The organism is Rhizobium lentis (assembly GCF_014200175.1).
Classification (GTDB): Bacteria; Pseudomonadota; Alphaproteobacteria; order Rhizobiales; family Rhizobiaceae; genus Rhizobium; species Rhizobium mulingense.
The window spans coordinates 226,266-282,350 of record NZ_JACHBD010000011.1; the positions used below are offsets into that span (position 1 = coordinate 226,266).

At 62.7% G+C, this 56,085-nt stretch carries 53 protein-coding genes and 1 pseudogene (2 of these 54 running past the window's edge); 23 read left to right on the forward strand and 31 right to left on the reverse strand.

What is annotated here, in order from left to right:
* From GGI60_RS24515 to GGI60_RS24540, 6 genes are all read right to left on the reverse strand, one after another.
* Positions 1-2,272: the 5' portion of a sensor histidine kinase gene (locus GGI60_RS24515; RefSeq protein ID WP_183918887.1), read on the reverse strand. The gene continues 437 nt to the left of window position 1, outside the view; 2,272 of the gene's 2,709 nt are visible here — the first part of the coding sequence; its start codon is at positions 2,270-2,272; its stop codon lies beyond the left edge, outside the window.
* 348 nt (positions 2,273-2,620) lie between these two features.
* The gene (gene kdpC, locus GGI60_RS24520; RefSeq protein WP_183918886.1) at positions 2,621-3,190 is read right to left on the reverse strand and encodes a potassium-transporting ATPase subunit KdpC; all 570 of its coding nucleotides are present in this window, start codon (positions 3,188-3,190) and stop codon (positions 2,621-2,623) included.
* 60 nt (positions 3,191-3,250) lie between these two features.
* Positions 3,251-5,311, reverse strand: coding sequence for a potassium-transporting ATPase subunit KdpB (gene kdpB / locus GGI60_RS24525; RefSeq protein WP_183918885.1), 2,061 nt, complete (start codon positions 5,309-5,311; stop codon positions 3,251-3,253).
* Between the two features lie 65 nt (positions 5,312-5,376).
* Complete coding sequence (kdpA, locus tag GGI60_RS24530) at positions 5,377-7,080, reverse strand: potassium-transporting ATPase subunit KdpA (protein ID WP_183918884.1); 1,704 nt, start codon at positions 7,078-7,080, stop codon at positions 5,377-5,379.
* Between the two features lie 53 nt (positions 7,081-7,133).
* On the reverse strand, positions 7,134-7,223 hold the full coding sequence (kdpF, locus tag GGI60_RS24535) for a K(+)-transporting ATPase subunit F (RefSeq protein ID WP_020923123.1): 90 nt from the start codon (positions 7,221-7,223) through the stop codon (positions 7,134-7,136).
* 297 nt (positions 7,224-7,520) lie between these two features.
* Positions 7,521-7,883: a copper resistance protein CopC gene (locus tag GGI60_RS24540; protein WP_011428121.1), complete on the reverse strand. Its 363-nt coding sequence runs from the start codon at positions 7,881-7,883 to the stop codon at positions 7,521-7,523.
* A 467-nt stretch (positions 7,884-8,350) separates the two neighbouring features.
* Between GGI60_RS24540 and GGI60_RS24545 the strand changes: the two genes are divergently transcribed.
* Complete coding sequence (locus tag GGI60_RS24545) at positions 8,351-9,394, forward strand: NAD(P)-dependent alcohol dehydrogenase (protein WP_183918883.1); 1,044 nt, start codon at positions 8,351-8,353, stop codon at positions 9,392-9,394.
* 15 nt (positions 9,395-9,409) lie between these two features.
* Here the strand turns inward: GGI60_RS24545 and GGI60_RS24550 are convergent, their stop codons facing one another.
* The 4 genes from GGI60_RS24550 to GGI60_RS24565 all read right to left on the reverse strand — a co-directional run bounded on the left by GGI60_RS24550 (position 9,410) and on the right by GGI60_RS24565 (position 13,119).
* Complete coding sequence (locus GGI60_RS24550) at positions 9,410-9,979, reverse strand: DedA family protein (RefSeq protein WP_183918882.1); 570 nt, start codon at positions 9,977-9,979, stop codon at positions 9,410-9,412.
* Between the two features lie 41 nt (positions 9,980-10,020).
* A complete protein-coding gene (locus tag GGI60_RS24555) occupies positions 10,021-11,382 on the reverse strand; it encodes an FAD-containing oxidoreductase (RefSeq protein WP_183918881.1) in 1,362 nt (453 codons plus the stop codon).
* Positions 11,379-11,840, reverse strand: a complete 462-nt coding sequence (locus tag GGI60_RS24560; protein ID WP_183918880.1) for a DUF4126 domain-containing protein — start codon at positions 11,838-11,840, stop codon at positions 11,379-11,381. Before GGI60_RS24560 ends, GGI60_RS24555 begins: the two co-directional genes overlap by 4 nt.
* A gap of 91 nt (positions 11,841-11,931) precedes the next feature.
* A complete protein-coding gene (locus GGI60_RS24565; protein ID WP_183918879.1) occupies positions 11,932-13,119 on the reverse strand; it encodes an acyl-CoA dehydrogenase in 1,188 nt (395 codons plus the stop codon).
* 173 nt (positions 13,120-13,292) lie between these two features.
* Between GGI60_RS24565 and GGI60_RS24570 the strand changes: the two genes are divergently transcribed.
* A complete protein-coding gene (locus GGI60_RS24570; protein ID WP_183918878.1) occupies positions 13,293-13,631 on the forward strand; it encodes a cupin domain-containing protein in 339 nt (112 codons plus the stop codon).
* On the opposite strand, the gene GGI60_RS24575 is transcribed toward GGI60_RS24570, so the two are convergent.
* Positions 13,632-14,585 carry a LysR family transcriptional regulator gene (locus tag GGI60_RS24575; protein WP_183918877.1) on the reverse strand — a complete coding sequence of 318 codons (954 nt, stop codon included), beginning with the start codon at positions 14,583-14,585 and terminating at the stop codon, positions 13,632-13,634.
* 220 nt (positions 14,586-14,805) lie between these two features.
* Between GGI60_RS24575 and GGI60_RS24580 the strand changes: the two genes are divergently transcribed.
* From GGI60_RS24580 to mmsB, 8 genes are all read left to right on the forward strand, one after another.
* Positions 14,806-15,045 (forward strand): hypothetical protein, encoded by a 240-nt coding sequence (locus tag GGI60_RS24580; RefSeq protein WP_183918876.1) that lies wholly within the window; start codon positions 14,806-14,808, stop codon positions 15,043-15,045.
* A gap of 332 nt (positions 15,046-15,377) precedes the next feature.
* The gene (locus tag GGI60_RS24585; RefSeq protein ID WP_004678062.1) at positions 15,378-16,583 is read left to right on the forward strand and encodes an ABC transporter substrate-binding protein; all 1,206 of its coding nucleotides are present in this window, start codon (positions 15,378-15,380) and stop codon (positions 16,581-16,583) included.
* A 5-nt stretch (positions 16,584-16,588) separates the two neighbouring features.
* Complete coding sequence (locus GGI60_RS24590; RefSeq protein ID WP_183918875.1) at positions 16,589-17,371, forward strand: ABC transporter ATP-binding protein; 783 nt, start codon at positions 16,589-16,591, stop codon at positions 17,369-17,371.
* Complete coding sequence (locus GGI60_RS24595) at positions 17,371-18,072, forward strand: ABC transporter ATP-binding protein (protein WP_183918874.1); 702 nt, start codon at positions 17,371-17,373, stop codon at positions 18,070-18,072. The genes GGI60_RS24590 and GGI60_RS24595 overlap by 1 nt, the downstream gene beginning before the upstream one ends.
* Positions 18,073-18,076: 4 nt before the next feature.
* Positions 18,077-18,964: a branched-chain amino acid ABC transporter permease gene (locus tag GGI60_RS24600; RefSeq protein ID WP_183918873.1), complete on the forward strand. Its 888-nt coding sequence runs from the start codon at positions 18,077-18,079 to the stop codon at positions 18,962-18,964.
* A gap of 1 nt (position 18,965) precedes the next feature.
* Positions 18,966-19,955: a branched-chain amino acid ABC transporter permease gene (locus GGI60_RS24605; RefSeq protein WP_183918872.1), complete on the forward strand. Its 990-nt coding sequence runs from the start codon at positions 18,966-18,968 to the stop codon at positions 19,953-19,955.
* A 129-nt stretch (positions 19,956-20,084) separates the two neighbouring features.
* Entirely contained in the window at positions 20,085-21,680 is a 1,596-nt protein-coding gene (locus GGI60_RS24610; RefSeq protein ID WP_183918871.1) for a GMC family oxidoreductase, read from the forward strand.
* Between the two features lie 9 nt (positions 21,681-21,689).
* Positions 21,690-22,571, forward strand: coding sequence for a 3-hydroxyisobutyrate dehydrogenase (gene mmsB / locus GGI60_RS24615; RefSeq protein ID WP_183918870.1), 882 nt, complete (start codon positions 21,690-21,692; stop codon positions 22,569-22,571).
* An 8-nt stretch (positions 22,572-22,579) separates the two neighbouring features.
* On the opposite strand, the gene GGI60_RS24620 is transcribed toward mmsB, so the two are convergent.
* The 9 genes from GGI60_RS24620 to GGI60_RS24660 all read right to left on the reverse strand — a co-directional run bounded on the left by GGI60_RS24620 (position 22,580) and on the right by GGI60_RS24660 (position 31,562).
* Positions 22,580-23,359, reverse strand: a complete 780-nt coding sequence (locus GGI60_RS24620; protein WP_183918869.1) for an ABC transporter ATP-binding protein — start codon at positions 23,357-23,359, stop codon at positions 22,580-22,582.
* 173 nt (positions 23,360-23,532) lie between these two features.
* On the reverse strand, positions 23,533-24,285 hold the full coding sequence (locus GGI60_RS24625) for a fumarylacetoacetate hydrolase family protein (RefSeq protein WP_183918868.1): 753 nt from the start codon (positions 24,283-24,285) through the stop codon (positions 23,533-23,535).
* A gap of 89 nt (positions 24,286-24,374) precedes the next feature.
* A complete protein-coding gene (locus GGI60_RS24630; RefSeq protein ID WP_183918867.1) occupies positions 24,375-25,754 on the reverse strand; it encodes an FGGY-family carbohydrate kinase in 1,380 nt (459 codons plus the stop codon).
* On the reverse strand, positions 25,751-26,071 hold the full coding sequence (gene rhaM / locus GGI60_RS24635) for an L-rhamnose mutarotase (protein ID WP_183918866.1): 321 nt from the start codon (positions 26,069-26,071) through the stop codon (positions 25,751-25,753). The genes GGI60_RS24630 and rhaM overlap by 4 nt, the downstream gene beginning before the upstream one ends.
* Complete coding sequence (locus GGI60_RS24640; protein ID WP_183918865.1) at positions 26,068-27,075, reverse strand: ABC transporter permease; 1,008 nt, start codon at positions 27,073-27,075, stop codon at positions 26,068-26,070. The genes rhaM and GGI60_RS24640 overlap by 4 nt, the downstream gene beginning before the upstream one ends.
* A complete protein-coding gene (locus GGI60_RS24645) occupies positions 27,072-28,073 on the reverse strand; it encodes an ABC transporter permease (protein ID WP_183918864.1) in 1,002 nt (333 codons plus the stop codon). Before GGI60_RS24645 ends, GGI60_RS24640 begins: the two co-directional genes overlap by 4 nt.
* 25 nt (positions 28,074-28,098) lie before the next feature.
* Positions 28,099-29,634, reverse strand: coding sequence for a sugar ABC transporter ATP-binding protein (locus GGI60_RS24650; protein WP_183918863.1), 1,536 nt, complete (start codon positions 29,632-29,634; stop codon positions 28,099-28,101).
* Positions 29,635-29,706: 72 nt separating this feature from the next.
* The gene (gene rhaS, locus GGI60_RS24655) at positions 29,707-30,702 is read right to left on the reverse strand and encodes a rhamnose ABC transporter substrate-binding protein (RefSeq protein WP_183918862.1); all 996 of its coding nucleotides are present in this window, start codon (positions 30,700-30,702) and stop codon (positions 29,707-29,709) included.
* A 47-nt stretch (positions 30,703-30,749) separates the two neighbouring features.
* Positions 30,750-31,562 carry a DeoR/GlpR family DNA-binding transcription regulator gene (locus tag GGI60_RS24660; protein WP_183918861.1) on the reverse strand — a complete coding sequence of 271 codons (813 nt, stop codon included), beginning with the start codon at positions 31,560-31,562 and terminating at the stop codon, positions 30,750-30,752.
* Positions 31,563-31,759: 197 nt separating this feature from the next.
* Here GGI60_RS24660 and GGI60_RS24665 point away from each other — a divergent pair, with 197 nt between their 5' ends.
* Both GGI60_RS24665 and rhaI read left to right on the forward strand, forming a co-directional pair.
* Entirely contained in the window at positions 31,760-33,856 is a 2,097-nt protein-coding gene (locus GGI60_RS24665) for a bifunctional rhamnulose-1-phosphate aldolase/short-chain dehydrogenase (RefSeq protein WP_183918860.1), read from the forward strand.
* 214 nt (positions 33,857-34,070) lie between these two features.
* Positions 34,071-35,363: an L-rhamnose catabolism isomerase gene (gene rhaI, locus GGI60_RS24670; protein WP_183918859.1), complete on the forward strand. Its 1,293-nt coding sequence runs from the start codon at positions 34,071-34,073 to the stop codon at positions 35,361-35,363.
* A 64-nt stretch (positions 35,364-35,427) separates the two neighbouring features.
* On the opposite strand, the gene GGI60_RS24675 is transcribed toward rhaI, so the two are convergent.
* Positions 35,428-35,886, reverse strand: coding sequence for a carboxymuconolactone decarboxylase family protein (locus tag GGI60_RS24675; RefSeq protein ID WP_183918858.1), 459 nt, complete (start codon positions 35,884-35,886; stop codon positions 35,428-35,430).
* Between the two features lie 108 nt (positions 35,887-35,994).
* Here GGI60_RS24675 and GGI60_RS24680 point away from each other — a divergent pair, with 108 nt between their 5' ends.
* Together GGI60_RS24680 and GGI60_RS24685 are read left to right on the forward strand one after the other, a co-directional pair.
* Positions 35,995-36,861 carry a sigma-70 family RNA polymerase sigma factor gene (locus GGI60_RS24680; protein WP_183918857.1) on the forward strand — a complete coding sequence of 289 codons (867 nt, stop codon included), beginning with the start codon at positions 35,995-35,997 and terminating at the stop codon, positions 36,859-36,861.
* A 237-nt stretch (positions 36,862-37,098) separates the two neighbouring features.
* Positions 37,099-38,307 (forward strand): amidohydrolase/deacetylase family metallohydrolase, encoded by a 1,209-nt coding sequence (locus GGI60_RS24685; RefSeq protein ID WP_183918856.1) that lies wholly within the window; start codon positions 37,099-37,101, stop codon positions 38,305-38,307.
* A gap of 18 nt (positions 38,308-38,325) precedes the next feature.
* On the opposite strand, the gene GGI60_RS24690 is transcribed toward GGI60_RS24685, so the two are convergent.
* Positions 38,326-39,165 (reverse strand): IclR family transcriptional regulator, encoded by an 840-nt coding sequence (locus GGI60_RS24690; RefSeq protein WP_183918855.1) that lies wholly within the window; start codon positions 39,163-39,165, stop codon positions 38,326-38,328.
* A gap of 191 nt (positions 39,166-39,356) precedes the next feature.
* Here GGI60_RS24690 and GGI60_RS24695 point away from each other — a divergent pair, with 191 nt between their 5' ends.
* A complete protein-coding gene (locus GGI60_RS24695) occupies positions 39,357-40,214 on the forward strand; it encodes an SDR family oxidoreductase (protein ID WP_183918854.1) in 858 nt (285 codons plus the stop codon).
* Between the two features lie 90 nt (positions 40,215-40,304).
* On the opposite strand, the gene GGI60_RS24700 is transcribed toward GGI60_RS24695, so the two are convergent.
* Positions 40,305-43,916: a hydantoinase B/oxoprolinase family protein gene (locus GGI60_RS24700; protein ID WP_183918853.1), complete on the reverse strand. Its 3,612-nt coding sequence runs from the start codon at positions 43,914-43,916 to the stop codon at positions 40,305-40,307.
* Between the two features lie 88 nt (positions 43,917-44,004).
* Between GGI60_RS24700 and GGI60_RS24705 the strand changes: the two genes are divergently transcribed.
* Positions 44,005-44,532 (forward strand): winged helix DNA-binding protein, encoded by a 528-nt coding sequence (locus GGI60_RS24705; RefSeq protein ID WP_183918852.1) that lies wholly within the window; start codon positions 44,005-44,007, stop codon positions 44,530-44,532.
* Positions 44,533-44,585: 53 nt separating this feature from the next.
* Here the strand turns inward: GGI60_RS24705 and GGI60_RS24710 are convergent, their stop codons facing one another.
* Complete coding sequence (locus GGI60_RS24710) at positions 44,586-44,801, reverse strand: hypothetical protein (protein ID WP_183918851.1); 216 nt, start codon at positions 44,799-44,801, stop codon at positions 44,586-44,588.
* Positions 44,802-44,927: 126 nt separating this feature from the next.
* On the opposite strand from GGI60_RS24710, the gene GGI60_RS24715 reads away from it, so the two are divergent.
* Both GGI60_RS24715 and GGI60_RS24720 read left to right on the forward strand, forming a co-directional pair.
* Entirely contained in the window at positions 44,928-45,551 is a 624-nt protein-coding gene (locus GGI60_RS24715; RefSeq protein ID WP_183918850.1) for a TetR/AcrR family transcriptional regulator, read from the forward strand.
* Positions 45,552-45,616: 65 nt separating this feature from the next.
* Positions 45,617-45,814 (forward strand): hypothetical protein, encoded by a 198-nt coding sequence (locus GGI60_RS24720; RefSeq protein ID WP_183918849.1) that lies wholly within the window; start codon positions 45,617-45,619, stop codon positions 45,812-45,814.
* On the opposite strand, the gene GGI60_RS24725 is transcribed toward GGI60_RS24720, so the two are convergent.
* Together GGI60_RS24725 and GGI60_RS24730 are read right to left on the reverse strand one after the other, a co-directional pair.
* Positions 45,798-46,235 (reverse strand): DUF1810 domain-containing protein, encoded by a 438-nt coding sequence (locus GGI60_RS24725; RefSeq protein ID WP_183918848.1) that lies wholly within the window; start codon positions 46,233-46,235, stop codon positions 45,798-45,800. The genes GGI60_RS24720 and GGI60_RS24725 overlap by 17 nt on opposite strands.
* Before the next feature lie 90 nt (positions 46,236-46,325).
* On the reverse strand, positions 46,326-46,604 hold the full coding sequence (locus GGI60_RS24730; protein ID WP_183919066.1) for a hypothetical protein: 279 nt from the start codon (positions 46,602-46,604) through the stop codon (positions 46,326-46,328).
* Between the two features lie 271 nt (positions 46,605-46,875).
* Here GGI60_RS24730 and GGI60_RS24735 point away from each other — a divergent pair, with 271 nt between their 5' ends.
* Positions 46,876-48,246 (forward strand): amidase, encoded by a 1,371-nt coding sequence (locus GGI60_RS24735; protein ID WP_183918847.1) that lies wholly within the window; start codon positions 46,876-46,878, stop codon positions 48,244-48,246.
* 66 nt (positions 48,247-48,312) lie between these two features.
* Positions 48,313-49,172 (forward strand): annotated as a pseudogene (locus GGI60_RS24740) (sugar phosphate isomerase/epimerase family protein).
* A 15-nt stretch (positions 49,173-49,187) separates the two neighbouring features.
* Here GGI60_RS24740 and betC read toward each other — a convergent pair.
* Entirely contained in the window at positions 49,188-50,702 is a 1,515-nt protein-coding gene (gene betC / locus GGI60_RS24745; protein ID WP_183918846.1) for a choline-sulfatase, read from the reverse strand.
* A gap of 97 nt (positions 50,703-50,799) precedes the next feature.
* Between betC and GGI60_RS24750 the strand changes: the two genes are divergently transcribed.
* The 3 genes from GGI60_RS24750 to GGI60_RS24760 all read left to right on the forward strand — a co-directional run bounded on the left by GGI60_RS24750 (position 50,800) and on the right by GGI60_RS24760 (position 52,853).
* Complete coding sequence (locus tag GGI60_RS24750; protein WP_183918845.1) at positions 50,800-51,705, forward strand: choline sulfate utilization transcriptional regulator; 906 nt, start codon at positions 50,800-50,802, stop codon at positions 51,703-51,705.
* Between the two features lie 90 nt (positions 51,706-51,795).
* On the forward strand, positions 51,796-51,996 hold the full coding sequence (locus GGI60_RS24755; RefSeq protein ID WP_183918844.1) for a hypothetical protein: 201 nt from the start codon (positions 51,796-51,798) through the stop codon (positions 51,994-51,996).
* Positions 51,997-52,058: 62 nt separating this feature from the next.
* Entirely contained in the window at positions 52,059-52,853 is a 795-nt protein-coding gene (locus GGI60_RS24760) for an HpcH/HpaI aldolase/citrate lyase family protein (RefSeq protein ID WP_183918843.1), read from the forward strand.
* Between the two features lie 6 nt (positions 52,854-52,859).
* Here GGI60_RS24760 and GGI60_RS24765 read toward each other — a convergent pair whose 3' ends face one another.
* The 4 genes from GGI60_RS24765 to GGI60_RS24780 all read right to left on the reverse strand — a co-directional run.
* A complete protein-coding gene (locus tag GGI60_RS24765) occupies positions 52,860-53,537 on the reverse strand; it encodes a spermidine synthase (protein ID WP_183918842.1) in 678 nt (225 codons plus the stop codon).
* A 69-nt stretch (positions 53,538-53,606) separates the two neighbouring features.
* Entirely contained in the window at positions 53,607-54,506 is a 900-nt protein-coding gene (locus tag GGI60_RS24770) for an ABC transporter ATP-binding protein (protein ID WP_183918841.1), read from the reverse strand.
* Entirely contained in the window at positions 54,503-55,306 is an 804-nt protein-coding gene (locus GGI60_RS24775; protein ID WP_183918840.1) for an ABC transporter ATP-binding protein, read from the reverse strand. Before GGI60_RS24775 ends, GGI60_RS24770 begins: the two co-directional genes overlap by 4 nt.
* Positions 55,303-56,085, reverse strand: the 3' portion of a protein-coding gene (locus tag GGI60_RS24780) for an ABC transporter permease (RefSeq protein WP_183918839.1). It continues 96 nt past the right edge of the window; 783 of the gene's 879 nt are visible here — the last part of the coding sequence; its start codon lies beyond the right edge, outside the window; the stop codon is at positions 55,303-55,305. The genes GGI60_RS24775 and GGI60_RS24780 overlap by 4 nt, the downstream gene beginning before the upstream one ends.

A 56,085-nucleotide genomic window follows, 5' to 3' on the forward strand; every position in this document is an offset into this window, starting at 1 on the left:
GGGCCAGCGCGCTGCCGACGATATCGCCGGCATAGTGCAGCGCAGAGTTCGGCTCCATTGCGCCGGACTCGATCTTGGTCATGTCGAGCAGATTGGCGATGAAACGGTTGAGACGCTCCGATTCGTCGACGACGGTGGAAAGTAGGTCAGCGCGATCCTCCTCCGGCATCGAGGCGAAATAATCGCGCAGCGTGCCGGCGGCGCCGAGGATGGCAGCAAGCGGCGTCTTCAGATCATGCGAGATCGAGGTGAGCAGGGCCGAGCGCAGCCGGTCGGCTTCAGCCGCAAGTCTTGCCCGGTCGACGTCGGCGACGAGCTGGACGCGTTCGATGGCAAGGGCTGCCTGGTCGGCCAGCGCATCGAGCAGCCGCTGCTGCTCGGGCGTCAGCAGCGGCCCGTCGCGGCGGTCGCTGTCGAGGCCGATGACGCCGACGGCGGTGCGCCCGGTTCGGAGCGGCACATACAGGCGCTTGGCGCCGGGCAGGGTGTCGGCACCGCGGCCGGCGGCGTGATTGTGCTCCCAGGCCCAGCGGGCAGCGGCGATATCGGCATCGTCAAGCGTATCGTCGGGCGGATAGCCGGCCCTGACGGCGATAGTGCCTTCCTCGGGCAGCAGCAGCACGACGCGAACCTTCAGCATCGAGGCGAGTTGGAAGGCCGTCGCCCAGAGCACGTCGTCGAGCGTGCCGGTGCCGGCGAGTTTTTTCGAGAAGAGATAGAGATCTTCCGTCGTACGCGCCCGCTGCCGGGCGGCGGCAGCCTGGCGCTGCACGGTCGCGGTCAGGTTGCTGGCGATAATGGCGACGCCGAGGAAGAAGAAGAAAGCGAGCACGCTTTCCGGATCGCTGATCGTCAGCGTGTAGCGCGGCGGCAGGAAGAAGAAGTTGAAGGATAGCGCGCCGAGAATGCAGCTGTAGAGCGCCGGCCGCAGGCCGTTGAGGACGGCGGAGGTCAGCACCGCCATCAGAAAGACCAGGGCGAGGTTGCGCACGTCAAGCACTTGGTCGAGGACGATGCTGACGCCCAGCGCGATGGCGACATAAACGGTCGCCAGCAGATAGGCCCGGAAATCCAGTTGCGGCGCGGCGGGGGCGGCCTTGATCCCGTGCGCGGTGGTGCCGTCCTTCTCGGTGCCCGAGATGACATGGACGCTGATCTCACCTGTCTTGCGGATCAGCTCGTCGGTGATCGAGCGGCTCCACCAGTCGCGCCAGGTCGGCTTCTTCGGGGCGCCGATGACGATGTGGGTCACGTTGTTGGCGGTGGCATGGCGGACGAGCTCCTCGGCCACCTCTCGGCCAGGAATGGTGATTGCCTCGCCGCCGAGCTGTTCGGCAAGCCGCAGGGTGGCGGCGATCGTATCGCGCTCGGCTTCGCTGAGGTTGATCGAGTGGTTGGTCTCGATATAGACGGCGGCCCAGGGCGCCCGCAGCCGCGAGGCCATGCGCGAGGCGTAGCGCACCAGAGAGGCCGAGCGCGGGTGATGATCGACGGAGACGAGAACGCGTTCGCCCGCCGCCCAGGGGCCCGATATGGCGTGAGCCTGCATGTGGGTCAGCAACTGGTCGTCGACGCACTGGGCGGTCTTGCGCAGCGCCAGCTCGCGGAGCGCCGTCAGGTTGCCCGGCGTGAAATAATTGGTCAGCGCCCGCTCGGCCGTGCGCGGCATGTAGACCTTGCCGTCATGCAGGCGCTTGATCAGATCGTCCGGCGTCAGATCGATGATCTCGACATCGTCGGCAAGATCGATGATCGAATCCGGCACCGTTTCGCGCACCCGGATGCGGGTGATCTGCGAGACGACGTCGTTCAGGCTCTCGACATGCTGGATGTTGAGCGTCGTATAGACGTCGATGCCGCGATCGAGCAGCTCCTTGACGTCGAGGTAACGCTTCGGGTGGCGGCTGCCCTCGGCATTGGTGTGGGCGAGTTCGTCGACGAGCACGAGATCCGGCCGGCGGGCGAGGATGCCGTCGAGGTCCATTTCCTCGAGCAGCCGGCCCTTATAGTCGATTTCGACGCGGGGAATGATCTCGAAGCCGGCGACGAGCGCCTCCGTCTCCTTGCGGCCATGGGTTTCGACGACGCCGATGACGACGTCGAGACCATCGGCCATCTTGGCGCGGCCGGAGATCAGCATCTCGTAGGTCTTGCCGACACCGGGGGCGGCGCCGAGGAAAATCTTCAGACGGCCGCGCGTTTCCGCCCGGGCTTTTTCGAGAAGCGCGTCGGGCGAGGGCCTGCCGGCCGGGTCGCGATTGTCGTCTGGCATGCGTGTGGTCTTTCTGCAGATACCTGTGCTTGAGGATGGGTTCTCCTCGCGACCCCTCGTTAAATCACTTCAGCCGACGGGCCGACGTCGCTTGACTCAGTTGGCGGAAGGCATTCCGGGGCCTCTAGCTGCGAATAGCTCCTTATGCCCGCCCCGCCCTCCGTCATGCTCGGCCTTGAGCCGAGCATCCATACGGCCCAGCGGCCCGCGACATAGATCCTCGGGTCAAGCCCGAGGATGACGAAGAGTGGGGTTGGCCTTCTCGCCAAAGCCGCCCCGGCCAGCAAGCGCACCGCGTCTCGGATGCTCATCAGGCCGCCTACTTACTCTCCACCCAGCCAACGAACATCACTCAGTCATAGAAGCATCAAGGCTCTGATTCAACGCCAGAACATTGACTGTGGGTTCGCCGAGAATGCCGAGTTCGCGGTCTTGAACGGCGCCGTCGACCAGCGCCTTCACTTTGGCCTCGTCAAGGTTCCGCGCCTTGGCGACACGTGCCACCTGGAAATAGGCGGCCTCCGGCGAAATATCGGGATCGAGGCCGCTGCCCGAGGCGGTGACGAGGTCGGCGGGCACCGCCGCATTCGGGTTCTCCGCCTTGGCCGCCTCGTAGTCGCCCTTGACCCGGTCGATCAGCTTCTGGCTGGTCGGGCCGAGGTTGGAGCCGCTGGAGGCGGCGGCATTGTAGCCGTCGCCGGCAGCCGAGGGACGGCCGCGGAAATATTTGTCGCTGGTGAAAGACTGGCCGATCAGCGTCGAGCCGATCACCGCGCCGTTCTTCTCGACGAGGCTGCCGTTCGCCTGGGTGGGGAACAGGGCCTGTGCAGCGCCGGTCATGGCGAGTGGGTAGAGAAGGCCGGTGATCACGGTGGTGGCAAGGATCATGACGACCGCAGGGCGAAATTCTTTCAACATTGTTCTGCTCCTTGGAAAGTTCACGTGGAGACCGGTTCCGGTGAGGAACCGTATCTTCCGCTAGGCAAGGTCGAGGGCGGCGACGGCCATGTCGATCGCCTTAATGCCGATGAAGGGGACGATGATGCCGCCGAGACCGTAGATCAGCAGGTTGCGCGACAGCAGTGCGCCGGCGCCGATCGGGCGGTAGCGCACGCCCTTCAAGGACAGCGGGATCAGCGCAATGATGATCAATGCGTTGAAGATGATCGCCGACAGGATGGCGCTTTGCGGCGTCGACAGTCCCATGACATTGAGCACGCCGAGCTGCGGGTAGAAGGTCAGGAACATCGCCGGGATGATGGCGAAGTATTTGGCGATGTCGTTGGCGATCGAGAACGTCGTCAGCGCGCCGCGCGTCATCAAAAGCTGCTTGCCGATCTCGACGATCTCGATGAGCTTGGTCGGATCGCTGTCGAGATCGACCATGTTGCCGGCCTCGCGGGCGGCGACCGTGCCAGTGTTCATGGCGACGCCGACATCGGCCTGGGCAAGCGCAGGGGCATCGTTGGTGCCGTCGCCGCACATGGCGACCAGCTTGCCCTTGGCCTGTTCCTCGCGCATCAGCGCCAGTTTCATCTCCGGCGTTGCCTGGGCGAGGAAATCGTCGACGCCGGCTTCGGCGGCGATGGCGGCCGCCGTCAGCGGGTTGTCGCCTGTTATCATCACCGTGCGGATGCCCATGCGGCGCAGCTCCGTGAAGCGTTCGCGGATGCCGCCTTTGACGATATCCTTCAACTGGATGATGCCGAGCAGCCGGCCATCGCGAGCGACGGCGAGCGGCGTGCCGCCCGATTTGGCTACCTCGTCGGCGATCGACTGCAGCTCGCGCACGACCTCGCTGCCGTTTTTTGAGGGGGCGTCGCTATTGACGTAGGTCAGCACCGTATCGACCGCACCCTTGCGGATCGAGGCGCCTTCGAGATCGACGCCGCTCATGCGGGTCTGGGCGGTGAAGGGGACGAAGGTCGCCTTGAGGCTCGCCATGTCGCGGCCGCGGATCGCATATTTTTCCTTGGCGAGCACCACGATGGAGCGGCCTTCCGGCGTTTCGTCGGCAAGCGAGGCGAGCTGGGCGGCATCGGCAAGGTCCTGTTCGGAGACGCCGCGCACCGGCCGGAAGTTCGTCGCCTGGCGGTTGCCGAGCGTGATCGTGCCCGTCTTGTCGAGCAGCAGCGTATCGACGTCGCCGGCGGCTTCGACCGCCCGGCCGGACATGGCGAGCACGTTGAAGCGGACGAGGCGGTCCATGCCGGCAATGCCGATCGCCGACAAAAGCGCGCCGATCGTCGTGGGGATCAGGGTGACGAAAAGGGCGACGAGCACGATGATCGGGATCGAGCCGCCGGCATAGATGGCAAAGCTCGGGATCGTCGCCGTGGCGAGCACGAAGATCAGCGTCATGCCGGCGAGCAGGATGTTGAGCGCGATCTCGTTCGGCGTTTTCTGGCGCTCAGCGCCCTCGACGAGCGAAATCATCCGATCGAGGAAGGTAGCGCCGGCGGCCGCGGTGATGCGCACGCGGATCCAGTCGGACAGCACCTGCGTGCCGCCGGTCACTGCCGAGCGGTCGCCGCCGGATTCGCGGATGACCGGGGCGGATTCGCCTGTGATCGCCGCTTCGTTGACGGAGGCGACGCCTTCGATCACTTCGCCGTCCGACGGGATGATGTCGCCGGCTTCGACAAGCACGATATCGCCGACCTTGAGGCTGGTGCCCGGCACCATGCGATAATCGCTGCCATTATTGCCGGTGAGCAGCTTTGCCTGGGTTTCGGTGCGCGCCTTGCGCAGCGAATCCGCCTGCGCCTTGCCGCGGCCTTCGGCGACGGCTTCGGCGAAATTGGCGAAGAGCACGGTGAACCAGAGCCAGAGATTGATCTGGAAGGAGAAGCCGAGATTGCCGTTGCCGGTGACGAGGTCGCGCAGGAAGAGCACGGTGGTCAGCACCGAGACCGTGGCCACGACGAACATAACAGGATTTCTGGCCAGCGCGCGGGGGTCGAGCTTTTTCAAGGCGGCGCCGACGGCCGGAACGAGAATGCGAGAATCGATGATGCTCGCGGATTTGGCCTGGCTCATAGGAGGCTCCAGCTTTGAAACGAGGATGGCGACCGAATCCTGTGACGCAGAATCACGGCATCGCCTCAGAAAGTCTGGCCGGCGAGGCCGACGAGGTGCTCGACGACAGGCCCGAGCGCCAGCGCCGGGAAGAAGGTCAGGCCGCCGACGATCAGGATCGTGCCGACGAGCAGGCCGACGAAGAGCGGGCCGTCGGTCGGGAAGGTGCCTGCAGAGGCCGGAACCGCCTTCTTGGCGATCAGCGAGCCGGCAATGGCCAGCGCCGGGATGATGACGAGGAAGCGGCCGGCGAGCATGCCGATGCCGAGCGTCACGTTGTACCAGGGTGTATTGCCGGTCAGGCCGCCGAAAGCCGAGCCGTTATTGGCTGCAGCCGAGGTATAGGCATAGAGGATTTCGGAGAAGCCGTGCGGACCGGCGGTGCCGACAGAGGCGACGGCGGAAGGAAGCACCGTGGCGATCGCGGTGAAGACAAGCACGGCGAGCGGCAGGCAGAGAATGGCGAGGACGGCCATCTTCATTTCTTTCGCCTCGATCTTCTTGCCGAGATATTCCGGCGTGCGGCCGACCATCAGGCCGGCGACGAAGACGGCGACGATGATGAACAGCAGGATTCCGTACAAGCCGGCGCCGACACCGCCGACGATGATCTCGCCGAGCTGCATGTTGATCAGCGGAACGAGGCCGCCGAGCGCGGTGAAGCTGCCATGCATGGCGTTGACCGCGCCGCAGGAGGCAGCGGTGGTGATGACCGCAAAGAGCGACGAGAGGGCCACGCCGAAGCGGACTTCCTTGCCCTCCATATTGCCACCCTGAAGGCTGAAGGCATGCATCAACGGATTGCCGGCGGCTTCTGCCCAATAGGTGACGACAACGCCGATGAGGAACAGCACGCCCATGGTAGCAAGGATCGCCCAACCCTGGCGCTGGTTGCCGACCATGCGGCCGAAGACGTTGGTGAGAGCCGCACCGATCGCAAAGATCGACACCATCTGGATGAGGTTGGAGATTGCATCGGGATTTTCGAAGGGATGGGCGGAATTGGCATTGAAGAAGCCGCCGCCATTGGTGCCGAGCATCTTGATCGCCAGCTGCGAGGCGACGGGGCCGACGGCGATCGTCTGCTTGGCGCCTTCGAGCGTCGTTGCATTGACATAGGGTCCGAGCGTCTGCGGCACGCCGAGATAGACATAGACGAGCGTCAGCACGATCGAGATCGGCAGCAGCACATAGAAGGTTGCCCTGGTCATATCGACCCAGAAATTGCCGATAGCTTTGCCCGAGGCGCGCGAGAAGGCGCGGGTAAAGGCGAGCGCGATAGCGATGCCCGTTGCCGCTGAAACGAAGTTCTGGACGGTGAAGCCGGCCATCTGGGTGAAATAGGATATCGTGCTTTCGCCGCCGTAGTTCTGCCAGTTGGTATTGCTGACGAAGCTGACGGCAGTATTGAAGGAAAGCTCCGGGGGGACGGCTGCCATGCCGGCCGGATTATAGGGGAGGCCGGCCTGCAGCCGCTGCAGTGCATAAAGCACGATGACGCCGAGAAGATTGAACGTCAGCATGGCGAAAGCATAAGAGGTCCAATGCTGCTCCTCGCTCTCGCTGGTGCCGGCGACGCGGTAAAGACCGCGTTCGATGGGAACGAGGACCGGGGAGAGAAAAGTGCGCTCGCCGCCGAAGACACGCGTCATATAACCACCGAGCGGTTTAACGAGCGCGAGAACGATCCCGCAATAAAGCAGGATCTGAAGCCATCCGTTGATGGTCATGGAGGTAGACTTTCTATGACCGGCCGCCTCGCAACTGAAAGCGCCGGCTTTCTTCAAAAGCGCTCCGGGCGAAGCAGAGCGTAGGTGAGGTAAAGGGTGAGAAACACGGTCACCGCGCCGCTCAAGACGTAATCGAGGGTCATGGCGTTTCTCCCGCTAAAGCCTGTCGCAGGCTCTGGTGTAGGCAAAGCACAGCGCGAAGAAGATGATCGCGGTGCCGAGTAGAATGATATCCATCATGATCGTGACTCCTGTCGTTCGTCCTGGAGTCAGATAAGACAAAGGGCGCCATCCCGCAGGACGGCCGCCTTTTATGCTTTCTGGCGTGGAGAGGATCGTTCGATCTCTCGGCCATGAATATGGATCGGAAGGGCATAAAGGTTCGAGACGGGCAAGCGGCCATCTATATAAAAATCTTATAAAGGCTTTCAGTAAGCGAGCTAAGGGTCGACCCGGAACTGGTATCGGCCTTCGGCGCTGCGGCCGTCCATCGAGAGCACGCGCCAGTCGACGGTATAGAGGCCGGGCGCCATGGCAGGATCGAGAGGGATCTTGAAGATCGATCCTTCAGGGCCGGAAAGAAACGGCTTGCCGGTGGGAAGCGCCATCCCCTGGGCATCCAGCAGGACGGCCGTCGAGCGGGCAAGATCGACCGGGCCGGTGAAAGTGAGCTCGAGATTGGCAGGAACGAGCTGTTGTTCCTGCTGTTGCGATGGGAGCGAGGCTTGTTCCAAGGCCGCGGACGCTTCACTTGCGGTGAAGAGAAGGAAGGCGAACAGACAGAATGACGCGATCGACTTCATGATGGTCTTCCTTATCGTGCCGATCCGCATGTGCCCGGAGCCCTCATGCTTCCGTGACGCCATGCCGACGTGTCACTATGAACGCTGCGGGGGATGATTTCGATCCCTAGTTTTTGCGATAGCGCGCACCGGCCGCGGCTGGCGGCCTTTCGGCAGCGCGGCGATCAGGTCAGTAAGCCGCTGCCAAAATTTTCGGAATGACCTTGATAATGTTGGGCCGTTTTTCATCTCTCCGCCTGTCCTCATCGCCGGGATCTCGGAATTGAGAATGTACTCCCCGTCGGCTCCGGCTGGAATCATACGGAGGTTTTGGAGCGTGAATCTTTCGGATTACAGAAAATGGGCATTTCATCACGAGTTGAGCAAAAGCTTGATCGGTGCGATTGAATTGCCGCCGCTTACCGTCTTATAATCCGTGTCGACGGCACCCCGATAAATCGCGGGGCAAAAAGGGAAGGAAACCGATCATGACCAAAGTCCGTGCGCTGGTACTGGAGCGCCAGCATGAACTTGCGCTTCGCGATATCGATCTGCCGCTGGAGACAGGACCGGGGCAGGTCAAGATCAGGGTTCATACAGTCGGCGTCTGCGGTTCGGACGTGCATTATTATACCCACGGCAAGATCGGCCCCTTCATCGTCAACGCGCCGATGGTGCTCGGCCATGAGGCGGCGGGCACGGTGGTCGAGATTGGGTCCGGTGTCACGCATCTGAAAATCGGCGACCGCGTCTGCATGGAGCCCGGCATCCCCGACCCGAATTCCAAGGCAAGCCGGCTCGGCATGTACAATATCGATCCCGCCGTCAGTTTCTGGGCGACGCCGCCGGTTCATGGCGTGCTGACGCCGGAGGTCGTGCATCCCGCCAATTATACCTTCAAGCTGCCCGACAATGTCAGCTTTGCCGAAGGCGCTATGGTCGAGCCCTTCGCGGTCGGCATGCAGGCGGCGAGCAAGGCGAAGATTGCGCCGGGCGATACCGCCATCGTTCTTGGCGCCGGCCCGATCGGCACGATGGTGGCGATTGCCGCCCTTGCCGGCGGCTGCGCCCGGGCGATCGTTGCCGATCTCGCCCAGCCGAAGCTCGATATCGCCGCGCAGTATCAGGGCGTCATCCCGGTTAATATCCGCGAGACGAATCTGATCGAAGAAGTGGGCAGGCTGACCGACGGCTGGGGCGCCGATGTCGTCTTCGAATGCTCCGGTTCGCCGAAGGCCTGGGAGACGATTATGGCGCTGCCGCGCCCGGGCGGCGTCATCGTCGCCGTCGGCCTGCCGGTCAATCCTGTTGGTTTTGACGTCTCGACGGCGACGACCAAAGAAATCCGCATCGAAACGGTGTTCCGTTACGCCCATCAGTACGAGCGCTCGATCGCGCTGCTCGGCTCGGGCCGCGTCGATCTGAAGCCGCTGATATCGGAGACCTTCACATTCGAGGATTCGATCAAGGCCTTCGATCGTGCCGTCGAGGCCCGGCCGAGCGACGTGAAGCTGCAGATCGTGATGGAGTAGGGCGCCGCACCACCTCTATGAGTGCCCGGCACTCGGTCTCATCTTGCGAACGGCAAGAGCGGCGGCTGCGACAAAAGCCGCCGCTCCGACCGCGATGAGCAGATGGCGGTGAAGGGGGAGGTGGCCCAATGTCTGCTGGATTCCGTGCCCGAAGAGATAACCGAGCGCGGTGAAAAGCTGTCCCCAGACCAGTGCGGCTACCGCATTCAGGACGACGAATTTCCCGGTCGATATCCTAGTCGTCCCAATGACGACGGGGCTGATCGTCCGCAACCCGACCAGGAAACGAAAGGCAAGGATGAAGCCTGTGGGATATGTTTCCAGAAGCTGGGTGACGCGGGCAAGCGCCGGTCTTTCCAGCAGTCGGCGGACGAGGCTCCATCGGGCGGCGTAACGGCCGGCAAAAAACCAGAACTGATCGCCGGCGAAGGATCCGGCGATTGCCGCAGACGCTGCCGCCCAATAGGTAAGCAAGCCGCGATGAGCGATCACGCCGCCTAGGAAAGCGGCCGTTTCGCCTTCGAAAGCAGCCCCCAGAAAAATTGCCAGCAGGCCGTAATTCTCAATCAGCAGTTCGATAGACATGGCGACCCGCCCCCAGCTGTTTCCGAAGCGTCAGGTCAAGGCTAAACCGGCTTCAAATCCCCGAGCAGCGTCGGGATCAGCTCCGAGACCGTGGGATGGATCGGCACAGACCATTTCAGCGTGGGATAGGTCGTGCCGGCATTCATCGCGTCGATGAGGCCGTGGATCACCTCGTCGCCCTCGATGCCCAATATCGCCGCACCGAGGATTTCCTTGCTATCGGCGTCGGCCACCACTTTCATGAAGCCCTTCGTCTCGCCCCGCTCATTGGCGCGGCCGACGCGGCTCATCGGGCGGGTCGAGACCATGATCCTGCGCCCCGACTCTCGCGCCTGCTTTTCCGTCATGCCGACGCGGCCGAGCGGCGGGTCGATATAAAGCGCATAGGCCGGGATGCGACTCGAGACCTTGCGGTCGTCGCCGTCCAAGAGATTGGCGGCGGCGATCTCGAAATCATTGTAAGAAGTGTGCGTGAAGGCGCCGCGGCCGTTGCAGTCGCCAAGCGCAAAGATGCCCTCGACATTGGTGGCGAGCCGATCGTCGACGGTGATATAGCCGCGCTTATCCGTAGCCACGCCGGCGGCATCGAGGCCGAGATCGTCGGTATTCGGCTTTCGGCCGGTGGCGATCAGCACATGGCTGGCATCGATCTTTGCCGCGCCGGCGGTGACGCTCACGCCACCGCCGTTTTTTGCAAAGACGATGTTATCGGCGTCGGTATGGACGCCAATGCCTTCTGAACGCAGGATCTCGGCGATCGCATCGGATATATCCTCGTCCTCGCGCGAAGCGAGCTTCGGGCCGTGCTCGATGACGCTGACTTCGGCGCCGAAACGGCGATACATCTGCGCGAACTCCAGCCCGATATAGCTGCCGCCGATGACCGCAAGATGCCGCGGCAGCATGTCGAGTTGGATGATCGAGGTGCTGGTGAGGTAATCGATATCGGCAATGCCCGGCAGCTCCGGGATGATGGGCCGCGCGCCGACATTGAGGAAGATGCGTGGCGCGGTGAGCGTCTCGCCGTTGACGCGGACGGATCTCGGTCCCTCGAAACGCGCATGACCATAGATCACGCGCATGCCATCCATTCCCGCAAACCAGCCGATCAGGCCGTTGCGGGCGTTCATCGTCACCGTTTCGGCGCGGGCTCTGACCACCTTCATGTCGATGCCGATTTCGCCGGGGATCTTGACGCCGTAGGCGGCGCCGCTTCTGGCCACATGGGCGGCGCGGGCGCTGGCGACCAGCGTCTTCGTCGGCATGCAGCCGGCATTGACGCAGGTGCCGCCGAGGAATTTGCGCTCGATCAGCGCCACCTTCATGCCCTTCTCGACCATGCGGGCGGCAAGAAAGGGGCCGGCCTGGCCGGCGCCGATAACGATGGCGTCGAAGCTTTTCATGACACGGCTCCCACGATCAGCGCCGCACCGATGACGGCGACGGCATCCTCGATCAGGGCCGCCGGCAGGTCCCTGCCAAAGGAAGCAGCAAGCCTGCCGCGCAGGGCGGCGCCACCATAGGTGCCGATGACGGCGCCGATCACGCCGGCGATCAGCCCGCCGAAGAGCAGGCCGCTGGCGGCGCCGATCGTCGCCCCGGCGAGCGCGCCCGTGACGATACGGGCGCCGAACTGCAACGGCACCTTGCGCGACGGCGTCGACGGCAGCTGATCGGTGATCAGCTCGACGATGGCGAGAACCGTGAAGACCCACGGCGTCCAGCGGTAACCCATGAAGGCAAGCGGCGTTTGCGACACGTCGAACCAGCCGAGTGCCGCGCCCCAGGCGACGGCGGCGGGCGCGGTCATGGCGCGCAGGCCGGAGATGACACCGATCAGCAATGCAAGAAAAAGAAACATGCGCGATCCCCCTCATTGCCGGCGTCGTGCCGCGAGAGGGAAGGTTGCACATTGTCAGGCGCGTGGCAATTCGCCCAGCCGAACCGACGGTTTAGTTCGCAAAGGCGGCGATGCCGGTGATCGCTCGGCCGATGATCAGCGCGTGGATGTCGTGTGTGCCCTCATAGGTGTTGACCACTTCGAGGTTGACGAGGTGGCGGGCGATGCCGAATTCGTCGGAGATGCCGTTGCCGCCGAGCATGTCGCGGGCTGCGCGCGCGATCTCCAGCGCCTTGCCGCAGCTGTTGCGCTTGAGGATCGAGGTCAACTCGACCGGCGGATGGCCTTCCTCCTTCATGCGGCCGAGACGCAGGCAGCCCTGCAGGCCGAGCGAGATTTCTGCCGCCATGTCGGCGAGCTTCTTCTGGATCAGCTGGTTGGCGGCAAGCGGCCGGCCGAACTGCTTGCGCTCGAGCGTGTATTGCCGTGCCCTGGCGTAACAATCTTCGGCAGCCCCGAGCGCGCCCCAGGCGATGCCGAAACGGGCCGAGTTGAGGCAGGTGAAAGGACCCTTGAGGCCGGTAACATTGGGAAGCAGGTTTTCCTCCGGCACGAAAACCCCGTCGATCACCACTTCGCCGGTGATCGAGGCGCGCAGGCCGACCTTGCCGTGGATGGCGGGAGCCGAAAGGCCTTTCCAGCCCTTTTCCAGGATGAAGCCGCGGATGAGGCCGTCCTCGGTCTTTGCCCAGACGACGAAGACATCGGCGATCGGCGCATTCGAGATCCAGGTCTTTGAGCCGGTGAGGCTATAGCCGCCATCGACCTTCTTGGCGCGGGTCGCCATCGAGCCGGGATCGGAGCCGTAATCAGGCTCGGTCAGACCGAAACAGCCGACCCATTCGCCCGTGGCGAGTTTCGGCAGGTATTTCTGCTTCTGTGCCTCAGACCCGAAGGTTTCGATCGGCACCATGACCAGCGAGGACTGCACGCTCATCATCGAACGATAACCGCTGTCGACCCGTTCGACCTCGCGGGCGATCAGGCCGTAGGCGGTGTAACCAAGACCGGCGCCCCCATAATCGGGGGAGATCGTCGGGCCGAGCAGGCCGAGTTCACCCATTTCGCGGAAGATTACGGGATCCGTCCTTTCATGGCGGAAGGCGTCGAGAACGCGGGGCGCGAGCTTTTGCTGCGCATAGGCATGGGCGGTATCCTGCACCATGCGCTCCTCGTTGGTCAGCTGCTCCACCAGGCGGAACGGATCGGCCCAGTCGAAAACCTCGCGCGTCTGCTGCATGGCGGCGTCTCCTCACTCACGATTCAGGCTTGCCTCGTTCAAGGTCGCATAGACCCGCCAGCCAACCGCGTCAACACAAGCCAGCCTGTCGGAAAGACGAGCCTTGCCATCTTTTCAAAAGCGTCGGCATGCTCCACTTTGCCCGCGTTTGATTCTGGCATGAGGAGGCGGAAATGTCGTCAAGCGATCTGTTCGTATCGGCCGAAGGCGCCGAATGGGTCAATCCGGAGCCCGGCGTTACCAGGCGCATCATGACCTATCTGCCGGAGATGATGATGGTGGAAGTGGCATTCGAAAGCGGCGCTGTCGGTGCGGCTCATTCGCATCCGCACATTCAGGCAAGTTATATCGCCGAGGGCAGCTTCGAAGTGACGATTGATGGCCGGACCGAAGTGCTCAGGCGGGGCGGCAGCTTCATCGTGCCCCCCAATCTCGTCCATGGCGTCAAGGCGCTGGAAAAGGGCCGGCTGATCGATAGCTTCACGCCACATCGTGCCGAATTTCTCAAGTAATCAGCTTTCGGGCTCCGACCGGCGCGCCGAGCCGGCGGCGGTGACATAGGGCGGCACGAAGCGTGCGTCCTCGCCGCGCACGGCCTCGCGCAGGAAGTCAATGACGGCGCGCACGCGCGGCACCTGTTTCAGGTCGCGATGGCAAGTGATCCAGTACTGGCGCTTGAGGTCGATTTCCTCGGGCAGCACACGCACGAGCTCGGGATAACGGCTGGCGAAGAAATAGGGCAGGATGCAGAGGCCGAGGCCATTTCGGGTGGCAGTCAGCTGCGCGAAGATGCTGGAGCTCTGGAACTGCGGCTTGATGCGCGGATGCACGTCGCTGAGATAATCCAGGCCCGGCGCGAAAATCATCTCCTCGATATAGCTGACGAAGGGGTGCTCAAGCAGGTTGTCGCGGCAGGTAATCGCCGGCGCCTTCGCCAGATAGTCGCGGGAGCCATAGATCTGCAGGTGATAGTCGGTCAGCTTCTCGGCGAAATAAGGCCCTCCCTTCGGTTCGTCGAGCACGACGGAAAGATCGGCCTCCTTGCGTGACAGTGACATGATCTGCTGGATGGTCACCAGTTCGAGCGAGAGATGCGGATGCTGGGCGGCAAACTGCGGCAGCACGGTGGCGAAGAAGAAATTGGCAAAGCCTTCCGGTGCGCTGAGGCGCACCAGGCCGCGCTGCGCCATCGAGCCATCGGCGAGATCGGCGCGCAGCCGCTCGGTCTCCTGCTCCATCCGCTCTGCCGTTTCGACGAAGCGCGTGCCCATCGCGGTCAGCACATAGCCGCGCGGATTGCGCTCGAACAGCTTGACCTTGAGGGTGAATTCCAGCCGGTCGATGCGCCGCGAAACGGTGGCGTGGCTGGAACGCAGCTGCCGGGCAGCCGTCGACAGCTGCCCGGTACGGGCGACGGCGAGAAAAAACTGCAGATCGTCCCAGGTGAACTGCGGCGGATTGTTCATCGCCATTTCCTCCGTTCAACAAGCGCTAACGCATAGCACGATCTTCAGATGTTTAAACAATTCATTGTTTTGATTTGCATTTTACGTCGCGAAGAACGGAGAAATCACCGCAAGGAGAAGCCGAGACGCTTGTTGGAAACCGGTTGATCCCCGGAGACGGTGCTTTCAGTTGCTATTGGTGAATGCTACACGGCCACGTTTGCATTCTGAGGAAATATTGATGAAAAAATTGGTTCGCCTGCTGCTGACGATCGTGCTCGCATTCGTCGTGGTCATCGGTTTTCGCTGGTATCGCTACATCACCAACACCGACAGCCCCTATGACGAAGTCGGCATTACGCTCAACTCGTCGATGCCTGGCCCGCTGAATGCCTGGGGCTGTGCCAAACTGAAAGCGACGTTCGGCAGCGCCTTGCCTCCCTATGGCTGCGCCGCCGACAACGGGACGCAATGGAAGTAACGGCAGGCGGAAATGCGTCAAATCTACCGGCGACGAAGGACCAATAGATAATTGGTCCTTCGTCTAACGCCACTAACCCTGCACAACCGTCGGAACTGCCCTAAGTCTAGTGCTTAGCGCTTACGTCCTGCGCATCCCGAGGCTTGGTTTGACATTGTGCGGCTGTCTTTCTGTGCAAAAATGAACAGATACTGTTTGGAATTAGTTGTACTCCGCCCGTTGCCTCAGGGAGAAATTTCCATGATCGTAAGACGAGAGCCGTCGTTCTGAGGAGTGCGACCGGCCAAATATGAACAGACCGGTAATCTTGCTCATCTCTGGGAGGAGAGAATATGCGAAAGAATCTCATTGCGTCCGTTGCATTTTTGCTCGCCAGCAGCACCGCTGTGCTCGCGCAAAGCGCGACCGACGGCAAGGTCAAGATCGGCATCCTGAACGACCAGTCGGGCGTCTATGCGGATTTCGGCGGCAAATCCTCCGTCGAAGCCGCCAAGATGGCGGTCGAGGATTTCGGCGGCAAGGTATTGGGCGTTCCGGTCGAGATCGTCGATGCCGATCACCAGAACAAGCCGGATATCGCCTCCAACATCGCCCGCCAATGGTATGACACCGAGCAGGTGGATGCGATCATGGAATTGACGACCTCGTCGGTGGCGCTCGCTGTGCAGGCGATCGCCAAGGAAAAGAAGAAGATCGACATTGTCACCGGTGCTGCGACGACGGATCTGACCGGCAAGGCCTGCTCGCCCTACGGCTTCCACTGGGCCTACGATACGCATGCGCTGGCCGTCGGTACCGGCGGCGCGCTTGTGAAGCAGGGCGGCGACAGCTGGTTCTTTCTGACCGCCGACTATGCCTTCGGCTATTCGCTGGAGCAGCAGACCACCGACTACGTTAAGGCGAGCGGCGGCACGGTCGTCGGCGCCGTCCGCCATCCGCTGTCGACCCAGGACTTCTCGTCCTTCCTGCTGCAGGCGCAATCTTCTGGCGCCAAGGTGATCGGCCTTGCCAATGCCGGCCTCGATACTTCCAACGCCATCAAGCAGGCGGCCGAATTCGGCATCACCCAGGGCGGCCAGCATCTGGCGGCGCTGCTCTTCACCCTTGCCGAAGTCCATGGCCTCGGGCTCGAGGCGGCGCAGGGCCTGACGCTGACGGAAGGTTTTTACTGGAACCGCGACGACGAAAGCCGCGCCTTCGCCAAGAAATTCTTCGCCCGCACAGGCAAGATGCCGAACATGATCCATACCGGCACCTATTCGGCGGTGACGCAATATCTGAAGGCGGTGCAGAAGGCCGGCACCGACGAGACGGAAGCCGTTGCCAAAACGCTGCATGAAATGCCTGTTGATGACGTCTTCGGCCGCGGCGGCACGGTCGGCGCCAATGGCCGGATGATCCACGACATGTACCTCTTGCAGGTCAAGAAGCCGGCCGACAGCAAGGAGCCGTGGGATTACTTCAACGTGCTCGCCACCATTCCCGGCAAGGAAGCCTATATCGACCCCGCCAAGAGCGGCTGCGATCTGGTGAAGTGAGCGCGATGGCGGTTTCCGCGATTGAAAGTCAGGCCAAGCCGCGGGTGGTTTTATCCGCCCGCGGCCTGCGCCGCGATTTCGGCGGCTTCACGGCCGTCAAGAACGTCGATCTCGACGTCCATGACGCGAGCGTCCATGCGCTGATCGGCCCGAACGGCGCCGGCAAGACCACGGTCTTCAATCTGCTGACGAAGTTCCTGCAGCCGACGGCGGGCACGATCACGCTGATGGGCACCGACATCACCTACACGCCGCCCGACAAGGTCGCGCGCATGGGACTGGTGCGCTCCTTCCAGATCTCGGCGGTCTTCCCGCATCTTTCCGTTCTCGACAATGTGCGCGTGGCGCTGCAGCGGCCGAACAATCTGTCTACCCAGTTCTGGCGGCCGCTTTCGGCGCTCTACCGGCTGAACGAGCGCGCCGAGCAGTTGCTCGCCAGCGTCGGCCTTTCCAAGGAGCGCGACCATATCGCCGCCGACCTTTCCTATGGCCGCAAGCGCGTGCTGGAAATCGCTACGACGCTGGCGCTCGATCCCAAGGTGCTGCTGCTCGACGAGCCGATGGCCGGCATGGGGCTGGAGGATGTCGGCGTCGTCTCGGCGATCATCCGCGACGTCGCCCGCGACCGGGCGGTGCTGATGGTCGAGCACAATCTCTCCGTCGTCGCCAATATCTGCCAGCATGTCACTGTGCTGCAGCGTGGCGAGATCCTCGCCGAGGGGGATTATGCCACGGTCAGCCAGGACGAGCGCGTGCGCGTCGCCTATATGGGCACGGAGGAGCATTGATGGCCGATCTCCTCGAAGTCCAGGGACTGAATGCCTGGTACGGCGAAAGCCACATCCTGCACGGCGTCGACATGCGGGTGGCCGAAGGCGAGACGATCACCATTCTCGGCCGCAACGGCGTCGGCAAGACGACGACGCTGCGCACCATCACCGGCATCGTGCGCACCCGCAAGGGCAGGATCAGCTTTGCCGGCAGCGACATGATGCATGTGCCGCTGCACAAGACGGCGCATCGCGGTATCGGCTTCGTGCCGGAGGAGCGCGGCATCTTCTCGACGCTCACCGTGTCGGAAAACCTGCTGCTGCCGCCTGTCGTGGCGAAGGGCGGCATGACGCTCGACGAGATCTACGAGCTTTTCCCCAATCTCTACGAGCGCCGCGGCAGCCCCGGCACCAAGCTTTCGGGCGGCGAGCAGCAGATGCTGGCGATCGCCCGGATCCTGCGCACCGGCGTGCGGCTGCTCATTCTCGACGAACCGACGGAGGGGCTTGCCCCGGTCATCGTCCAGCGCATCGGCGAGGTGCTGCAGACTCTGAAAGGGCGCGGCATGACGATCCTGCTCGTCGAGCAGAACTTCCGCTTCGCCAGCCGTATTGCCGATCGCTTCTATCTGATGGATCATGGGCAGATGGTGTCGGAATTCCCGGTCGGCGAACTGCCGCAGCGCATGGATACGCTGCACAAGGTTCTGGGAGTGTGACCAGATGACGATGATCTTCGGCATTCCCCTGCAGGCGCTGCTCGGCCAGCTGTTGATCGGCCTGATCAACGGTTCCTTCTATGCGCTGCTCAGCCTCGGCCTCGCTATCATTTTCGGTCTGCTCAGGGTGATCAACTTCGCCCACGGCGCACAATATATGCTCGGCGCCTTCGTTGCCTATCTCCTGCTGACCTATGCCGGCATCGGCTACTGGCCGTCGCTGATCCTGGCGCCCGTCATCGTCGGCTTTGGCGGGGCGATCATCGAGCGACTGTTCCTGCGCCGGCTCTACGATCTCGATCCGCTTTACGGCCTGCTCTTCACCTTCGGGCTGGCGCTCGCGGTCGAAGGCACCTTCCGCTATCTCTACGGCTCGTCCGGCCAGCCTTATGCGACCCCGGCAGCCCTTGCCGGCGGCGCCAATCTCGGCTTCATGTTCCTGCCGATCTATCGCGGCTGGGTGGTCGTCGTCTCGCTCGTCGTCTGCCTCGGCACATGGCTGCTGATCGAAAAGACCAAACTCGGCGCCTATCTCCGGGCCGCCACCGAAAACGCCGTGCTGGTACAGGTCTTCGGCGTCAACGTGCCGGTGCTCCTGACGCTGACCTACGCGCTCGGCGCCGGCCTTGCCGCCTTTGCCGGCGTGCTGGCCGCACCCATCTATCAGGTCTCGCCGCTGATGGGCTCGAACATGATCATCGTCGTCTTTGCCGTCGTCGTGGTCGGCGGCATGGGATCGATCATGGGCGCGATCATCACCGGTTATGTGCTCGGCATAGCCGAGGGCCTGACCAAGGTCTTCTATCCCGAGGCTTCAAACATCGTGATCTTCGTCATCATGGCGATCGTGCTTCTCATCAGGCCCGCGGGCCTCTTCGGCCGGGATGCTTGACATGACCGATATCACCGAAACTCTCCGAACGGAAAAAAGCCGAACCGCTTTTTCGGTGCAGGCGGGCTTCCTCCTCGTGGGATTGCTGCTCCTGCTCTTGGCGCCGTTTTTCTTCTATCCGATCTTCCTGATGAAGCTGCTCTGCTTCGCGCTGTTTGCCTGCGCCTTTAATCTGCTGCTCGGCTATACCGGCCTGTTGTCCTTCGGCCATGCCACCTTCTTCGGCGGTGCCGCCTATTTCACCGCCTATACCGTGAAATCATGGGGCTTGCCGCCGGAGCTCGGCATCCTGATCGGTGTCATTGGGGCTGCCTTCCTCGGCCTCGTCATGGGTTTCTTCGCCATCCGCCGCCAGGGCATCTATTTCGCGATGATCACGCTGGCGCTGTCGCAGATGTTCTTCTTCTTCTGTCTGCAGGCGGAGTTCACCGAGGGCGAGGACGGCATTCAGTCGGTGCCGCGCGGGCATCTCTTCGGCTTCATCGACCTGAACGACTCAACCAACATGTATTATTTCGTGCTTGCCGTCTTCCTCGTTGGTATCTTGATCATCTGGCGCTTCATCAATTCGCCCTTCGGCATGATCCTGAAGTCGATCCGCGAGAACGAGAGCCGAGCGATCTCACTCGGCTATTCCGTCGCGCGCTACAAGCTCGGCGCTTTCGTCATGTCGGCGGCGCTTGCGGGGCTGGCGGGCGCGGTCAAATCAATCGTCTTCCAGTTCGCGACGCTCACCGACGTCGCCTGGCAGATGTCGGGCGAGGTGATCCTGATGACGCTGCTCGGCGGCATCGGCACACTGATCGGCCCCGTCTTCGGGGCCGGGCTGGTGGTGGCGCTGGAAAACTACCTCGCCACCTCGGAGTTTCCGGTGACGATCATCACCGGCATCGTGTTCATGATCTGCGTGCTGATCTTCCGCCGCGGCATCATCGGCGAATTCTACGCGTCGCGGCTGGGGCGCAAACTGGGCTTCGTCTATCGCCGCTGAACGGGCGGACCTCTTCTCCGGGAAAGCCGTGTTTTCGGAGGAAGAGACGGGCGGCGGCGCTGCGACACTTCCTCTCCCCGTCCCGCGGGGAGAGGGAAGCGGCAAGCATCTGGAGTTCGTGCAGGGCACATGGATCGGTACGACTATATCATCATCGGGGCAGGCAGCGCCGGCTGCGTGCTTGCCAACCGGCTGTCGGCCGATGGCAGGAGCCGGGTGCTGCTGCTCGAAGCCGGCGGCAGCGACAACTACCACTGGATCCATATCCCGGTCGGTTATCTCTATTGCATCAACAATCCGCGGACCGACTGGTGTTTCACAACGGCGCCGGAAGCGGGGTTGAACGGTCGGGCGCTGAGCTATCCCCGCGGCAAGGTGCTCGGCGGCTGCTCCTCGATCAACGGTATGATCTATATGCGCGGCCAGGCGCGCGATTATGACCTCTGGCGGCAGATGGGCTGCAGTGGCTGGGGCTGGGACGATGTTCTGCCCTACTTCCGCAAGTCCGAGGATTTTTATCGCGGCGAAGACGAGATGCATGGCGCCGGCGGCGAATGGCGCATTGAGAAGGCACGGGTGCGCTGGGCCGTGCTCGACGCCTTCCAGCAGGCGGCGAGAGAAGCCGGCATTCCGGAAACAGAGGATTTCAACCGCGGCAGCAATGAAGGCTCCGGTTATTTCGACGTCAACCAGCGTTCCGGCATTCGCTGGAACACCTCGAAAGCCTTCCTGCGCCCGGCGCGCAAGCGCTCCAACCTGACGGTGCTCACCAAGGCGCAGGTCCGGCGGCTGCTGGTGGAGGAGGGGGCCGTGGCCGGCGTCGAATTCCAGCACGACGGCGTGGCGAAACGCGCCTATGCGGGCAAGGAAACCATCCTTTCGGCCGGATCGATCGGCTCGCCGCATATTCTGGAACTCTCCGGCATCGGCAGGGGCGAGGTTCTCCAGCGGGCGGGCGTCGATGTCGTCACCGAGGTCAGGGGCGTCGGCGAGAATCTGCAGGATCATCTGCAACTGCGTCTGGCCTATAAAGTAACCGGGGTTCCAACGCTGAACGAGAAGGCGACGAAGCTGATCGGCAAGGCGGCGATCGGGCTCGAATATCTCGTCCGCCGCTCCGGACCGATGGCGATGGCGCCGAGCCAGCTCGGCATCTTCACCCGCTCGGGGCCAGACCGGGAAACGCCTGACCTGCAATATCACGTGCAACCGGTCTCGCTCGAAAAATTCGGCGACCCGGTCCATCCTTTCCCGGCAATCACGGCGAGCGTCTGCAATCTGAGGCCGGAAAGCCGGGGCTCGGTGCACCTGTCGAGCCCGGATTTTGCCGCGCAGCCGACGATCAGCCCGAAATACCTCTCGACGCAACGCGATCGTGACATAGCTGTCCGTTCGATACGGTTAACGCGCAAGATCGTCGCGCAGCCATCCTTCGCGAGGTTCCGGCCGGAAGAGTTCAAGCCAGGTCCCAGCTATCAGACCGAAGCCGATCTGGAGCGGGCGGCCGGCGATATCGGCACGACGATTTTCCATCCCGTCGGCACCTGCCGCATGGGCGCCGACAGGGAGAGCGTCGTCGACCCCAGACTGAAATTCAGGGCGCTTGGCAAGCTCAGGATCGCCGACGCTTCGGTGATGCCGTCGATCACCTCGGGCAACACCAATTCGCCGACGATCATGATCGCCGAAAAGGCGGCGGCGATGATCCTCGAAGACAATCGATAGGAGAAGACCATGGCAAGGATCGCATTCATCGGGCTTGGCAATATGGGCGGGCCGATGGCGGCCAATCTCGTCAAGGCGGGCCACGAGGTCCTCGGTTTCGATCTCGCGGCTTCGGTGCTGAAGGCGGCGGAGGCGAGCGGCGTCAAGCCGGCAAGCCATGCCAGCCAGGCGGTCAAGGATGCGGAGGTGGTTATCACGATGCTGCCGCAGGGCAGGCATGTGCTGACGGCCTGGACAGACATTCTGCAGTCGACGGCGCAGGACACGCTGGTCATCGATTGCTCGACCATCGATGTCGACAGCAGCCGCAAGGCGCATGAGATAGCCAAGGCTGCAGGCTGCCTGTCGGTCGACGCACCCGTCTCCGGCGGCACCGGTGGGGCGAGCGCCGGCACGCTGACCTTCATGGCGGGCGGCTCCCCGGAAGCCTTTGCCCGAGCCAAGCCAATTCTCGAGGCCATGGGCAAGAAGATCGTCCATTGCGGCGAAGCGGGTGCCGGCCAGGCGGCAAAGATCTGCAACAACATGATCCTCGGCATCTCGATGGTCGGCGTCTGCGAGGCCTTCGTGCTCGCCGAAAAACTCGGCCTCTCGCATCAGGCGCTTTTCGACGTTGCATCGACCTCATCGGGCCAATGCTGGTCGATCAACACCTATTGCCCGGTGCCCGGCCCGGTGCCGACCTCGCCTGCCAACAATGGTTACAAGCCAGGTTTTGCCGCAGCCTTGATGCTGAAGGATCTCAAGCTTTCGCAAGAGGCGGCTCTGGCGAGCGGCGCCTCCACGCCGCTCGGCGCGGAAGCGGCCCAGCTTTATGCGCTCTTCGAAAAGCAGGGCAATGGCGGAAGAGATTTTTCCGCCATCATCGAAATGTTCCGCGAAAAGGTGTAGCCGACGGCCTACAGGAGATAGCTGACCGGCTCTTTTCGAACCGGATGCGGGAAGACGCCCATGCCGACTCCGAAGATCGAGTGCAGCGTGTCGGCCTGCATGATCTCGGCTGGCGTGCCTTCGGCCGTGATCCGGCCGCGGCTGAGGGCGACGATCGCGTCGCAGTAGCGTGCGGCAAGGTTGATATCGTGCAGCACGATGACGACGGTCAGCCCGCGTTCGCGGCTGAGATCCTGTACCAGGGAGAGAACGCTCGCCTGGTGGGCGAGGTCGAGTGCCGACGTCGGTTCGTCGAGCAGCAAGCAGCGGGCATCCTGGGCGAGCATCATGGCAATCCAGGCGCGTTGGCGCTCGCCGCCGGACATGTTGGCGACGGGGCGATCGGCAAAGTCCTCAAGCTCGGTGCGGGTGATGGCTTCCTCGACCTTGCTGCGATCCGTCGCGGTGAAGCGGCCGAGTGTGCCGTGCCAGGGAAAACGGCCGAGCGCCACCAATTCGCGCACGGTCATCCCGTCGGTCGCCGGCGTGAATTGCGGCATATAGGCGACGTGTCGGGCAAATTCCCGGGCGCCCCAGTCGGCCGCCACCTTGCCGCCGAAGGAGATGGCGCCGGATTGCGGTGCGATCTGGCGGGCGATGATCTTCAAAAGCGTGCTCTTGCCGGAGCCGTTCGAGCCCACCAGACCGCAGATACGGCCCTGATCGAGGGTCAAGTCGATGCCATGCAGGATCGGCTTCGGCCCGATGGCATAGGTGATTTGAGACAGGGCAAGGAAAGACGAAGGCATGGTCTGCTCCAGGTTCCGCATTGCTGGTTCGGGAGGGCCTCAGACATGGATCGGCCCTCCTTGCCGCATCCGGTTCCTGCAAAACTTAACCTGGATTGTCAACTTAACATTTTCCGCCGAGCGTGAAGACGCCATGCTGGCATGGCCGCGGTCGCAGCCAGAACCGGCATCAATCATGCCTTCGACACCGGAAAACTCAGCCTGGCGTCGCCGAAGAGGATATCGATTTCGCCGGGTTCAGGCAGTTCGATCGCGCCGCTCAACGTGCCCGTTGTGATCAGCGCGCCTGCCTTCAGCGATGTTCCCGGGCGCAAGCCGTCATTGGCGTAGTCGACGAGCCAGGTGAGAACATCGCCCTTCGGGTGCTGAGCCGGACCGTCATAGATGGTGCGGCCGGCATGGGTGACCTTGAGCGGCGTGCCGCCGGCGGTATCGACCAGGCTCTTGTCGAGCTTTGGACCAAGCACATAGCCGCTATTGCCGAGGCGATCTGATGTAAACAGCAGAAAGGAGACGCTGCCGCTTTCCCTTACGGCGCTGACCAGCAGCTCGGCGCCGAGATAGGCAGCGGATATCGCCTCGACCACGTCGGCGCGGCTATATGCAGTGCCGGTGCGGATCGGCAGGTCCTTGCCGAGACGCACGGCGATCTCGGTCTCGAATTTCATGCCCGGATACCAGGGGATGCTCGCACCCGAGGCGGCCTCGGCATAGGGATACAGCGGAGCGGTGACCGCCTGACCCTCAGGCGAGACCGTCACCTTCCAGGCATTGCTGGAAATGCCGTCGGCCAGAAAATTCTGAGCCTCCATCGCCTGATGCAGATCGGCCGGCAGCGCGAAAGTGCCGGTTTCCTCCTGCCTGCCGGCCTGGCGCAGGCTGTGAAGCCTGGCTGCGAGCCCGCGCGGATCGAATGTCTCTGTCATGCTGTCTCCTCGACCTGATTTTCGAGGTGGCACACTAACGGCAGGGCAGCAATGAACAAGTGGGTCTTGGGCAGTAATTGGAAAAGCTCCTATTCCATCGCCGCGTACCAGCGATCGCGATAGGCGGCGAGCCCCGCAATTTCGGCCGGCGGAACATGCGTCTCGGCGCCGAATATCGGCCGGATGCCGGTGAGGAGGGCAGCACCCTGACTGGTGCCGGTCGAGCCGGGGAGGGCGAGGACCTCGCGACCGGCAAGGGCGGCAAGCAGCTTCAGATAGGTTTCGTTGAGGGCAAAAGGCCCTTCGACGATGACCGGGCCTTTGGCGCCGATCAGTCCAAGACAGGCATCGGTCATCAAAGCGAGATAGAGGCAGGCGGCGGCGTGGCGCTCCCGGCGGTTCGACTCTTCGGCGCCGATCCAGCGGCTTGCCATGCCGGGAAAAGGACCGGAGCCGGAGGCGATGTTGGGCAGCAGCATCATGCCCTTTTCGATGACCGGGCCGATCGCCGGCTGGGCGGCGTTTTCATCGACGGGACCGATCTCGGCCGACAGGATTTCGAATTCCCGTCCGCCCATGAAACGCGAGGAGGGGACGGCCCGGCCATAGGCATCGACATTGGCGAGCGCATCGCGTTTCTGATCGAGATGATCGAGATCGCCGCCGACGCCGAAATTGATCACCCAGGTGCCGGTGGAGACGACGGCGAAGGGGGCGGCCCGGTGGACCAGATGCGGCAGCAGCGAGGCATTGGAATCGTGAATGCCACAATAGACCGGCACGGGAGCGCCAAGGCCGAGCTCGGCGGCGATCTCCGGCAGCACCGGACCGAGCGCATCGAAGGCGGAGCGGATCGGCGCCATCAGCCCGCGGATGCCGAGCCTGTCGATGAGCGAGGAATAGTCGCCCGCCCTGGGATTCCAGAGGTCGGTGTGGCAGCCGAGCGAGGTCAGCTCGTTGGCGGTCACCCCCGTCAGCCGTGCCGTCCAATATTGCGCATAGGTGAGGATGGTCGCGACCTTGTCGAACTCCTCGGGGAAGGCGCTCTTCTGATAATGCAGCTGTGCACCGACATTGAGACCCATCGAAAGGCGCGGCGAGAAGGTCTCGTCGAAGGAGGGGCGCAAGGCCGTATAGGCATCGCGGATCGCCTCGGGGTATTCGTGTTCGTAGTCGATCACAGGCATGGCGAGCCCACCGTCCCGATCGAGCAGCGCGGCGGCGGCGCCGTGGGTGGTGATCGAAATGGCGTCGAAACCGGGCTCATGCGCAAGGCGCTTCAGCGCATCGAGTGCGAAGGACCAGAGCGCCTCTATCTCGTAATGCGGATAGGGACCGGTTTTGATCGTAACGTTCGGGCGTTTCAGGACGGCGATCTCGGCGCCTGTCCCAGCGTCGAGCACGACGACCTTGGCATTGGTCTTGCCGATGTCGAGAACGGCGATGCGGCGATAGGAGGTGGCGGTCATGGCATATGGAAGAGGGTGACGAGATCGCTCTGGACGGGCGAATTATCCGGATTTGTCGCCATGATATCGGCCATGTGCGCCCACCATTTTTTCATGATGGGATGGTCCGGCAGGCTCGCCATCGTGTGGTCCTCCGGCCGCGTCAGAACGCCGAACAGCGTATTGGTCTCGCGGTCGAGATGGATGGAATAGTCGCTGGCGCCCGACTTGTGCAGCAGATCGACCAGTTCCGGCCAGATCTCATCATGCCGCTTGCGATATTCGGCTTCCATGCCAGGATTGAGCTGCATCTTGAAAGCGTGTTTTTCGAAGGTCATCGGGAGCTCATGATCTTGATGCGGCGGGCGACGATCGGGATGGCGATGGTGATGATCAGAAGCAGGCCGATGAAAATCGACATGACGATGCCGGGCACGTTCAACAGGCCGAGGCCGAAGGTGACGAGTCCCATGACGAAGGCGGCGATGACGACGCCGCCGATCGTGCCGGAGCCGCCGAGGATCGAAATGCCGCCGAGCACCACCATGGTGACGACTTCGAGTTCCCAGCCTTGGGCAATCGACGGCCGGGTCGAGCCGAGGCGCGAGGTCAGGCAGACGGCGGCAATGCCGCTCATGATGCCGGTCAGCAGGAAGAGAATGAATTTGACGCGTTCGACCGGGATGCCGGAGAAGCGGGCGGCGAAATCATTGTTGCCGATCGCATAGACCTGCCGGCCGAAATTCGTCGCATGCAGCAGGATGGCGAAGAGGATCGCCAGCACGATGAAGAGCACGAATTCGAACGAGAAGACCCAGACGACGTAGCCCTGACCGAAATAGGCGAAGTCTGCTGGATACTTGCCGTAAGCCTGGTCGCCGAGCACGATATAGGAGATGCCGCGGAACAGGCTCATCGTGCCGATGGTGACCACGATCGACGGCAACTTCAGCACCGAGACGAGCACACCGTTAAAGATGCCGCAGGCAAGGCCGGTGCCGATGCCGATCAGCACCAGACCCGGCGTGCCGATGCCGACCTGCGCCGCCGCCCCCATCGCCGTCGAGGCGAGCGCGATGATCGCGGCGACCGAAAGGTCGATCTCGCCTGAAATGACGAGCAATGCCATGGCGAAGGCGATCATCGCCTTTTCGGTGAAGTTGAAGGTGGCGTCCGAGAGGTTCCAGGCATCGAGGAAATAGGGCGATGCCAGGGAATTGAAGATGAAAATCAGGACCGCGACGCCAAAGAGTAGCACTTCCCAGCTGGCGATGATGCGGCGCAACGGCGTGCCGAGGCGATCGGGGATGACCCGCTTTTCTCGTGTGGACACGGTGCTCATGCTGCAGCCTCCGTTCTGCTATCGGCTGCGGCCCGGTCGCGCAGGATGATGCGGCCGCGGTTGCGTTCGCGCCGGGCGTTGAAGGCGACCGCAAGAATGATGACGGTTCCCGATATCGCCATCTGCGTGAAGGGTGAAATGCCGATAACCGGCAGTGCGTTCTTGATGACGCCGAGGAAGAGCGCGCCGAGCACCGTGCCGGCGACAGAGCCGACGCCGCCGGCGATCGAGATGCCGCCGATGACGCAGGCCGCGACGCTGTCGAGCTCGAAGCCGTTGGCGATATCGACATAGGCGACGGCATAACGCGACACCCAGAGATAGCTTGAAAGCCCGGCGAGCGCGCCGGAGAGAACGAAAGCAAGAAATTTGGTCCAGCCCGTATCAATGCCGGCATAGACGGCTGCGGTCGGATTGCCACCGGTCGCATAGGCCGAGCGGCCGAACGGGGTATATCGGAGCAGCACATACATCAGCAGCACGATGATGATGCCGACCCACCCGAGAACGGGCAGGCCGAGGATCGGCATGCGCGGCACCGACAGGAAGATCGGGGTCATCTGGTGCGCATTGACCCAGGCCCCGCCCGAGAGCACGAAGGCCATGCCGCGATAGATGGTGAGCGTGCCGAGTGTGACGACGATTGGCGGGATTTCCAGCGCCCAGACGAGAAAGCCGTTGATGGCGCCGAGACAGGCGCCGATGACGATCGCCATAAGGATCAGCACGACGAGCGGCAGATCGGGATGGGCGGCATTCATCATCGCGATCGCCATGCCGGTAAAGGCGAGATTGGCGGCGACGGACAGGTCGATCGATTTCGTCAGGATGACCGTCATCTGCGCCAGCGCCAGGATGATCAGGATGGAGGTATCGTTGAAAATGCCGGCGAGATTGTCCGGTGTTGCGAAATCGGCTGCACGCGTCGAAAAGATCGCGATCATCACGACGATGATGAGGAACAGCAGCGTTTCGCGTTTTCTGATCAGTCTTGCCATGCTCTTACCTTATGCATTGTGGGCCTCATGCATTGCCGGTGGCGGCGCGCACCAGCGCCTCGGGCGACAGTTCGGCGCGCTCGAAAATCCCGGCGGCAAGCCCTTCCTTCATCACCAGAACGCGGTCCGACATGCCGATGATCTCCGGTAGCTCTGAGGAGACCATGATGATCGACAGGCCCTCGGCGGCAAGTTCGCTGATGAAGCCGTGCACGGCGGCCTTCGAGCCGATGTCGATGCCCTTCGTCGGTTCGTCGAGGATGATGACCTTCGGCGCCGTCGCCAGCCATTTGCCGATGACGACCTTCTGCTGATTGCCGCCGGAGAGCGTGCCGACCGGCACGGACAGGGCGGCGGCGCGCAGATCCAGCCGCTCGGCATATTTGCGGGCGAGTGCAAATTCGTTCGCCGCCCGAAGGAAGCCGTGGCGCGACGTGCGGGCGAGCGAAGGCAGCGTCATGTTCTGGAAGATCGGCATCGGCAGCGCCAGGCCATGGCGGCCGCGCTCCTCCGGCACGTAGACGATGCCGGCGCGAATCGCATCCTGCGGCGAATGGATGGTGAGTTCCTGGCCCTCTAGTATCATCCTGCCTGAGAGTGGCTTGGTGATGCCAAAGAGCGATTGCGACAGTTCCGAGCGGCCGGCGCCGATCAGGCCGTAAACGCCGAGGATTTCGCCCTTGCGCAGCGTGAAGGATATGTCGCGGAATTCGGTGCGGTGGCTGTAGTTGCGGATCTCCAGAACCGGACCGCCGATGGCGACATCGATCTTCGGGAAGACGTTCTCGACGTCGCGGCCGACCATCATCCGGACGATCTCATCCTGTGGCGTTTCCTTGAGGCGACCCTGGCCGACGGCGCGGCCATCGCGGAAGACGACGAAATCGTCGGCGATTTCATAAAGCTCGTCGAACTTATGGCTGATGAAGAGGATTGCCTTGCCCTGGTCCTTCAGGCCCCGGACAATGCGGAAGAGATCGTCGATCTCCTTGCGGGAAAGCGCGGCGGTCGGTTCGTCCATGATGACGATGCGGGCCTCGATCGACAAAGCGCGCGCGATCGCCACCAGATGGCGCTGGGCGATCGACAGGTCCTTCAGCCGGATGGTCGGGTCGATATTGCTTTCGAGCGCGGTCAGCAGCGTCTTCGAGCGGCTGTTCATCGTCTGCCAGTCGATGCTGCGCAGGCGCGTGCGGGGCGCGTGGCCGAGGAAGATGTTTTCGGCCACTGTCAGTTCGTCGAAAAGCACGGTTTCCTGATGAATGGCGGTAACGCCGGCGTCAATCGCGGCCTGGGCGCTGGCGAAGGTCACCGGCTGGCCATCAACGAGGATCTCGCCTTCGTTCGGCCTGTAGATGCCGGTCAGGATCTTGACGAGCGTCGACTTGCCGGCGCCGTTCTCACCGATCAGCGCCGTCACCGTGCCAGGATGAAGGGCGATGCTGACATTGTCGAGCGCCTTCACGCCGGGGAAGATCTGGGAGATGCCGCGCATTTCCAGAATGGCGGGCGCATCACCGGTTTTGCTGTCCGTGACAGGTTGTTGAAAGGCGGCGTTCATCGGATTTCTACCAAATGTCGAAAGGGGAATCCCGGCGGCAAGGCCGCCGAGATCCTATGCGTCAGCTCCGGATCAGAAGACCTTGGAGAACTGGTCGATGTTCGAAGCATTGTAGACGAAGGGATCGGCCATGGCGGCTTCGCCGTTGTCGCCGACCTTGATCTTGCCCATGCGACCGGCATTGATCTCGCTGCCCGGCTTACCGTCGGTCTCGCCCTTGACGAGGCGGTAGGCGATCTGGGTTGCGGAATAGCCGAGATCGATCGGATTCCAGATAGCGAATTCCTTGGTGGCGCCCGACTTGATCGCGCCGGCCATCTCGGACGGCAGACCGAGACCGGTGACGTAGACCTTGCCGATAAGGCCCTTGTCTTCGACGACCTTCGAAGCGGCGAGAACGCCGACCGTCGTCGGAGCGACGATGACCTTGACGTTGGGGTTCGACTTCAGGAGGCCTTCGGCTTCACGATAGGACTTGTCCGAGAGGTCGTCGCCATAAACTGTGGTGACGAGGTTGAGGCCCGGGAAATCCTTGAGCTGCTTCTTCATCTGGTCGATCCAGATGTTCTGGTTGGTCGAGGTGGTCGTGGCCGACAGGATGGCGAAGTCGCCCTTGCCGCCTTCCAGATGATCCTTGGCGAGCGTCAGGCACATTTTGCCGATCAGCTCGTTGGAGGACGGGTTGAGCTGCAGGATGCGGCCTTCGGGTGCAACACCGGAATCCCAGGAGATGACCTTGATGCCGCGCTGGGTTGCCTTCTTCAGCGCCGGAACGAGCGCGTCGGGATCGTTGGCCGAAACGGCGATGGCATCGACGCCCTGAGCGATCAGCGAGTTGATCACTTCGATCTGGCCTTCGGCCGTCGTCGACGTCGGACCGGTGTAGATCACTTCCACGCCGCCGAGTTCCTTGGCGGCTTCCTGGGCGCCCTTGTTGGCGGCGTCGAAGAAACCGTTGCCGAGCGACTTCACGACGAGACCGATCTTGATGTCCTTGGCGCTGGCGGTGCCGGCCATCATGGCAACGGCGAGCGCTACGCCGAGCGCAAGTGTCTTTGCGAGTTTCATGTCACTTTCCTCCCATTAAGATTAGACTTCCACACCTCGGCGGCGCCTCATGCGACCGACGAGGAATCCTCCTTCGCAAGCTGCGCCACCGGGTTCGCGACAACGAGCCGGACGCCGGCATTCTCGACCATGCGAGCTGCCTCTTCCGAAATTCCGTCGTCGGTGATGATCGCAGACACGCGGTCGAGCGCGCACAGAATGAGGCTCGACCGGCGATTGAACTTGCTTGAATCGACCATGACGACGAGCTCGTCGGCCTGGTGCATCAGCTTCTGCTCGCTCTGGATGACCAGGGCATCCGCCTCCATGATGCCGAGCGGGCCGACGCCCTGCGCGCCGATGAACATGCGCCGCGCATAAAAATTACGGATCGCGTCATTGTCGAAAGGCGACAGGATGAGGCTCTGCTCGCGATAGATCGCGCCGCCCGGCACCGTCACGGTATTTTTGGAATGCTTCACCAGATGTTCGGCGATCGCAAAGGAATTGGTCATGACCTGCATGCGGTGGCCGGCCATGTAATGCACCATCTGGAAAGTCGTCGTGCCGCCGTTGATGATGATGGCGTCTCCCGCTTCGCAAAGATCGACGGCTGCGCGTGCAATTGCGCGCTTTTTGTCGATGTTGACTGATTCTGAAACCCGGAAGGGGCGGCCGGCGAGGCTGCCGAGCTGCGGCGGATGGACCGCTTCCGCGCCGCCGCGGACGCGGCGGATCTTGCCCTGCACATGAAGAGCCGCAATATCGCGCCGGATCGTCGCTTCGGAAGCTTCCGTCAGCTCGGAAATGTCCTGGATGGTGACGACGGACTTTTCCTGGACGGCGCTTAAGATGATGCGATGGCGTTCGCGTTCGTGCATTGGGCTCCTCCTCTTGTCATATTTATTTCGTATCCGTTAAAGACTGTCAATCACAAACGATCATAAATTTTCATATTGCGCTGCACAATAATCGAAATTGATCGTTTTCGATTGACAAGCCTACTTTTGATGCGCGATACCGTGAGCGAAAGGGCGCTGGGATTGCGGCGCCTTGCAAGCCTATATGGGAGGATGACATGGCGGCGAACGTCCGGCTTCTGGAAAACCGGTGGGATGATGGTTACGCGGCAGGCCTCGATGAGCCCGGCAAGCTGCTCTATCGCTCCAATCTGCTCGGCGCCGACAAGCGCATCACCAATTACGGCGGCGGCAACACCTCGGCAAAGGTGATGGAAACCGATCCGCTGACCGGCAGCAAGGTCAAGGTGCTCTGGGTCAAGGGCTCGGGCGGCGATGTCGGCACCATCAAGCTCGACGGTTTTGCGACGCTTTACCAGGACAAGCTGGAATCGCTGAAAGACATCTATAAGGGTGTCGAGGACGAAGACCGCATGGTCGGCTTCCTGCCGCATTGCACCTTCAACCTGAATGGCCGTGCTGCCTCGATCGACACGCCGCTGCACGGTTTCGTGCCGTTCACCCATGTCGATCACATGCATCCCGATGCGATCATCGCAATCGCCGCATCGAAGAATTCCAGGGAATTGACCAGGCAGATCTTCGGCGACGAGATCGGCTGGCTGCCCTGGCGCCGTCCGGGCTTCCAGCTCGGCCTCGATCTCGAAGCCTTCGTCAAGGCGAACCCGAACGCCAAGGGCGTCGTGCTCGAAAGCCATGGTCTCTTCACTTGGGCAAACGACGCCAAGGCCTGTTACGAACTGACGCTCGACATCATCAACAAGGCGATCGTCTGGTTTGCCGAAAAGACCGAAGGCAAGACGATTTTCGGCGGTGCACTCACGCAGAGCCTGCCGGTAGCCGAGCGCCGCGCCATCGCCGCCCGGCTGATGCCGGAGATCCGCGGCCGCATCGGCAAGCAGGAGCGCAAGCTCGGGCATTTCGACGATCAGGACGCCGTGCTCGAATTCGTCAATTCCCGAGATCTGCGGCCGCTCGGCGCGCTCGGCACCAGCTGCCCCGACCATTTCCTGCGCACCAAGATCCGGCCGCTGATCGTCGATTTCGACCCGGCCAAGCCGGATGTCGATGCGATCGTCGCCGGCCTCGACCAGGCGCTGGAGGATTACCGGGTCGATTACGCCCGCTATTACAACGACTGCAAGCATGACAATTCGCCCGCTATCCGCGACGCCAATCCCGTCATCTTCCTCGTTCCCGGCGTCGGCATGCTGTCTTTTGCCCGCGACAAGGCGACGGCACGCATCGCCAGCGAATTCTACGTCAACGCCATCAACGTCATGCGCGGCGCTTCGACGGTCTCGGAATATCAGGGCCTGCCGGAGCAGGAAGCCTTCGATATCGAATACTGGCTGCTCGAAGAGGCCAAGTTGCAACGTATGCCGAAGCCGAAGAGCCTTGCCGGCAAGGTCGCCTTCGTCACCGGCGGCGCCGGCGGCATTGGCCGGGCGACGGCCGCGCGCCTCGTCGGCGAGGGCGCCTGCGTGGTGCTTGCCGATATCGATCAGGCAGCACTCGAAAGCACAGAGGCCGATTTCGTCAAGAAATACGGTGCTGACGCCGTGCGCAGCGTCCGGCTCGACGTCACCAGGGAAGATGCGGTGATCGCCTCCTTCGCGGAAGCTTCGGTCGAATTCGGCGGCGTCGATATCCTCGTCTCGAATGCCGGGATTGCCTCGTCCGCGCCGATCGAAGTCACCGAGCTTTCGACCTGGAACCGCAATATCGATATTCTGGCGACCGGCTACTTCCTTGTCTCGCGCGAGGCCTTCCGCCTGTTCCGCCGCCAGGCGCTCGGCGGCAACATCGTCTTCGTCGCCTCGAAGAACGGCCTTGCCGCTTCGCCGAATGCGTCTGCCTATTGCACGGCAAAGGCTGCCGAAATCCATCTCGCCCGCTGCCTGGCGTTGGAAGGGGCGGATGCCGGCATACGCGTCAATACCGTCAACCCGGACGCGGTGCTGCGCGGTTCGAAGATCTGGAGCGGCGAATGGCGCGAGCAGCGCGCCGCCTCGTCCAAGATCGAGGTTGACGAGCTCGAGGAACATTACCGCAAGCGCTCGATGCTGAAACTCAACGTGTTTCCCGAGGATATCGCCGAGGCTGTCTACTTCCTGGCGTCTGATCTTTCGGCCAAATCGACCGGCAACATCATCAACGTCGACGCCGGCAACGTCCAAAGCTTCACGCGGTGATTTTTTAGCTGGGGCGGATGCGTCTGCCCCTTACCCTAACCCTCTGCCCGTTCTGGCGGGGAGAGGGGACTTGCCCAACGAGATGTTGGAGTGGGACGGAGACGGCGCGGCATACCCCCTTCTCCCCGTTCGACGGGGAGAAGGTGCCGGCAGGCGGATGAGGGGCGGCCCCACGGCAGTTCCAATGTAGAAATTGCAGAACCGGGAGGAAGACATGGCCGAGTTCAGGATCGCACAGGATCTCATCGAGAACGAAAACGACAAGCGGGCAGCCGCACTGAAAGCCGATTATGAGGCGCTGGGCGCGACACTTACGCGCCGCGGCGTCGATATCGAAGCCATCACGCGCAAGGTTGCCGAATTCTTCGTCGCCGTTCCTTCCTGGGGCGTCGGCACCGGCGGCACGCGCTTTGCCCGCTTCCCAGGTGCCGGCGAGCCGCGCGGCATTTTCGATAAGCTCGACGATTGCGCCGTCATTAACCAGCTGACGCAGGCCACGCCGAATGTTTCGCTGCATATTCCCTGGGACAGGGCGGATACGAGCGAATTGAAAGCCAAGGGCGATGCCCTGGGTCTCGGTTTCGATGCAATGAATTCGAACACCTTTTCCGACGCGCCGGGCCAGGCCTATTCCTATAAGTACGGCTCACTCAGCCACACCAATGCGGCGACACGCGCCCAGGCGGTCGAGCACAATCTCGAATGCATCGAGATCGGTAAGAGGATCGGTTCCAAGGCGCTGACGGTCTGGATCGGCGACGGCTCGAACTTCCCCGGCCAGAGCAATTTCACCAAGGCGTTCGAGCGTTACCTCACCTCGATGGCTGACATTTACAAGGCCTTGCCCGACGATTGGAAGCTCTTCTCTGAGCACAAGATGTACGAACCGGCCTTCTATTCGACGGTCGTACAGGATTGGGGCACCAACTATCTGATCGCCCAGACCCTTGGTCCCAAGGCCTACTGCCTTGTTGACCTCGGCCATCATGCGCCGAACACCAATATCGAGATGATCGTCGCCCGCCTGATCCAGTTCGGCAAGCTCGGCGGCTTCCACTTCAACGACTCGAAATATGGCGACGACGATCTCGATGCCGGTGTGATCGATCCCTATCGGCTGTTCCTGGTGTTCAACGAGCTGGTCGATGCCGAACAGCGCGGCGTCAATGACTTCAACCCGGCCCATATGATCGACCAGTCGCACAATGTCACCGACCCGATCGAGAGCCTGATCAACAGCGCCAACGAGATCCGCCGTGCCTATGCGCAGGCGCTGCTCGTCGACCGCAAGGCGCTTGAAGGCTATCAGCAGGACAATGACGCGCTGATGGCGTCGGAAACGCTGAAGCGCGCCTATCGCGCCGATGTCGAGCCGATCCTCGCTGAGGCGCGGCGCAGGGCCGGCGGCGCGATCGACCCGATCGCCGCCTACCGCGCCAGCGGCTACCGCAACAAGGTGGCGGCCGAGCGTCCGGCTTCCGTTGCCGGCGGCGGCGGTATCATCTGAATTGCGAAACTGAAGGTAAAAGGATGGCCGGCAGCGCGGATGACGCGCTGCCGGCCATCGCTGTTTACGGCTTCCAGGCGCCGGCGATCTGACGAGTTGCTATGTTTAGCCGGTTCCAGACATTGATGTTGGCGATGGCGATGACGAGCGCCGCAAGGCTCCTGCCGTCATAATGCCGGGTCGCCTCGTCCCAGACCTCGTCCGTCACCGGATCGGCGCGGTCGCTGGTGCGGGTCACCGCCTCGGTCAGCGCAAGGGCGGCTCGTTCGGCATCGCTGAAATAGGGCGTGTCGCGCCAGGCGCTGACGGCAAAGAGTCTCTCATCGGTCTCGCCGAGCTTCTTTGAGATCCTGGGATGCCCGTCGATGCATACGCTGCAGCCGTTGATCTGGCTGGCGCGCAGATTGACGAGTTCGAGCAGCTTCGGTGAAAGGCCGGCCTCTGCCGGCACTTTGCCGAGGGCGTTCAGCGCCTGCATGGCCGCGGGAAGGACGAGGGCGGGATTTCCCATTCTCTCCTGCATGATATGTCTCCTTGATGTGTTTGCTCTTCGACGATGCGCCGGCGCTGTCACACCGGCCAGGTTTCATTCGTCATGGCCTTGACGCAACGCAGCGGAGGAATGTGACACGTGGACGAGAAAAAATGGCTGGCCGATGAATTCGAGGCGAACCGGGGGCATCTCAGGGCCGCGGCCTATCGGATGCTCGGCTCGCGCAGCGAGGCGGAGGATGCCGTTCAGGAGGCCTGGTTGCGGCTGAGCCGCACCGATGCGACCGGGATCGGCAATCTCGGCGGTTGGCTGACGACGGTCGTGGCGCGCATCTGCCTCGACATGCTGCGCGCCCGCAAGGGCCGGCGCGAGGAGCCGCTGGAGATGCCCGTGCATGCGACGGCCGCCGATCCGGGCGGGGATCCCGAACGCGACGCAGCCTTCGCCGATTCCGTCGGTCTGGCGCTGCTCGTGGTGCTGCAGACGCTGGCGCCGGCCGAACGTGTCGCCTTCGTGCTGCACGACATGTTCGATCTGCCGTTCGACGAGATCGCGCCGATCATCGGCCGTTCCTCCGCCGCCACCCGGCAGCTCGCAAGCCGCGCCCGCCGGCGCGTCCAAGGCATGGACGAAGCGCCGGATGTCGATCTTGGCCGCAAGCGGGCGATCGCCGCGGCCTTTCTGACGGCGTCGCGCAATGGCGATCTGGAGGGGCTGGTCGCGGTGCTTGCCCCCGATGTCGTCTTTCGGCCGGATGCGACGGCCGCCCGGTACGGTATCGGCGCCATGCGTGGCGCGACCGACGTCGCTGCGGCCTTCAAAGGCCGGGCAAAGGCGGCGCAAATGGCGATCGTCGATGGTGAGCTCGGCTTTGTCGTGCATGTTGACGGCCAGATCCGCGTCGCGGTGACGCTGACGATCGATGAGAACAGGATCGTCGCGATCGATGCCGTCGCCGACCCAGATCAGCTGCAGCGGCTCGACTTTTCGATCCTACGGGATTGAACAAAAGGCGGTCCTTTGAAACTCGCGCGCTTCGGAAGAGTCGCGCCGCGCCCGATTGCTAGGCCGCGAACGGGCGTCATTTCTCTTGACAGCGATACCCTCGCCCTTATTCTATTATAAGGCCTCAAGTATCATAATTGTAGAACTATAGCCGTGTGATGCAGGCGGTCCCACCTCCCCAATGCCTCTCATCGTTACCTGCAGACAGGTTTCGAGACCTCTAAAGGAAAGCATATCATGTCCGGCGACCAGGCGAAGAAGCCGCTTCTGCTCACCAATGTCAAACCGGTTGCCTTCGGTACCGGCGCAGGCGAGGGGGCGATCGACATTCTCGTCGATGCCGAGGGCCGGATCACCGAGATCGGTCCGTCGCTCGCGGTCTTGCAAGATGTCACGCGCATTGACGGCAAGGGTGCCTTCATCTCGCCCGGCTGGATCGACCTGCATGTGCATATCTGGCATGGCGGCACCGACATTTCGATCCGCCCCTCCGAATGCGGTCTCGAACGCGGCGTGACAACGCTAGTCGATGCCGGGTCGGCCGGCGAGGCGAATTTTCACGGTTTCCGCGAATATATCATCGAGCCCTCGCGCGAGCGCATCAAGGCCTTCCTGAACCTCGGCTCGATCGGTCTTGTCGCCTGTAACCGTGTTGCCGAACTCAGGGATATCAGAGATATCGATCTCGACCGGATCCTCGAAGTCTATGCCGAAAACAGCGAGCACATCGTCGGCATCAAGGTACGCGCCAGCCATGTCATCACCGGCTCCTGGGGCGTCACTCCCGTCAAGCTCGGTAAGAAGATCGCCAAGATCCTGAAGTTACCGATGATGGTGCATGTCGGCGAACCGCCGGCGCTTTATAACGAAGTGCTTGAGATTCTCGGCCCCGGCGATGTCGTCACCCACTGCTTCAACGGCAAGGCCGGTTCGAGCATCATGGAGGACGAGGATCTCTTCAGTCTCGCCGAGCGCTGCGCTTCGGAGGGCATCCGCCTCGACATCGGCCACGGCGGCGCCTCCTTCTCCTTCAAGGTCGCCGAGGCGGCGATCGCCCGCGGGCTGCTGCCCTTCTCGATCTCGACCGACCTGCACGGCCATTCGATGAATTTTCCGGTCTGGGACCTGGCGACGACGATGTCGAAGCTGCTCAGCGTCGGCATGCCCTTCGACAAGGTGGTTGAGGCCGTTACCCATGCGCCGGCATCCGTCATCAAGCTGCCGATGCAGAACCGGCTTTCCGTCGGCGCGCAGGCGGAATTCACCATTTTCGACCTGGTCGATTCCGACCTCGAAGCGACGGATTCCAACGGCGATGTCTCGGTCTTGAACAAGCTGTTCGAGCCGCGCTATGCGGTGATGGGCGCCGACGCCGTTACCGCCAGCCGCTACGTGCCGCGAGCGCGCAAACTCGTGCGGCATAGCCATGGCTATTCCTACAGATAGGGTCCACCGACCGGCAGGTCAGCGGTTGCGCCAGCCCATCAGTTTTTCGATCTGCTCCGCCGAACTACGAACATGCGCAGTGTAATGGTTCTCGTCGGAAAAAGCCTTCTGCTCCGGCAGTACGATGGAAATGGTGGCGACGCAGTGGCCGTCACGGTCGCAGATCGGCGAGGCGATGCAGGCCACCGCATAATCCGATTCCCCAGCCTGGATCGACAGGCGCGCCTCGAAGGCCTTGCCAGCGGCTTCCGACAGGGTGCGGGGATCGATCTCGGCGCGGCCGGTCGGTGACGAGCGGGCGCAGCGCTTGAAGAGCTCGATGCGCTCTTCTTCTGGCAGATGGCCGACGAGCAGGCGGCCGGATGCCGTCCAGTTCAGCGGCACCCGGGTGCCGACGCGCGAGGCCACCTGGAAGTGGCTCGGGCCGTCGGCCATGGCCAGCACCAGCATGTAGTCGCCGTCGCGGCCGCAGACCTGCACGGTTTCGCCGGCCTGGCGGCAAAGATCGTGCATCTCGTGGGTGGCGATGCTCATGAAATCCAGTGACCGGGCATAGGCAAGCCCGTAGTGATAAAGCCGCGCGCCGAGCCAGATCGAGCCGTCCGCCTGGCGGGTCAGCATGTTCTTCTCGACGAGATCGTCGACGATGACGTAGACGGTCGAAAGCGGCGCCTTCACCGCCTTGGCAATGGCATAGACACCGGCGGGCGACCCCGTCTCATAGAGATGATCGATCACTTGGAGCGCGCGGTCGATGCCGCTGACGCGCGCGCGCCGCGCGCTCTTGCCGGCGGCTTCGTCGGCATGGCCTTCATCTTCGGAGTAAACTGCGGGTGATGTCTTTCCGTCCAATTCCATGCACCTCATTAAAACTGCGATCATGTTACATTACTATGGCATAGCGGTCGCGGTGGCAAATCGCAACATTTTGTAGGTTGATCATGTGACGGGCGCGACAGTGGCCATCACCTCAGTGCGGGAAAACTCCATCATAGAACTTGGAACAACAAGCCGCAGCCTGAGTTTGACCCTGAACCCAGGAGGTCACGATGACGAATTATCCGACACCGCCTTTCCCGTCCCAGAAACAGCCCATGCCGGGTTTTACCGCGCAGATGGATCCCGTTCCCGACCATGGCGAGAAAAGCTATCGCGGTTCCGAACGGCTGAAAGGCAAGCGGGCCATCATTACCGGCGGCGATAGCGGCATCGGCCGGGCGGTGGCGATCGCCTATGCCAGGGAAGGCGCCGACTTGGTGATTTCGTATCTCGACGAGGATGAAGATGCCGACGAGACCAAGCGGCTCGTCGAACAGGCCGGACGCAAGGCCGTGCTCGTCAGCGGCGATATCCAGGACCCGACTCATTGCCGACAGATCGTCGAGACGGCAGTCAAGGAGCTCGGGGGTATCGATATACTCGTCAACAATGCCGCACATCAGGCCAGCTTCAAAAGCATCGACGAGATCAGCGACGAGGAGTGGGAACTGACCTTCAAGGTCAACATCCACGCGATGTTCTACCTGACCAAGGCTGCCGTCCCCCATATGCAGCCCGGCAGCGCCATTATCAATACGGCCTCGATCAACTCCGACAGTCCGAATCCGACATTGCTCGCCTATGCGACGACCAAGGGGGCGATCCAGAATTTCACCGCCGGCCTCGCCCAGCTGCTGGCCGAGAAAGGCATTCGCGCCAACGCCGTGGCGCCGGGGCCAATCTGGACGCCGCTCATTCCCTCGACGCTTCCTGAGGAAAGCGTCAGCAATTTCGGCAAGCAGGTACCGATGAAACGGCCGGGCCAGCCGGCCGAGCTCGCAACAGCCTACGTGATGCTGGCCGATCCTTTGTCGAGCTATGTCTCCGGCACGACAATCGCGGTCACTGGCGGCAAGCCGATCCTGTAATGCAGGTCGGGCGGAATTGGCGGTTCCGGGTCAAAGACCTGCATGAAACGAGGAGCTGAAGCGTGTCGATCAAGTCTGATGCGACGCCTTTCACTGCGGCCTGCCGAAGCCGCCGCCGGTCGGCGTCGTGACGATCACGGCGTCCCCGGCGGCGAGCATTGACTGGTCGCAGCCTTCGAGCCTTTCGACGGTGCCGTTCGCGCGACGGATCTCGGTTTTCCCAAGCTGTCCGTCTTCCCCGCCGAACAGGCCGAACGGCCGGATCATTCGATGCGAGGAGAGAATGCTGCAATCCATCATTTCCAGAAAGCGGATTGTGCGCTCGGTGCCGCCGCCGGCGCTATATTGTCCCTTGCCGCCGGAACCGCGGCGGATGTGGAAATCTTCGAGTACAACGGGAAATCGGAATTCCAGAACCTCGGGATCGGTCAGCCGCGAATTGGTCATATGCGTATGGACGCCGTCGGCGCCGTCAAAGCCGGTGCCGTCGTTGAGCCTGCCGGCCGGGCCACCGGCGCAGATCGTCTCGTAATATTGGTAGGTGGCATTGCCGAAGGTCAGGTTGTTCATCGAACCCTGGGCTGCCGCGAGCGTTCCGAGCGCGCCGAACAGGGCATTCGTCACATGCTGGCTGGTCTCGACATTGCCGGCGACGACGGCGGCCGGATAGACTGGACGAAGCATCGAACCCTCCGGCACGATGATCCGGATCGGCCGCAAGCAGCCGGCATTCATCGGGATCGGCTGCTCGACCATAACGCGGAAGACGTAGAGCACGGCGGCGCGGGTCACCGGCTCCGGCGCATTGAAATTGGTCGGCTGCTGCGCGCTCGTACCGGTGAAGTCGACCGTCGCCTCACGCGCCTTCCTGTCGACGGTGATCTTCACCTTGATGACGGCGCCCTGATCGGTGGGATAGGTGAATTGGCTGTCGCTGAGGCGGGCGATCACTCGGCGGACGCTCTCTTCGGCATTGTCCTGCACATGGCCCATATAGGCTTCGACGACGTCGAGCCCGAAATGAGCGACCATTTTGCGCAATTCCCAAACCCCCTTTTCATTGGCGGCGATCTGCGCCTTCACGTCGGCGAGGTTCTGGGCGGGGTTGCGGGCGGGATAAGGATGATCCTTCAGCATGGCCGCGAATTCGGCCTCGCGAAAACGGCCTTCATCGACCAGCAGGAAATTGTCGATCAGCACGCCTTCCTCGTCGACCTTCGTCGCCCGCGGCGTCATCGAGCCCGGCGCCTTGCCGCCGATATCGGCGTGATGGCCGCGCGAGGCGACGTAAAACAAAATGGTTTTTCCCGCGTCGTCGAAAACAGGTGTGACAACGGTGATGTCGGGCAGGTGCGTGCCGCCATTGTAAGGCGCGTTGAGCGCGAAGACGTCACCCGGGCGGATGCGGCCCGCGTTGAGGCGGATGATCGTTTCGACCGAACGGTCCATGGAGCCGAGATGCACCGGCATATGCGGTGCATTGGCGACAAGCGCGCCGGTGCGGTCGAAGACGGCGCAGGAGAAATCGAGTCGTTCCTTGATGTTGACCGAATGGGCGGTGTTCTGCAGCGTCACGCCCATCTGCTCGGCGATCGCCATGAAGAGGTTGTTGAAGACTTCGAGCATGACAGGGTCGGCATTCGTGCCGACGGCGGCATTGCGGGCAAGCGAAATTTCGCGGGTGAGAACGATATGATCGAGCTCCGTGAGCCGTGCCTGCCAGCCGGGTTCGACGACGATCGTCTGGTGTGGCTCGATGACGAGGGCAGGGCCCTTGAGGACGGCGCCAGGCTTCAGCGCACCGCGTTCGAAGATGCCGGCCTCATGCCATGCGCCGCCGGAAAAGAAGCGGGTCGTGCGTAGCGCTTGCGGCACGAAGGCTTCCGCTTGCGTCGCCGCTTCCTCGATATCGGCGCCGCCGCCAATGCCCTCGACTTCGATGGAGTCGACGACGACAGGGCGGTCTTCGAAGATGAAGCCGAACTGCTTCTTATGGGCAATGGCGAAGGCTCGCACCATCTCCTCCTGTGGCCCGAAGGCGACCGGCAGGGCCGTGTCGGTGCCCTTGTATTGCAGATGCAGGCGGGTAACGATCTCCATCTCGGCAGCCTCGACGCCCTGCAGCCTCAACTCCTCGCGGACATCTTCCTCCAGTTCAGCCCTGATGCCGCCGATCGTCGCCAGCGCCTCGGCAATCTCCGTCAGCACTGCGCGCTGGCGCGTGGCGCGGATGTCGGCAAGTCCCATGCCATAGGCGGAGAGGATGCCGGAAAACGGGTGGATCAGCACGGTTTTCATGCCGAGGCTGTCGGCGACGAGGCAGGCATGCTGGCCGCCGGCACCGCCGAAGCACGTGAGCGCATAGTCCGAAACGTCATAGCCGCGCTGGACGGAGATCTTCTTGATGGCATTTGCCATATTCTCGACGGCAATGGCGAGGAAGCCGTCGGCAACGTCCTCGGCCGCCCGTCCGCCGCCGATCGTCTCTGCCAACTCGGCAAAGGCTGCGCGCACCGCCTCGGCATCGAGCGGCTGGTCCTGCTCGGGCCCGAAGATCGCGGGGAAGAATTCCGGCAGCAGCTTGCCGGTCATGATGTTGGCGTCGGTGACGGCAAGCGGGCCGCCGCGGCGATAGGATTTTGGGCCGGGCGTCGCGCCCGCCGATTCCGGGCCGACGCGGAAGCGCGAGCCGTCATAACTGAGGATCGAGCCGCCGCCGGCCGCGACGGTATGGATCTTCATCATCGGCGCGCGCATGCGCACGCCGGCCACCTCGGTCTCGAAAGCGCGTTCCAATTCACCGTCGTAATGCGAAACGTCGGTCGAGGTGCCGCCCATATCGAAGCCGATCATCCTGTTGAAACCGGCAATACGTGAGACCTCGACCGCGCCGACGACCCCGCCTGCAGGGCCGGAGAGGATTGCGTCCTTGCCCTGAAAGAGATGCGCGTCGGTCAGCCCGCCGGAGGACTGCATGAACATCAATTTCGGGCCTTGTCCCTCGACAGCGCCGAGCTCGGCTGCGACCTGATCGACATAGCGCCTCAGAACCGGAGACAGATAGGCATCGACGACGGCGGTATCACCGCGGCCGACGAGCTTGATCAGCGGTGAAACCACATGCGAGGGTGAGACCTGGGCGAAGCCGATCGCGCGGGCGATGGCGGCGGCCCGCTGCTCGTGCTCGGGGTAGCGATAGGCGTGCATGAAGACGATGGCGACGGCGCGCAGCCCTTGGGCATAGGCAGCTTCCAGGGCTTGCCGCAAGTCATCCTCGTCGAGCGGGCGTTCTACGGTGCCGTCGGCCAGCACACGCTCGTCGGCCTCGATGACATCGGCATAGAGCAGTTCCGGCTTGACGATCTTCTTGGCGAAGATATCGGCGCGGGCCTGGTAGCCGATCTCCAGCGCGTCGCGAAAACCCTTCGTCGTCACCAGGAGGGTCGGATCACCCTTGCGCTCCAGAAGCGCATTGGTGGCGACCGTCGTTCCCATTTTCACCGCGCCGATGAGCTCGGAAGGGACCGGATCATCGGCTTTGAGGCCGAGCAACTCGCGAATGCCGTGCACCGCCGGGTCGCGATAGGCTTCCGGATTTTCCGAGAGCAGCTTGTGGGCAATGAGTGACCCGTCAGGGCGCCGGGCGACGATATCGGTGAACGTGCCGCCGCGATCGATCCAGAAATCCCACTGTCCGCCCATCGTCCGGCCTCCTGTTGAACTTAAAATTTATTGACGATTTATCGATAAAATGTCAACGTTTCTCATCTTGGATCGTGGAGGCATTGATATGGCGGATGGGCGTGGACGACAGGAGATCGGGCCGATCGTCTCCTCCGCACATCTGGCCGATGGCGCGCTTCCTGTTCTGTCGGAGCTGGAATTCGGCCTCATCCTTGCCAGCAATGCCTTCGACCGCTGGATGGTGCGCTGCATGACGGCGGCCGGTGAGCCGGGCTGCGCCGCAATCGACGTGCTGGTGCTGCATTCGGTGGCTCACCGGCAGCGGCCGAAGCGGCTCGGCGACCTTTGCAGCGTGCTCGGCGTCGAGGATACCCATCTGGTGATTTATGCAATCAAGAAACTGGAAAAGCGCGATCTCGTGAAAAGCACGCGGGCGGGCAAGGAGAAGTTGATCGCTGCCACCGACAAGGGACTTGAAATCTGCCTGAAATATCGCGCCGTGCGCGAAGCGCTGCTGGTTGATTCGGTCAGAGGGCTTGGGCTCGATCCGGCAGCGACATCGGCAGTGGCGGCGACGCTGAGGGCGCTATCCGGCCACTACGATCAAGCAGCAAGGGCCGCCGCCTCTTTATGACGACAGCCCTTGTCGGGGGCAGGGAGAGATCCCCCGGTATTCAGGTGGCTTTTTCAGCCGAAGCAGGGCATGGCCGGCAGATTGGCGCGGCTTGCCAGCGCCCCGATCATCTTGCCCACCGGCGTCGGGCGTGGTTCGCGTTTGCCGGCGGCCGTCTCCAGGAGCTGCTTGAAGTCCTCAAGCTTCACGCCGTCGGCGCGCAACACCATGGCGATCAGGGGGTCGCGAAGGGCTTCGGATATCGTCAGGTCGTCTCTGGTCGTTCTCATGGCTTGTCCTCCTTTCGTGGGCGGTCGCCCGTGTTTCACATCCGCCGCCAACCCTGTGCGTTGACTTTCGCGGTCTGTGGTGTTACCGGTAAGTAACAATGCTGTTGTTACCGATCGGTCACATTGATGTCAAGGACTTCGTCCGCAAAAAAATCAGAAACTTCGAATGAAATCTCCGCAACCGTTTCAGAAGATCGCATCCCGCCGCGGGAGCGCATCGTCTCGACGGCGGTGGAGCTTTTCCGCGAACGCGGCATCCGCGGCATCGGCGTCGATGCCATTGCCGACGCCGCGCTGACCAACAAGATGACGCTCTACCGCCATTTCGGCTCGAAGGACGAACTCGTCTGCGAGACGCTGCGGCGCGCCTCCGAAAAGGCCGATGCCATCTGGCGCGACCTGGAGGCCGCTCATCCCGGCGATCCTCGTGCCCAGCTCGACGCCTGGGTGGAGATGCGGGCGCAGTGTCTGAACGGCGAGCCCGCGGGCTGCGATCTCGCCAACGCTGCCATCGAGCTCAAGGGGGAGGGCCATCCCGCCCACGAAATGATCGAACGGCACAAGGCCGCACAGCGTGATCGCCTGGCCGCGCTCTGTTCGGCAGCGGGTGCGCGCGAACCTCAACTTCTCGCCGATACGCTGACGCTGCTGCTCGAAGGCGCGCGCGTCAGTCGCCAGGCGATGGGCGCCGCCGGCTGTTGCGGCCATTTCGCCAAGGCATGCAGAGCAGCGATCGCCTCTTTCACCTGACCTCCGGGGAACCTTACCGCCTCCATGCCGTTTTTCCATCACCGGAAGGCAATGTGGAGGCAGAGATGAACTACGTCTATCTCAAGCGCCTATATGCCAAACGCGCCGAGCTTGAAGCCAAGCTGGAGCTTCACGATGCGCGCTATTGTTTCGGCGAGGAAGAAGTCGATGACGGCACCGACAGCGATCTGCGCCAGCGATTGAGCGAGGTATCCGACGAGATCGCCGCCCTCGAGAACAGAGCGGCTAATCCCTGGCGCTGAGAATCTCCATCGTCCGCTCGTCGAACTGTCCCTCATAAAAACGCTCGATCGCCCGGTGGAAGGGCGAGCCATGATCGCTGATCGCGGCAAACAGCGTCATCGATGAGCGCAGCTTGAAGTCATCGGGCGAGCCAAGGATGACGTGCGCCGATCGGCCCTTGACCGATAAAATCGCCTCGACGCAGAGCAGCAGCCGGCTTGAAAGAATGGGATGGGCGAGATAGGCGGCGGCTTCCTCGGCCGAACGGATCGCATATTTTTTCGCCATCGCCGACGTGCCGAGACCTGATATCTGCGGGAAGATGAACCACATCCAGTGGGACGTCTTGCGTCCGGCTTGCAGCTCGGAGAGCGCCTGTTGGTAGATGCCGTTCTGGGCTTCGACGAAGCGGTCGAGGTTGAAGTCGATATCACCGGCCATGGTTCTTTCCCTTTTCCTGCTGTGTTGCAGCCTGGGCCAAGGGGCTCCATGCCCGGCGAAACTTTTCTGCCCGACGAGGTGGCCAGGCTCTCAGCAGACCCTTTCAGCGTAAGGGCTGCTGTCGCGGCAATGGCCGTAAGCCGGATGATGCGGCGGATTATCGCCGGCGGGGGCGGCAATGGCCGATGTCGTCATCGGATCGGTATTGCCGGAAGAATATGCGGCAAAACCCGCAAAGCTCAAGACAAGCAATGCGCCGACAATGACAACGCGCTCAAAGCCCGAAAGTTTCTGGGCTCTGACATGTTCCGCATAATCGCGCTCGCCGGCGCCGGCCGTTTCGTCCTCTTTCACGTGGACGGTCACCATATCCCGGTGACGGCTTAAAGTTTCACAATCTGTCATTCTAAATACTCCTGCAACACATGCGGAGTCGCGTCCCGAGGGTAAACCCTCACCCTCGTGCCGAATCCTACTCCAAATGCGAGCATCATGTGTGGTTTCAATCGCGGCAATTGAAGGGGCGATCTGCAAACGCAGTGTTCAAAAAATCGAACTAATGCATGCAAAATATCGTGAAGCTCTGGCTCATCGAAATGATCCGCGGTAATCCGGAGGGATATTTCGTCTGGATCGTCCCATGAGCAAATCCTTCGGCGCCATGTCGGTCGCCCAGCTTTCCGTCCTCATTCAGGGCGGCGCAGCCGATCCGGTCGATGTGGCCGAGTCCGTCTTCGACGCCATCGCGAATTACGCCGACAAGGCCGTCTTCACCATGCTGCTTGAAGACCGGGCGATGGAAGAAGCGCGCGCGTCTTCCGAACGGCTGCGGCAGGGGCGCTCGCTCGGACTGCTGGACGGTATTCCGATCGCCTGGAAAGATCTTTTCGACATTGAAGGCCGGACGACGACGGCGGGTTCGAGCGTCCTGGCAAGGGATGCGCCGGCCGAACGGGATGCGGCCGTCGTCGCTTTGCTCAGGAATGCCGGCATGATCGCCATCGGCTGTACCAATATGAGCGAGTTCGCCTTTTCCGGCCTCGGCATCAATCCGCATTACGGCACGCCGGTCAATCCGCGTAGCGCCGACCGCCCGCGTATCCCCGGCGGTTCCTCCTCCGGCGCCGGTGTGGCCGTCGCCGCCGGACTGGTGCCGGTCGCGATGGGCACGGATACCGGCGGCTCGGTGCGTATTCCCGCCGCCCTCAACGGCATCGTCGGCTACAAGGCGACACGCGGCCGCCATGCCATGGACGGTGTCTATCCGCTGGCGAAAAGCCTGGATTCGTTGGGGCCGCTTTGCCGCACAGTCAAGGACGCGGTTTGGATCGATGCGGCGATGCGCGGCCTGACCGCGCCCGAGGTCGCTGAGCGTCCGCTGCTGGGGCTGGAATTGCTCGTGCCTGAAAATATCGTCTTCGACGGAGCCGAGCCTGACGTGATCGCCGCGTTCGAGGCCGCTTTGGAACGTCTTCAAAGCGCGGGCGTTCATGTTGCCCGCGCCGTCATTCCCGCCTTCGATGAGATTTTCGATCTGATGACGAGATATGGCCCGCTGGTCACCGCGGAAGCTTTCGCGTTGCATCGGGAACGGCTCGCGGGACCTGATGCGGACAGGATGGACCATCGTGTCGTCATGCGGACCCGCTTGGGAAGCAGGACGAGCCTGGCCGATTACCTGGCGATCCTTGCGGCGCGCGGCCGCCTGATCGCCGATGTCGAGCGCCTTGTCGGCGACCGGCTCATCGCTTTTCCAACGGTCGCCCATGTCGCTCCGCCGATCGGTCCGCTGGAGCAGGACGACGACCTGTTCTTCGCCACCAACAACAAGACGCTGCGAAATACCGCGCTCGGCAATTTCCTCGACTGGTGCGGCGTCTCCATCCCCTGCGGCACCGGTGCCTCAGGCATGCCGGTCGGGCTGCTGCTTTCGGCGACAGCCCGTCGCGACGAAGCGCTGCTGGGAGTTGCCCTTGCCGCCGAACCGGTCGTTCGCGGCGATTTCAGCTGATCGACAATTGATCCGACGAGCGTTTGTTGCCATTGATGGCATCTGGAGATCCTGGGAGGACGGCAGATGCAGCTTTTGCAAAATGGACGCTTCGCGGTTTCGACATGGTCGTTGCATCGCTTGCTAGGCGCCGTCCACGCCTACAGCCCTGACCCCGACAAGAGCGCGGCGCCGAAGGAACCCTACGGCCCCGGCGGCGCGGCGCTAATCGACGTGCCGGCGATGCTGGCGGCGCGCGGCGTCAACCGGCTGGAAATCTGCTCCTTCCATCTGCCGAGCCTCGATGCCGCTTATATCGGCGAACTCAGCGATGCGATGGCGGCCTCGAACGTGGTGCTCCAGACGCTGCTCGTGAGGACGGCGATCCCAGCCATGCCGGGACGGCAGAACGCGACATCGGCTGGATGGCCGAGTGGATCGGCATCGCGGCGGCACTCGGGGCGCAGAGAATGCGCGTCATCGCCGGCAAGCAGAAGCCGACAGATGAAAATCTTAGCCGGGCCGCCCGTCACCTCAGCTGGCTCACCGAGAAGGCGGAAGGCAGCGGCGTACGGATTGTCGTCGAGAACTGGTTCGATTTGCTGCCGTCGCCGGTGGAGATGAACTGGCTGCTCGACCGGCTGGACGGCAAGGTCGGGCTCAACGGCGACCTAGGCAACTGGTCGGCACCCGCGAAATATGCCGGTCTGGCCGATATCATGCGCCGGGCGGAAATCTGCCACGCCAAGGCCGATTACAATGCCGGCGGCCTCGATGCAGACGACTACCGCCAATGCTTGGAGATGTGCGAAAGAGCCGGTTATGCCGGCCCTTTCACGCTGATCTACGACTCGCCCTTCTTCCCCGACGAATGGGACGGCATCCTGCTGCAAAAGCGCTTCATCGAGGATTTTCTGCGCGGCGCGCCGGCGCGCCGGACGGCTTGAACCGAAGCGTTCCCATTACTCCTGGCGCGGGAACCGCTGGCTTTCCTCCAGCACGTTCAGATCCATGTGGTTGCGCATATAACGCTCCGACGCTTTCTGCAGCGGCTGATAATCCCATGGATAATAGGCGCCGTTGCGCAGCGCTGCGTAGACCACCCAGCGGCGGGCCTGGCTTTCGCGCACGGCCGCGTCGAAAGCGGCAAGGTTCCAGCGCCGGCCCGCCTGTTCGACGAGCCGCGCCAGCGTCTCGGCATGCGCCGGATTTCCCGCGAGATCGTCAAGCTCTTGCGGATCGGCCTCGAGATCGAACAGCATCGGCGGGTCCTTCTCGCAGAGCGAGAGCTTGTAGCGCCCGTCCCTGATGCAGACGAGCGGAGCTTCCGAGCCTTCCGCGGCATATTCCATCAGTACCGGGCCACGGCCGCCGGTGCCCGTCGCGAGGGCTGCAAGATCTTGGCCTTCGGTCCACGGCTTCAATGACGCGATATCAATGCCGGCAAGACCGGCAAGCGTCGGCGTTACGTCAAGGGTGGAGACAGGCTGATCGATGCGCTTCGGCGTCCAGCCGGGGGCTGCGATCATCAGCGGAACCCGCGCCGAACCTTCGAAGAAGTTCATCTTGAACCAGAGGCCGCGATCGCCAAGCATGTCGCCGTGGTCGGACACGAAGAGGATGATGGTGTTCTCCGCCATGCGGCTGCGTTCCAGCACGCCGAGAATCTCGCCGATCTTGTCGTCGACATAGGAGATATTGGCGAAATAGCCGCGTCTTGCCCGCCTGATCTGCTCTTGGCTGATGTCGAACGCATTGTGCTCGCAGGCGTTCATCAGGCGCTGAGAATGAGGATCCTGCCGCTCGAAAGGGATCGCAGCGACCGCCGGGTCGAGTGCCGGGCAGTCCTCGTAGAGATCCCAGAATTTGCGGCGCGCGACATAGGGGTCGTGCGGATGGGTGAAGCTGACGGTAAGGCACCAGGGGCGTTCGTCATGACCACGCGAGAGGTCGAAGAGCTTGCGGGTGGCGTGATAGGCGACCTCGTCGTCATATTCCATCTGATTGGTGATTTCGGCAATGCCGGCGCCGGTGACCGAGCCGAGATTGTGATACCACCAGTCGATGCGCTCGCCGGGCTTGGTATAATCGGGCGTCCAGCCGAAATCGGCCGGATAGATGTCCGTCGTCAGCCGTTCCTCGAAACCGTGAAGCTGGTCGGGGCCGACGAAATGCATCTTGCCCGACAGCGCCGTCTGGTATCCGGCCGCGCGCAGATGGTGTGCATAGGTCGGAATGTCGGAGGCAAATTCCGCCGCGTTGTCATAGACGCGCGTCCGGCTCGGCAATTGCCCCGACATGAAGGACGCCCGCGCCGGCGCGCAGAGCGGGCTTGCCGTATAGCTATTGGCAAAACGCACGGAGCGGCCCGCCAGTAATTTCAGATGCGGCGCGTGAAGAAAATCGGCGGGACCATCGGGAAAGAAGGTTCCGTTCAACTGGTCCACCATCAGGATGAGGATGTTCGGGCGCGCCATGTCGTTCCTCCTTTTTGCTATTTGATGATTTTATTGAAGCGCCTAATATGACGGCTGTAAAGACAGCTTTTTTCGATGGCTGCTCAAAGGTATTTTTATGTCGGATCACCCACCTGAGCTTGGATGGATGCGGCTGTTCGTCGAGGTTGCCCGGCTCGGGAGCTTTTCGGCGGCTGCAACGCTTCTGGGGCTGACCCAGCCGGCCGTCAGCTACCAGATCCGCCGGCTGGAACAGCAGTTCGGCGTCAGTCTGCTGCGCCGCCAGCATCGCGGCGTCGAATTGACCGCGGAAGGCGAGCGGCTTCTCGAGATCGCGGCCAAGGCGGTCGGCGATATCGATGCGCTCGCCCGCAGTTTCCACGTCGAAGCCCAGAGGCCGGTCGTCAGGCTCAGAACCGACTATGCTTTTTCGGCGCTTTGGCTGATCCCCCGCATGGATGGCTTTCGACTGCTGCATCCGGAAACGGACATACAGATCGTCGCGACGCAGAGGCTTGCGGCCGGATTTCGCGACGAGGCCGATGTCGCGGTGGTGTTCGGGACGCGGGCGGAATTCGGTGCCGTGGGGACGCTTCTGCTGCCGGAAAGGGTCGTGCCCGTCTGCACGCGGGCATTCCTCGATCGCAACGGACCCTTCGACGATCCAGGACAATTGGCCGGAGCGAGGCTGATCCATCTCGACGCGCCGCTGCCATCTCCCTGGTTCGACTGGCGCACATATTTTGCCGAATTCGCCATCCTGCGCGACGCCCATGCCGGCCGCGGCGATATCAGCTTCAACACTTATTCCTTGGTCGTTCAGGCCGCGCTCAGCGAGCAGGGCGTGGCGCTCGGCTGGATGGGGCTCGTCGACACGCTCCTTTCGGCGGGCATGCTGCTGGAAGCCGGCCCGTCGCTGGAGGCGCGAGACCGCGGTTACTGGCTGGTGCCTCCGCGATCTCCAAACGTCCACAGCGAGAGGCTCAGCACCTGGCTGTCGGATGAGGTGGAGAAGAATGATTAGCGCCGGTTGCATTCCTCCTCGGAAGAAGCCTTGTCATCGGCGATGGCGATCGACATTGTGGGGCGAATCCATTGCGAAGGCGGCTGAAGCATGCGAACCATCGGATATGTCATCGGACTGCTCATGATCGTGTTCGGCTTGATCTGGATCGGGCAGGGAAGCGGCTACTTTTCCTATCCGGCGTCGAGTTTCATGATTGCCCAAAAGATCTGGATGCTCTGGGGCGCCATGCTGGCGGCGGCGGGCATCGTCGTGATGGTCAGCATCTCGCGGCTTCGCCGCAGAGGATGAATGGCTGCTGCCGTTTGGCGGCAACCCGGCCGCTGACGGCCTGTCGAAATGAGGAGAATGACATGAGCGCAGCTGAAATCGACGATTTTGCCGACCGCATCAGGAAACATCAGGGCGGCATGATCTCCGCCTGGGTCGGCATTCCCGACGCGATGCTCGTCAATCATCTGGCGCAGGAGGCGTTCGATGCCGTGGTGCTCGATATGCAGCATGGCATGTGGGATATGCAGTCGGCGGCGAATGCCGTTGCTCAGGCGCGTCTTGCCGGCAAACCGGCCATCGCGCGCATTCCGGTCGGCGATTTCGCTTCCGCCTCGCGGCTGCTCGATGCCGGGGCCTCCGGCATCATTGCGCCGATGATCAATTCGGCCGAGGATGCGCGAGCCCTGGTCAGGACGACGAAATATCCGCCTCTCGGCGAGCGCAGCTGGGGACCGTCCCTGGCACTGAACCATAGCGGCCTGTCGGCCGACGCCTATCTGAAGACTGCCAACGACCTCACCGTCGCCATCGCCATGATCGAGACCCGCGCCGCGCTCGATGCGATCGACGGCATTCTTGGCGTGACCGGCGTCGACGGTATTTTCGTCGGCCCCGCCGACCTTTCGATCGCCCTGTCGAACGGCGATCAGGTGGCGCCGAATGCGGCCGAGATCGACAGCGCCATGCAGCACGCGGTTGCGCGCTGCCGCGCCCACGGCAAATTCGCCTGCGCCTATGCCGGCGATGGCGAGCGGGCCGGCGAACTGCTGAAGTTCGGCTTTGATCTGGTGATCGCCGGCGCCGAGACCATACAACTGCGCGCCGGCGCCCGCCGCGCCATCAATGCCGCCCGCCGGGTCGCTTCCGGCAGCTGATCTTCGTCAACGAGTCGTTTTGACCGCAAGCCAGATCACGTGGCGGGCGCCGCGTTTGCGGCCGGCGCGAGTATTGATGACATCGACGGCAAAGCCGCTGTCCTTGAGGCGACGGGTGAAATTCGGGTCTGGACCGGATGACCAGACGGCGAGCACGCCGCCGGGGCGAAGCGCGTCGCTGGCGGCGCGCAGGCCGGCGAAATCGTAGAGCCGGTCGTTGGATTTGCGGGTCAGCCCGTCCGGGCCGTTGTCGACATCGAGCAGGATCGCATCGTAGGCGCTCTTGCCGGCGCGGATCGCCTCGCCGACATCGCCCTGATGAATGCCGACGCGGGGATCGTCGAGGCAGCCCTTGAACACCTCGGCCATCGGCCCGCGCGCCCAGGCGACGACAGCCGGCACCAGTTCGGCGACCGTGATGCCGGCATCATCGGGAACGACGGCAAGCGCGGCGCGCAGGGTGAAACCCATGCCGAGCCCGCCGATCAGCACCCTCGGCTTCGGATGCGTCTTGATCCGCTCCCAGGACAGAGTGGCGAGAGCTTCTTCCGAGCCGCTGAGACGGCTGTTCATCAGCTCGTTGGCGCCGAGCATGATCGAGAATTCGCCGCCGCGCTGCTTCAGCCTGAGTTCGCCTCCTTCGCCGGGGATGGTCGCGGAATCGACTTGGATCCAGGGAAGCATGACAGTTTCGCCTCATATGAAGAAAGGCTCCCCTAGCACAGGCAGACGAGCGAAACCAGCAAACGGGCGTCAGATCACCCGCATGAAATGACCAGGCTCTACTTCGACGACATCGTCCTGCGGGGCGGCCGAACGGCGGCGGATTTCCTCGACCTCGTCGGGCCTCAGCCGCGCCTTCGGATCTTCGAAGCGGACGCCGGGATCGGGCACGGCCGAGAGCAGCAGCCTGGTATAGGGATGCAGCGGATTGTCGATCACCCGGGCAGTGCTGCCCCATTCGACGATCTGGCCGGCATACATCACGGCGATGTCTTCCGCGACATAACGGGCGGTGGCGATGTCATGGGTGATGTAGAGCAGGCCGAGATTCATCTCCCGCTTCATTTCGTTCAGCAGGTTGAGCACGCCGAGGCGCACCGAGACGTCGAGCATCGACGTCGGCTCGTCGGCAACGATCACTTCCGGCTTGACGGCAAGCGCGCGGGCGATGTTGACGCGCTGGCGCTGGCCACCGGAGAGCTCATGCGGATATCTCGGCGCGACGAGATCGGGATCGAGCCTGACGCGCTCCAGCAGTTCGCGGATCGTCGCGTCGATTTCAGTCCACTTAATATCGGGGCGATGCAGCTTCAGCGGCCGTCGAAGATGGTGAGCGATGGTATGGGCGGGGTTCAGCGAGGCGAACGGATCCTGGAAAATCATCTGCACCGAGCGGCGGTAGCGGGCGATTTCGGCGGCATTCGCCGTCTCGACCGGCCGGCCCTTGTAGAGGATGCGGCCCGATGTCGGCAAATGTTCGCGCATCGCCATGCGGGCGCAGGTGGTCTTGCCGCTGCCGGATTCGCCGACGAGAGCCAGTGCGCGGCCGGCGCGCAGCGAAAAAGCGATTGAGCGGGCAGCATGAACGGCGGACGCGCCGTGGCCGAAGGTCTTGGTCACCGTGTCGAGCGCAAGGATGGCCTCGGTCATAGCAGCACGCCTCCATGAAGCGAGGGGAAGGAGGCCCAGAGCTTCTTCGTATAGTCGTGCGCCGGCGTCCGGTAGATCGCCTCGGCGTTGTTCTGCTCCACCAGCCTGCCGGACAGCATGATCCCGATGCGATCGCAGAACTGCGCCATCAGCCCGAGATCATGGGTGATGAACAGCACGGAGAAGCCGAAGCGGCGGCGCAGCTCGTTGATCCGCTGCAGGATTTCGCGTTGGACGACGACGTCGAGTGCGGTCGTCGGCTCGTCCATGACGACGAGCTTCGGATCGAGCGCCATGCAGATGGCGATGACGATGCGCTGGCGCATGCCGCCGGAAAACTGATGCGGATAGTCGCGCATGCGATCCGGGGAGATATCGACAAGCGTCAGCATCTCGGCGGTCCGCTCGCGGGCTTGCGCGCGGCTCATGCCCTTATGGGTGCGCAGCAGGTCGTAGAATTGCGCCTCGATGCGCAGCACCGGGTTCAACGAATTCATTGCGCTCTGGAAGACCATGGCGACCTCGCGCCAGCGGAAGGCGGCAAGCGCCCGCTGGTCGAGATCGAGTACGTCGCGGCCGTCAAGCAGGATGCGGCTCTCCTTGCGGATCAGCGCCGGCGGCTTGTGCAGGCGGCTGATGGCGAAGGCGATGGTGCTCTTGCCGCAGCCGGATTCGCCGGCAAGGCCGAAGACCTCGCCGGGTGCGACGTCGAAATTGACGTCGTCGACGGCACGGAAATCCTTCTCTTCGCCGATATAGTCGATGGTGAGGTTTCTCACCGAAAGCAGCGGTTGCGTCACAGGCGACCCTCCCCGGAGCGGACGAGCAGCGACCAGCGCTTCAGATGATTGCCGGTGCGCAGTCGCGGATTGGCGATCTCGTCGACGGCGAAATTCAGGAGCGACATGCCGATGCCGAGGAAGGCGAGCGCGAAGCAGGGAGTGAGAATATCCCACCAGGCGCCGACCGAAAGCGCCGAGGCCTTCTGCGCGTTGTAGAGCATGGTGCCCCAGGAGATCGCCCGGGGGTCGCCGAGGCCGAGGAATTCCAGCGTCGCCTCGGTGATGATCGCGAAGATGACGCTGCCAATGAAATTGATGCCGACGATGGAGATCACATTGGGGAAGATCTCGAAGGTCATGATCCGCCATTGCGGCTCGCCCATCATCTCGGCCGATTTGACGAAATCTTTCTGCTTGACCGAGAGCGTCTCGGCGCGGGTGACGCGGGCGCCCCATGCCCAGGAGGTGGCGCCGAGTATCAGGGCGATGACGAGCGGGCTTGCCTGGCCGATGAAGGCGGCGAGCACCAGCAGCAGCGGCAGGTTGGGAACGACCAGCACCATATTGGTGAAGAAGCTGATGACCTCGTCGGTCTTGCCGCCGCGATAGCCGGAGATGATGCCGAGCGCGGTGCCGGCGAGCGTGATCAGCAGGCCTGCGCCGAAGCCGACGGCCAGCGAAGTGCGGGCGCCGTAGATCAGCCGGGCGAAGACGTCCTGGCCGATGCGGGTGGTGCCGAGAATATGGTCGAGCGACGGCGGCTGATGCGGCCGCCCGGTGCGGGCGGCGGGGTCGTA

Coding starts and splice junctions, on each gene's coding strand:
- kdpC (WP_183918886.1), bottom strand. CDS start 3,190: ATGTTGAAAGAATTTCGCCCTGCGGTCGTCATGATCCTTGCCACCACC.
- kdpB (WP_183918885.1), bottom strand. CDS start 5,311: ATGAGCCAGGCCAAATCCGCGAGCATCATCGATTCTCGCATTCTCGTT.
- kdpA (WP_183918884.1), bottom strand. CDS start 7,080: ATGACCATCAACGGATGGCTTCAGATCCTGCTTTATTGCGGGATCGTT.
- kdpF (WP_020923123.1), bottom strand. CDS start 7,223: ATGACCCTCGATTACGTCTTGAGCGGCGCGGTGACCGTGTTTCTCACC.
- GGI60_RS24540 (WP_011428121.1), bottom strand. CDS start 7,883: ATGAAGTCGATCGCGTCATTCTGTCTGTTCGCCTTCCTTCTCTTCACC.
- GGI60_RS24545 (WP_183918883.1), top strand. CDS start 8,351: ATGACCAAAGTCCGTGCGCTGGTACTGGAGCGCCAGCATGAACTTGCG.
- GGI60_RS24550 (WP_183918882.1), bottom strand. CDS start 9,979: ATGTCTATCGAACTGCTGATTGAGAATTACGGCCTGCTGGCAATTTTT.
- GGI60_RS24555 (WP_183918881.1), bottom strand. CDS start 11,382: ATGAAAAGCTTCGACGCCATCGTTATCGGCGCCGGCCAGGCCGGCCCC.
- GGI60_RS24560 (WP_183918880.1), bottom strand. CDS start 11,840: ATGTTTCTTTTTCTTGCATTGCTGATCGGTGTCATCTCCGGCCTGCGC.
- GGI60_RS24565 (WP_183918879.1), bottom strand. CDS start 13,119: ATGCAGCAGACGCGCGAGGTTTTCGACTGGGCCGATCCGTTCCGCCTG.
- GGI60_RS24570 (WP_183918878.1), top strand. CDS start 13,293: ATGTCGTCAAGCGATCTGTTCGTATCGGCCGAAGGCGCCGAATGGGTC.
- GGI60_RS24575 (WP_183918877.1), bottom strand. CDS start 14,585: ATGAACAATCCGCCGCAGTTCACCTGGGACGATCTGCAGTTTTTTCTC.
- GGI60_RS24580 (WP_183918876.1), top strand. CDS start 14,806: ATGAAAAAATTGGTTCGCCTGCTGCTGACGATCGTGCTCGCATTCGTC.
- GGI60_RS24585 (WP_004678062.1), top strand. CDS start 15,378: ATGCGAAAGAATCTCATTGCGTCCGTTGCATTTTTGCTCGCCAGCAGC.
- GGI60_RS24590 (WP_183918875.1), top strand. CDS start 16,589: ATGGCGGTTTCCGCGATTGAAAGTCAGGCCAAGCCGCGGGTGGTTTTA.
- GGI60_RS24595 (WP_183918874.1), top strand. CDS start 17,371: ATGGCCGATCTCCTCGAAGTCCAGGGACTGAATGCCTGGTACGGCGAA.
- GGI60_RS24600 (WP_183918873.1), top strand. CDS start 18,077: ATGACGATGATCTTCGGCATTCCCCTGCAGGCGCTGCTCGGCCAGCTG.
- GGI60_RS24605 (WP_183918872.1), top strand. CDS start 18,966: ATGACCGATATCACCGAAACTCTCCGAACGGAAAAAAGCCGAACCGCT.
- GGI60_RS24610 (WP_183918871.1), top strand. CDS start 20,085: ATGGATCGGTACGACTATATCATCATCGGGGCAGGCAGCGCCGGCTGC.
- mmsB (WP_183918870.1), top strand. CDS start 21,690: ATGGCAAGGATCGCATTCATCGGGCTTGGCAATATGGGCGGGCCGATG.
- GGI60_RS24620 (WP_183918869.1), bottom strand. CDS start 23,359: ATGCCTTCGTCTTTCCTTGCCCTGTCTCAAATCACCTATGCCATCGGG.
- GGI60_RS24625 (WP_183918868.1), bottom strand. CDS start 24,285: ATGACAGAGACATTCGATCCGCGCGGGCTCGCAGCCAGGCTTCACAGC.
- GGI60_RS24630 (WP_183918867.1), bottom strand. CDS start 25,754: ATGACCGCCACCTCCTATCGCCGCATCGCCGTTCTCGACATCGGCAAG.
- rhaM (WP_183918866.1), bottom strand. CDS start 26,071: ATGACCTTCGAAAAACACGCTTTCAAGATGCAGCTCAATCCTGGCATG.
- GGI60_RS24640 (WP_183918865.1), bottom strand. CDS start 27,075: ATGAGCACCGTGTCCACACGAGAAAAGCGGGTCATCCCCGATCGCCTC.
- GGI60_RS24645 (WP_183918864.1), bottom strand. CDS start 28,073: ATGGCAAGACTGATCAGAAAACGCGAAACGCTGCTGTTCCTCATCATC.
- GGI60_RS24650 (WP_183918863.1), bottom strand. CDS start 29,634: ATGAACGCCGCCTTTCAACAACCTGTCACGGACAGCAAAACCGGTGAT.
- rhaS (WP_183918862.1), bottom strand. CDS start 30,702: ATGAAACTCGCAAAGACACTTGCGCTCGGCGTAGCGCTCGCCGTTGCC.
- GGI60_RS24660 (WP_183918861.1), bottom strand. CDS start 31,562: ATGCACGAACGCGAACGCCATCGCATCATCTTAAGCGCCGTCCAGGAA.
- GGI60_RS24665 (WP_183918860.1), top strand. CDS start 31,760: ATGGCGGCGAACGTCCGGCTTCTGGAAAACCGGTGGGATGATGGTTAC.
- rhaI (WP_183918859.1), top strand. CDS start 34,071: ATGGCCGAGTTCAGGATCGCACAGGATCTCATCGAGAACGAAAACGAC.
- GGI60_RS24675 (WP_183918858.1), bottom strand. CDS start 35,886: ATGCAGGAGAGAATGGGAAATCCCGCCCTCGTCCTTCCCGCGGCCATG.
- GGI60_RS24685 (WP_183918856.1), top strand. CDS start 37,099: ATGTCCGGCGACCAGGCGAAGAAGCCGCTTCTGCTCACCAATGTCAAA.
- GGI60_RS24690 (WP_183918855.1), bottom strand. CDS start 39,165: ATGGAATTGGACGGAAAGACATCACCCGCAGTTTACTCCGAAGATGAA.
- GGI60_RS24695 (WP_183918854.1), top strand. CDS start 39,357: ATGACGAATTATCCGACACCGCCTTTCCCGTCCCAGAAACAGCCCATG.
- GGI60_RS24700 (WP_183918853.1), bottom strand. CDS start 43,916: ATGGGCGGACAGTGGGATTTCTGGATCGATCGCGGCGGCACGTTCACC.
- GGI60_RS24705 (WP_183918852.1), top strand. CDS start 44,005: ATGGCGGATGGGCGTGGACGACAGGAGATCGGGCCGATCGTCTCCTCC.
- GGI60_RS24710 (WP_183918851.1), bottom strand. CDS start 44,801: ATGAGAACGACCAGAGACGACCTGACGATATCCGAAGCCCTTCGCGAC.
- GGI60_RS24715 (WP_183918850.1), top strand. CDS start 44,928: ATGTCAAGGACTTCGTCCGCAAAAAAATCAGAAACTTCGAATGAAATC.
- GGI60_RS24720 (WP_183918849.1), top strand. CDS start 45,617: ATGAACTACGTCTATCTCAAGCGCCTATATGCCAAACGCGCCGAGCTT.
- GGI60_RS24725 (WP_183918848.1), bottom strand. CDS start 46,235: ATGGCCGGTGATATCGACTTCAACCTCGACCGCTTCGTCGAAGCCCAG.
- GGI60_RS24730 (WP_183919066.1), bottom strand. CDS start 46,604: ATGGTGACCGTCCACGTGAAAGAGGACGAAACGGCCGGCGCCGGCGAG.
- GGI60_RS24735 (WP_183918847.1), top strand. CDS start 46,876: ATGAGCAAATCCTTCGGCGCCATGTCGGTCGCCCAGCTTTCCGTCCTC.
- betC (WP_183918846.1), bottom strand. CDS start 50,702: ATGGCGCGCCCGAACATCCTCATCCTGATGGTGGACCAGTTGAACGGA.
- GGI60_RS24750 (WP_183918845.1), top strand. CDS start 50,800: ATGTCGGATCACCCACCTGAGCTTGGATGGATGCGGCTGTTCGTCGAG.
- GGI60_RS24755 (WP_183918844.1), top strand. CDS start 51,796: ATGCGAACCATCGGATATGTCATCGGACTGCTCATGATCGTGTTCGGC.
- GGI60_RS24760 (WP_183918843.1), top strand. CDS start 52,059: ATGAGCGCAGCTGAAATCGACGATTTTGCCGACCGCATCAGGAAACAT.
- GGI60_RS24765 (WP_183918842.1), bottom strand. CDS start 53,537: ATGCTTCCCTGGATCCAAGTCGATTCCGCGACCATCCCCGGCGAAGGA.
- GGI60_RS24770 (WP_183918841.1), bottom strand. CDS start 54,506: ATGACCGAGGCCATCCTTGCGCTCGACACGGTGACCAAGACCTTCGGC.